The following is a 56827-nucleotide window of genomic DNA, read 5'->3' as shown; positions in this document are numbered from 1 at the left end:
ATCTTTGTCGAGGTCTCGGATCACAAACTGTTCGAACGCGACAGCGTGAACCTTTACTGCCGCGTGCCGGTCAGCATGGTCAAGGCCGCGATGGGCGGCTCAATCGAAGTGCCAACCATTGATGGTGGCCGTGGTCGTGTGCAAATTCCAGCCGGAAGCCAATCAGGCCGCCAGATGCGCCTGCGCGGCAAGGGAATGCCTGCCCTGCGTGGTGGTGGCATCGGTGACATGTTCATCGAATTGGCCGTGGAAACCCCGGTCAACCTGACCAGCCGCCAGAAAGAGCTGCTGCGTGAATTTGATGACCTGGGTGAAGACAACCACCCAGAGTCCAAAAGCTTCTTTTCATCCGTCAAGTCGTTCTGGGACGGTATGAAGGGCTGATGTCCAGCCCATAGGAACCCAAGAAAAGAGCCGGTCCGAAGGGGCTGGCTTTTTTCATAAGTCCAGTTTGACTGTCTTGTAAGTCAAAATTGGCCCTTGAATCCCTTTCTATCGCCTGAGAATGTCCGACCAACCGTTGGGGTGCCCCGAACAAGGGGCTGAGAGGCGTGAATGCGCTAACCCATCGAACCTGATCCGGGCAATACCGGCGTAGGGAACGGTCTAATATGCAAAGACGTTTTCCATGCTGCGTTGCCCATTTGAAGATGGAGCAACGATATGGCGCATATTGCCTTAACTATTGCAGGCTCGGACAGCGGCGGTGGAGCCGGGATTCAGGCTGACCTGAAGGCCATGTCTGCCTTGGGCGTTTATGGCGCAAGCGTGGTGACAGCCGTAACAGCACAAAACACGCAAGCCGTGACAGCAGTGCATGGGATACCGCTGGATGTGATTGCTGCTCAGATCGAGGCTGTGTTGTCGGATCTGGATGTCGGCGCGATCAAGATCGGAATGTTGGCGACGCCGGATATTATTGAGACCGTTTCACGTGCCCTTTCTGAATTTGCAGGGCCGGTCGTTCTTGACCCGGTGATGATTGCCAAATCCGGAGACGCATTGCTGGCGCGGGATGCTGTTCACACGTTGCGGGACATCCTGCTGCCCCGCGCAACCGTGCTGACCCCAAACCTGCCCGAGGCCGCCTGTTTACTGGGTGACGCTGAGGCGGGAACGCCGGATCAGATGGTCAAACAGGGGTTGGCATTGTGCGATCTGGGCGCGCATTCGGTGTTAATGAAGGGAGGCCATGGGTATGGAGACATCTGTCATGATCTTCTGATCGATGCCTCGGGGAAGGTTGCTGAATTCACGGCGTCACGGCGAGTTACGCGCAATACTCATGGCACAGGGTGTACTTTGTCTTCCGCGATTGCGGCGGGGCTTGCCCAAGGATTGCCATTGGTGGATGCGGTTGCTCAGGCGCATGGCTATTTGCAAGGGGCAATTGCGCAGGCAGATAGCTTGCAGATTGGTCGTGGCCATGGCCCGGTGCACCACTTCTACCGCGTGTGGCCTGCGTGACGGTCTGGTCGGTCATAGGTTCTGGTGTGGCCGGGTTGGCCGTGGCAAGCGAGCTTGTCTCGCGCGGGGCCAAGGTTCAGGTCTTCGATCCTGGTGGCCCTCCGGGTCCGCATGGGTGTTCGTGGTGGGCGGGCGGTATGTTGGCCCCTTGGTGCGAATTCGAAAACGCCGAAGAACCGGTGTTGCGATTGGGGCGACAGGCTTTGGATTGGTGGGCCGCGCGAACCAAGGTAGAGCGGCGCGGCACGTTGGTTGTTGCCAATCCGCGCGACCTGCCGGATCTGCGGCGGTTTGCGCGTCGAACTGACGGTTTTAACGAAGTTAATCAGCCAGAAATCCTAGAATTAGAGCCTGAACTAAGTGGTTTCAACAAAGGCCTGTACTTTGCGGAAGAAGCCCATTTGAACCCACGTCAGGCGATGCGCGATCTAAGCCGTGACCTGCAGGCGCAAGGGGTCGTCTTTCACCGAAAACTCGCGCCCACACGGTTGGACAATGCAATTGACTGTCGAGGTCTGCACGCGCGCGAAGTGTTGCATGATCTGCGTGGAGTCAAGGGTGAGATGCTGGTGATCCGCTGCCCGGATGTGGTTTTGACACGCCCTGTTCGCCTGTTGCACCCGCGCATGCCTTTGTACATCGTACCGCGCGGGGATGGCGTCTACATGCTGGGCGCGACGATGATCGAAAGCGAAGACAGCAGCCGCATCACTGCGCGATCGATGCTGGAATTGCTCAGCGCCGCCTATGCGCTGAACCCGGCTTTTGGCGAAGCAGAGGTGTTGGAAATCGGCGTCGACCTGCGCCCGGCTTTTCCTGACAATCTGCCCCGTGTCCGGCGGCTGGGGCGAACAATCTATGCGAATGGCCTGTATCGCCACGGATATCTGTTGGCGCCCGCATTGGCGCAGGGCGTGGCCGATCTGGCGCTTGAAAACAAACACTCGGAGTTGGTTGATGAAGATCGTGCTTAATGGCGCGCCGCAAGAGGTGCGTGCGGAAACCCTTTCTGAGTTGCTGGTAGAATGCGGTTTCTCTGGCCGAGTTGCGACGGCCGTGAACGAGGAATTCGTGCCATCGAGCCTGCGCATTGGGCAAGCGCTAAACGATGGTGACAGGGTTGAGGTTCTGTCGCCAATGCAGGGTGGCTGATCATGAAGACCCTCTACGGCACTGAGCTGCCCAATCCGTTGATGCTGGGCACTGCGCAATATCCCAGCCCGGCCATTCTGGAACAAGCCTTTCGTGAAAGTGGGGCAGGTGTCGCCACTGTGTCCCTGCGGCGTGAATCGGGGGCGGGTGAGACGTTTTGGCGAATGATCCGCGATCTGGGCGTGCTGGTCCTGCCTAATACAGCCGGGTGTCATACTGTGAAAGAGGCTGTGACCACCGCCCTTATGGCGCGTGAGGTGTTTAATACCAAATGGATCAAGCTGGAGTTGATCGGCCATACCGACAGTCTGCAGCCGGATGTGTTCCAACTGGTCGAAGCAGCGCGCATCCTGACCGAAGACGGGTTTGAGGTCTTTCCATACACCACCGATGATCTGATCGTTGGCGAACGACTGCTGGCCGCCGGGTGCGAGGTATTGATGCCCTGGGGCGCGCCAATTGGATCGGGCCGTGGGTTGCACAATGAATACGCTCTGCGCGCGATGCGGGCCGAGTTTCCGGATATCCCGCTGGTCATTGACGCTGGGATTGGTCTGCCCAGCCATGCAGCGCGGGCGATGGAGCTGGGTTATGACGCCGTCCTGCTGAACACGGCTGTGGCACGGGCGGGCGATCCAACGGCGATGGCGCGTGCGATGAAGTTGGCGATCGAGGCCGGGCAGTTGGCCTGTCAGGCAGACCCGATCGCAGCACGCGACATGGCAGAACCGTCAACCCCCGTGATCGGAAAGGCGTTTCTGTCATGAGCCTCGACCGGTTCTACCCAATCTTCGACCACTCGGACTGGCTGCGCCGGATGCTGCCCTTGGGCATGAAACTGGTACAGTTGCGGATCAAGGATCAGCCCTATGCAATGGTCCAAGAGCAGATTCTCCAATCGCGGGACTTGTGCCGCACGCATGAAGCTGTGCTGGTGGTGAATGACTACTGGCAGATGGCCATTGATGCCGGTTGCGACTGGATTCACTTGGGCCAGGAGGATTTGGATGACGCCGACCTGAAGGCTATTCGCAAGGCTGGGCTGAAACTGGGCGTTTCGACCCATGATGACGATGAGCTTGAGCGCGTTTTGGCGATAGACCCGGACTATGTGGCGCTCGGCCCCGTCTATCCGACGATCCTCAAGAAAATGAAGTGGGAACAGCAGGGATTGCCGCGTGTCACCGAATGGAAGGCTCGCGTGGGTGACATCCCTCTGGTCGGTATTGGCGGGATGAGCGTCGAACGGGCGCCGGGTGTGTTGCAGGCAGGGGCGGATATTGTCTCGGTCGTAACCGACATCACCTTGAGCACCGACCCTGAGGCGCGCGTGCGCGACTGGATTGAGGTCACGCGATGAGCCGTTATGCCCGCCAAGTTATCCTGCCCGAAGTCGGAGCAGAGGGGCAGGACCGTCTATCCTCGGCCTGTGTATTGGTTGTCGGTGCGGGTGGGTTAGCTGCGCCAGTGTTGCCGTTACTGGCTGGGGCAGGGGTCGGGCACCTGACCATAATGGACCGGGATAAGGTTGCCCTGTCGAACCTGCATCGTCAGACCTTGTTCACCGAAGCAGATTGTAGCCGCCCCAAGGCCGAGGTGGCCGCCGAGCGCTGTCGCGCTCTAAACAATGAAATTGCGATTTTTGCCGAACAACAGGCTCTAACAAGTGCAAATACCGCAAGCTTTGTCGCCGATTCCGATGTCATTCTGGACTGCGCAGACAGCTACGCCGCCAGTTACACACTTTCGGACACCTGTCTTGATCTCGGTAAACCGCTGATCAGCGCGTCGGTGCTAGGGCTTTCCGGCTATGTCGGAGGGTTTTGTGGCGGCGCACCCTCGTTGCGTGCTGTGTTCCCCGAGGCCCCGGATAGCGGTGCAAGCTGCGCCTCCGCCGGGGTACTGGGTCCTGTGGTGGCGATGATTGGTGCGATGCAGGCGCAGATGGCCTTGGCCGTGATCCTGGGGCTGAATCCGTCACCTCTGGGGCAAATGGTGCAGTTCGATGCGCGTACGCTGCGCAGCACCGGTTTCCGCTTTGACAGCACGCCGGAACCGGTTGCGCATTTCCCATTTCTGTCTGCCGGTCAACTGACAGGAAATGATCTGATCGTCGAGCTTCGCAGCGCGGAAGAAGCCCCTGTACCTATCCATCCCAATGCGCGGCGTATCGATCTGCAAACTCTGAAAACAGAGCCTAATAAAAACCAAAGATTGGCTCTCTGCTGTGCTACCGGCCTGCGGGCATGGCGGGCAGCCGAACAAATTCAACCGGATTGGCCGGGCGAGATCGTCCTCGTCGCGGCCTCAACCTCGTGAGTGAAAAGGAAACGCGAGACATGAAAAAGCTTATGACAGCCATTGCCCTGCTGGCCGCCGCGCCGGCCTGGGCCGAAGACAAGATGACCGTTCTGCTGGATTGGTTCATCAACCCCGACCACGGGCCCATCATCGTGGCGCAGGAAAACGGCTACTTCGCCGATGAGGGGCTTGAGGTTGAAATCATTCCACCCGCCGACCCTTCGGCCCCGCCTCGTCTGGTGGCTGCCGGGCAGGCGGATCTCGCGGTGTCTTATCAGCCGCAGCTGCACCTGCAGATTCACGAGGGGTTGCCGCTTAAGCGGGTTGGCACGCTTGTCGCCACTCCGCTGAATTGCCTGCTGGTGCTTGAGGATGGTCCGATCGAAACGCTGGCTGACCTGAAGGACAAGAAGGTCGGTTTTTCCGTTGCTGGCGTGGAAGAGGCTGTTTTGTCGGCGATGCTGAACACCCATGACGTAACGCTGGACGATATCGAGATGATCAATGTGAACTTCTCTCTATCGCCGTCGTTGATGACCGGACAGGTGGATGCGGTGATCGGGGCCTTCCGCAACTTTGAACTGAACCAGATGGATATCGAAGGTGTCGCGGGCCGTTGTTTCTATATCGAGGAGGAAGGCGTACCACCCTATGACGAGCTGATCTATGTCGCCAACCCCGAAACGATGGACGCCGACAAGATTGCGCGCTTTTTGGCAGCCACGGAGAAAGCCACTCAGTTCATCGTGAACAACCCTCAGAAAAGCTGGGAGATTTTCGCAGCTACTTCGACAGAGCTGCAGGATGAACTGAATGCCCGCGCCTGGGTGGATACTCTGCCCCGATTTGCCCTGCGCCCCGCAGGTTTTGATGCCGGTCGCTATGCCCGTTTTGAGGAATTCCTGAAAGACAGCGGCATGATCGACAGCATTAACCCCGTCAGCGACATCACCATCGACGTGACTGTGCAATGAGTTCCTATGGCAAAGCTTTCACGCTGATGCGTGATGCGGCGCAGGGGCCGTGGCGGAATTATACCCGCCACGCCTTTGTCGAAGGCATGAAAGACGGTTTGCTGCCGCGTAAAGCGTTCCTGCATTATCTGCGGCAGGACTACGTGTTCTTGATCCACTTTTCCCGAGCTTGGGCGCTGGCGGTGGTGAAATCGGAAACGCACGAGGAAATGCTGGCCGCCGCACGCACCGTGAACGGGTTGATCAGCGAAGAGATGAAGCTGCATATCGGGATTTGCGAAGCCGAGGGTATCCCACAAGATCAGCTGTTCGCCACCCCGGAACGCGCCGAGAACCTCGCCTATACGCGCTATGTGCTCGAGGCCGGGTATAGCGGCGATCTGCTCGACCTGTTGGCGGCTCTTGCGCCTTGTGTAATGGGTTATGGCGAAATCGGTACAAGGCTGGCTGCTGACGCCACGTCGGATATCTATCGCGACTGGATCAACACGTATGCCAGCGACGACTATCAAGCCGCCTGTGTTGCGGTTGGTGAATTGCTGGATTCGGCTCTAACAATACGTATTGGAGGCGACTTCGAAGCCTCACCGCGATGGAATCGCCTATGCCAAACTTTCCGCACAGCCACCGAGCTTGAGGTCAACTTCTGGCAAATGGGACTGACACCGTGACCCCTGCGCCCGATCTGACCATCAGCGGGTCCGCCATGATAGACGGTGCGAACCTGTTTGCGCCGCTGACGCTGACCCTTGCAGCGGGTCAGTGGACTTGTCTGCTGGGTGGATCGGGGGTTGGTAAAACCACGGTTCTACGCCTGATCGCCGGTTTGGAAACCGGCGCGGAATTCACCGGGAAAATCACTGCCAGCGATGGGCAGCCTGTCTCGGACCGCGTGGCATACATGGCTCAGAATGACTTGCTGCTGCCTTGGGCCTCGGTTGCGCAGAATATCTCGATCGGGGCCAGGCTGCGCGGCGAGAAACCCGACTTGAACCGGCGTGACCGGCTGATCGAGCGGATGCGCCTGCAGGATCACATGGCCAAGAAGCCGTCTGAATTGTCAGGCGGTCAACGCCAACGTGTGGCGCTGGCCCGGACATTGATGGAGGATCGCCCGATCGTCCTACTGGACGAGCCATTCTCGGCTCTCGACGCTCGTACTCGGGCGGATATGCAGGATCTGGCGGCAGAAGCCTTACAGGGCCGCACGGTTTTGTTGGTGACCCATGATCCGGGCGAGGCTGCGCGACTGGGTCAGTCCATTGTTGTAATGACGCAGCAAGGGCTGACTGCATGCCAGCTGCCATCGTCCCAGACACCGCGCAATGTGGACGACCTTGAGACATTGGAAACTCAGGGCGCGCTATTTCGGTTGTTGAGAGAGGCGGCATGAAAACCCTTTCGGCCATTGCTGCGACCCTCTTCGCGCTGGCAATCTGGCAGGGGATTGTCACCCTGACGGGCTTGCCCAAATTCATCTTGCCTGGCCCGGCCTTGGTGGCCGAGACCTGGTGGCAGAACCGCTGGGTTATTGCCGAGCACACATGGATTACGGCTGTTGAGGTGGTGATCGGGCTGGCCTGCGGCACGATTCTAGGGGCGATCACCGCCCTGCAACTTGCAAATTCGCGTGCAGCTCGGGTGCTGGTGCAGCCGATGCTGGTGTTCACGCAGGCTCTGCCGGTCTTTGCACTGGCACCGCTGCTAACCCTTTGGCTAGGCTATGGGCTTTGGTCCAAAGTCGCGATGGCGGTGCTGATAATCTATTTTCCGATTACATCCTCCTTTTTTGATGGGCTGATGCGAACCCCTGCTGGGTATCTGGATTTGGCGCGTACGGTGCAGGCCAATCCGCGCGCAATATTGTGGCATATTCGGATACCGACGGCGTTGCCCTCGTTGGCTTCGGGGATGCGCTTGGCTGCTGTTTACGCGCCCATCGGGGCGGTGATCGGCGAATGGGTTGGGTCGTCGCAGGGGCTTGGGTATTTGATGCTGCTGGCCAATGGCAGGGCAAAGACCGATCTGATGTTTGCCGCGATGCTGACGCTGGGAGTGTTCTCGATCCTGCTGCATATGCTGGTCCGCCGCGCCACCGCGCATATGGCGGGTGAGGCGCGTTAACCTTTCGGAAACCGATTCTACGCCAGTCTGAGCGCATGACTCAGGACGCCTTTGCCGAAGCCCCCATGTTGTTTGAAAGTGACGAAGCCCCGGTGGCGCCGCTGCCCACAGGTCGCTTGCCGTCTTACATCAAGGATCATCGTAAGCGGCTGCGCGAACGCTTCATGTCAGGTGGTTCGGCGGCGATGCCTGACTATGAATTGCTGGAGTTGGTTCTGTTTCGCTCGATCCCCAGACAGGACGTCAAACCACTGGCGCGGGCGCTGATGGATACGTTCGGCGATTTCAACCGGGTTCTAACTGCGTCCGAGGACCGGCTACGCCAGATCAAGGGTGTAGGTGATACGGTAATCACCGACCTGAAAATCCTCGAAGCTTGTGCCCACCGTATGGCCCGCGCGCGGGTGATGCAGCGGCATGTAATCTCGGGTTGGGACGCGCTGCTGGACTATTGCCACACGACAATGGCGCATCGCGAGACCGAACAATTCCGGGTGTTCTATCTGGATCGCAAGAACGTCATGATCGCGGACGAGGAACAGGCCAAGGGCACTGTGGATCATGTCCCGGTCTACCCGCGCGAAGTGGCGAAACGGGCGTTGGAGTTGAACGCCTCGGCGCTCATTCTGGTGCATAATCACCCCTCGGGCGATCCGACACCGTCGCAGTCGGATATCGATATGACCAACCGGATTCAGGATGCCTGCCTGGCATTGGGGCTGACGTTGCATGATCACTTGATAATTGGCAAATCGACCGAGCTGAGTTTTCGGTCCGAGGGATATTTGTGAATGGTTACTTTACCCAGATCTCAACCCGTCGGTTAACTTTGCGCCCCCATTCCGAGTCGTCGCAGGCCATGGGCATCGCTTCGCCAAAGGCGTCGACCTCAAGCTCGACACTGCTGGGGATGGCGGTTTCCACTGCCGCCAGTACCGCGTTGCGCACCGTCTTGGCGCGCATCAACGCGATCCGTTTGTTAGAAGCAGCAGCACCATCACCATCGCTATAGCCGATGAAAACCAGTTTGCGCACGTCCAGCGTGCCTGCCTCAAGCTGTTGAGCCAATTGCTGGATATTCGATCGCGATTGCGCGTCAGGACGAGAAGACCCTGCCTCAAAGCGGACGGACAGAGACAGGCGGGACATGGGGCGCAACGTGGTGACCAAACGCTGAAGCTCGTCCATCTCAACCTCGGTGCCGCCCGCAGCGATGGCATTTGCCAGCCGGTTTCCCTGTAGGTCGATGGGAATCATTTCAGGGGCCTGATCGACAAAACCCGCTTTGCGGATCGCCATTTGGGCGTCGGCGCTTTGGGTATATGCCAGAAACTGCCTGCCAACGCGCGGCAGGCGATGTTCGGGCAAGTACAGGAACATCGGCGAGGTCAGAGGGTAATCTTCGGTCTTGATTGATTGCCGCGTGGCCATCAGCGTGTGACCGCACCCCCCGGCCAACGGCAAAGCCCGGACCGCTTCGGCCTCGGCTTGGCTAGCGATGCCGATCGCAAAAGGATCGTTTGCCACATCGCGCACAAGATCGCTGCTGCGGCTGTGTCTGGTGATGGTTGCGGGAAGGGCCGCGTTGGTTGACCTCAACAATTGGCTCTCGATCGCCTGTGCAAGGCCTGATCCGGCTTCGGGCAGGTGAAGTGCGATCGGCGCGTCCGGCCCGCCCAAGGCCGACCAATTGGTAACTTCGCCAGAAAACACCAGCGCCAGATCAGCCAAAGAGATATGCGGTAGCAAGTTATCCGGTGCCACGACGGGTACCAGAGCGTCCAGAGCCACAACTCTGGAGCGGCGCGCATGGGTTAGATCACCCAATCCAGTTGCTTGTGCGGCTGCCAACTCTTCCGGGCGGATTTCGCGCAGGGCCATGACGATGTCAGCCTGACCGTCGACCAGATCAGCGAATCCGCTGCTTGTATTGCCGATGTCAAAAAAGAACCGGCCCAACGGTGCATCGCGTCCGGGCTGGTGCAGTTCGTACGTCAAAGTATTCGCATCCGACTTTGCGGATTTAGCGGACAAACCTTCCTGTTTGGCAAAACCCATCATTAGGGCAGGCAGAATCTTTTCTGCCATGACCGACGATCCCGAAAACCGCAGCTCGGCTACAAAATCGGTCAGGTTCGGGCAGGCAGGACCATCGCAGGTGACGCCTGAGCCATCCACGGTCAGTTCGCCGAATTGTGTGTCAACGCGATAGAATTCACCATCAAATCCCAGCAATATGCCGGTTACTTCGACATGGCCGTCATGGGAGGTCAGCGTGATATCCTGCGCCTGTACGACCGAAGAAAGAGTCGCCGAGAATAGTGCAGCGATCGCCACACGGAAAATTGTCATAAGAACGTCGAGCCTGCCTGCGGTTTAATTTGCCGCGATTGTCAGGTTTTGGAACAGATTATTCAACACCAGAAACTCGCCGGTTCTGGAACAGTCCGGAAAGCTCAGCGCCAAATCGCGCGAGCGCAGTTTCTGATCGCCACGCAACTCCAGTGACTGCACGTTCAAGTCCTTGCCGCAGTTTTCCGCCGTCACCTCGGCCTCGACCGTCAGTTCGATAGAGCCGGATTGCTGAGACTGACCCTCGGGGAAGGAGTACACTTCGACATTGCGTGCGTCGCTGAAAGCGGGCTGTGCAAGATGCACGACATTGCCTGTGCCCTGCGCGTCAGACGATGCAGAAACGTGACCTGCATCGCCATAGCTGGCGCCGAATTCCAATGCGTGAATCTGAAGGTCAGTTTCACCCTGCCATTGCAGGGCGACACGGGAATACTGGCCGATATCGGAGATGTGAGTGGTGGCAACGGTCCCTTTCTGATCTTCAAGCGAGATCAGGAAGATCGCGTATTCCGACAAAGCCGGTATGGTCAGATCCAGAACGCCATTAGCGTCTGTTTTCTGGGTAATGGTCAGGCCGCTGTGATGCACTTCGATGCGTTCATCGCCGTGGCAGGGGGCTTTGACGATCAAACGTGCGGCAGCACCGGGGACAGCATGCGCTCGAGCGCTGAGGTTGCAATCACCGCCGTCAGAGGGGGCTGACTTGCTGGCTTTCACAACGGGCTGTATCGAAATAGTGTTTGGTTCCGTATTACGGGCGGGGGTCGAGGAGGTCAGAACAATACTCTCCAGCCCGGGAATGATTGAGGCTTCGGAAACCACGCGTTCAGGTTCCGGCGTGCCTGTCGGCGACGCCAGAGATCCGTTCTGCATCAGGTAACCAATTGCCAGAGCGCAAGCGACGGTGCCGCCGGTGGTCACGTAGTTCTTAATTACAAACAAGACACCCTCCCCAGTTGAAGGAGCGAATCCGACATTGAAGTTGAATCACGGCCAATATGTGGCCGTGAGGTGGACTCAATGTGTCTCAATTGCCGCTTTATTAGGTCAGGCGGCCGTGGCAGTGCTTGAATTTCTTGCCGGACCCGCAGGGGCACTTGTCGTTGCGCGATGGGTTACCCCATGTGCTGGGATTGTCTTCGACAAAGCCGGGGCGCGCGTCGCCCGAAGCGTCGGCCTCGGCCAAAGCCTCGGCCCGGTCAGCGGCCTGATCGACCGCTTTTTGCGCCTGTGCTTGCTGTGCCTGCATTTGCGCCAGCATTTCCTTCTGCTCTTCCTCGGTCAGCGGGCGCACACGTGACAATTGCTGAGTCACGGTTTCACGCAGGCTGTCGAGCATGCTTTCAAACAGCTGGAAGCTTTCGTTCTTGTATTCGTTCAGCGGGTCGCGCTGGGCGTAGCCTCGGAACCCAACGACCGAGCGCAGATGTTCCAGCGTCAGCAGATGCTCGCGCCATTTGCTGTCGATGGTTTGCAGCAGAACCTGTTTTTCGATGTTGCGCATGTTTTCGGGGCCGAATGCGGCGACTTTCTGCGCCATCATCTCATCGGCGGCGTTAATCAGGCGCTCGCGCACCTGTTCGTCATCCACGCCTTCTTCGGCGGCCCACTCCTGCACGGGCGCGTCGATGGTCAGCTTGTCCTTGATCGCCTCGTGCAGACCGTCCGTGTCCCATTGGTCAGCATAGGATTTCGGCGGCATGTATTCGTCAATCAGATCGTCGATCACCTGTTCGCGCATGTCCGAGGCGATCTCGGACAGGTCATCCGAGGACATGATCTCGCGCCGCTGGCTGAAGACAACCTTCCGCTGATCGTTCATCACGTCGTCGAATTTCAGGACGTTCTTACGCATGTCGAAGTTGCGGCCTTCGACTTTGGATTGCGCCCGTTCCAGCGATTTGTTGACCCAGGGGTGGACGATGGCTTCGCCCTCTTTCATGCCCAGCGTGGTCAGAACCTTGTCCAGCCGTTCCGAGCCGAAGATGCGCATCAGGTCGTCTTCGAGGCTCAGGTAAAACACGGTGCGGCCCGGATCACCCTGACGGCCAGAACGGCCACGCAACTGGTTGTCGATGCGGCGGCTTTCATGGCGTTCCGAGGCCATCACATAAAGACCACCCGCAGCCAGAACCTTTTCTTTCTCTTCCGCATGGCGGGCCTCTTCGGCGGCGCGCAGTTCGGTGGGGTCGGCCTCGGGGTTTTCGGCCAGCGCCTGCAAAACCTTCATTTCCACATTGCCGCCCAACTGAATGTCGGTGCCGCGACCGGCCATGTTGGTGGCGATGGTCACCGCGCCAAGACGGCCCGCATCGGCAACGATCTGCGCCTCTTGCTCGTGCTGGCGTGCGTTCAGAACGTTGTGCTCGATGCCTTCTTTTTGCAGCATCTGGCTCAGCAATTCGGATTTCTCGATCGACGTGGTGCCCAGCAGGACCGGCTGGCCTTTTTCCTGCGCTTCCTTGGTCTGTTCGATCATCGCGCCGTATTTCTCGGCGGCAGTACGATAGACCTGATCGTCCTCGTCCACACGGGCAATCGGCTTGTTGGTCGGAACCTCGACCACGCCGAGACCGTAGATTTCCGCAAATTCCTCGGCCTCGGTCAGGGCTGTACCCGTCATGCCGCCCAGCTTGTCATACAGGCGGAAATAGTTCTGGAAAGTCACGCTGGCCAGCGTCACGTTCTCGGGCTGGATCTGCACACCTTCTTTGGCCTCGATGGCCTGGTGCAGACCTTCGGACAAACGGCGGCCCGGCATCATCCGGCCGGTAAATTCGTCAATCAGCACCACATTGCCATCACGGACGATGTAATCCTTGTCGCGCTGGAACAACTTATGCGCGCGAAGCCCCTGGTTGACGTGGTGCACGACGGTTGTGCTTTCCGGGTCGTATAGCGAATGACCCTCGGGGATCAGACCCGCGGCAATCAGCTGTTGTTCCAGAAACTCGTTACCCTCATCGGTGAAGGTCACATTGCGAGATTTTTCATCCAACGAGTAGTGATCTTCCTGCAGCGATGGGATCAGCCCGTCGATGGCGGTATAAAGGTCAGAGCGGTCCTGCGACGGCCCCGAGATAATCAGCGGCGTCCGCGCTTCGTCGATCAGGATCGAGTCGACCTCGTCCACAATCGCGAAATTGTGGTATTTCTGGTAAATCTGATCCAGTTCGGCCTTCATATTGTCGCGCAGATAGTCGAAACCCAGCTCATTGTTGGTGGCATAGGTTACATCACAGGCATAAGCGGCTTTCTTCTCGGGATCGGGCTGGCCCGACCAGATCACGCCGGTTGTCATGCCGACGGCGGCAAACACTTTGCCCATCCATTCCGAGTCCCGTTTGGCCAGGTATTCGTTCACTGTGACAACGTGTACGCCTTTGCCGGTCAGCGCGTTCAGATAGGCGGGGAAAGTGGCGACCAGCGTCTTGCCCTCACCTGTTTTCATTTCCGAGATATTGCCCTGATGCAGGAAAGCGCCGCCCATTAGCTGCACGTCAAAGGCGCGCAGACCCAGCGCACGCTTGGCGCCCTCGCGGACGTTGGCAAAGGCCTCGGGCAGCAGGTCGTCAAGGCTTTCGCCATCCAGCGCACGCTTGCGCAGTTCTTCAGTCTTTTCGATCAGTCCGTCGTCAGTGAGTTTTTCGAACTCGGGCTCCAGCGCGTTGATCTTTTCGATCAGCGGGCGGGTCGCCTTGATCTTGCGGTCGTTCGGTGTTCCGAACACCTTTTTCGCGAGCGTTCCGAGTCCCAGCATGTTCACTCCAGCGGATCTGTTCTTGTCTTGGTTGCGACAGGCTTGCCCACCTTGCGCGCAACCCATAGATACGGGGGGTGAAAGGCGGCCCTGTCCAAGGCTTCAAAGCGATGTAAGCGGCAGGTTCCAGAGTGTCAACGCTGCGCCCTGTCGCGGCAAAGAAATAGGATAAATCCATGCCCAAAGGCCTCACTTTTCTGCCATCGCTTGCACTTGCTGCCGTGATGGCCTTGCCGCTGGCCGCCGAAACCAAGCCTGACGCCAGCGCCGTAGTTGCGCGTGTGAACGGTGACGAAATCACTTTGGGTCACGTCATCGCTACGGCGGCGGCGCTGCCCGAGCAATACCAGCAGATCGAAGACGACGTTCTGTACGAACTGATTATCGATCAGTTGATTCAGCAGCAATTGCTGGGTCAGCAGCAAGAAGAGCTGACCAGGTTGAACACACTGGCGCTGGAAAACGAGACGCGCTCGCTGAGGGCTGTGCAGACAGTGACTGCACTGATCGAGGAAGAGCTGACGGATGAGGCAATTCAAGAAGCCTACGACGCGAAATACGCCGATTTCCAAGGCGTGGACGAGTTCAACGCCAGTCACATTCTGGTCGAAACCGAAGAAGAAGCCATCGATCTGAAGGCACAGTTGGATGATGGCGCAGATTTCGCCGAATTAGCCAAAGAGCATTCAACCGGACCTTCGGGGCCGAGCGGCGGCGAATTGGGCTGGTTCGGGCCGGGCCAGATGGTACCTGCTTTTGAGGCGGCGGTGATTGGTCTGGAAAAAGGCCAGGTGTCCGAGCCGGTGAAAACTCAGTTCGGCTGGCATGTGGTCACCCTAAACGACAAACGCAAATCCGAAGCGCCCGCTCTGGAGCAGGTTCGCGCCGAACTGGCCCAAACCCTGCAACAGGACGTCATTCAGGCCCGGATCGATGAACTGACGCAAGGCGCTGAAATTGATCGCCCTGCACTGGAAGGCGCTGGCCCCGAAGTGCTGCGTCAGATTGAGCTGATTCAGGAGTAATCCCCGTGGCCAAGATTACCAAAGTATCCCCGCTGGCCCCGGCGGCCTTTCCCGATCTGCCTGCGATTGACGGTGTGCGTTTCGCCACCGTCGAGGCGGGCGTGCGCTATCAGGGTCGGACAGATGTCATGCTGGCCGTGCTGGATCCCGGAACCTCCGTAGCCGGGGTGTTTACCCGATCTGCAACCCGCGCAGCGCCGGTTCTGGACTGTCTGGACAAGATCGGTGGTCCCAGTGACGGGCCTGCGGCGATTTTGGTGAACTCGGGCAATGCCAATGCCTTCACCGGCCACTACGGCCAAAACTCGGTCGCTGAGGTGACGAAAGCCGTAGCCAAGGCGACCGGCGTTCCGGTTGAGCGGGTCTTCACCTCATCCACCGGCGTGATCGGTGAACCGCTTCCGCATGATCGCATTGTCTCGCAGCTTGAGGCGCTGAAATCCGGCCTCAGCCGTCACGCGATTGAGGACGCGGCACGCGCCATCATGACCACGGACACTTTCCCGAAAGGTGCCAGCGCGCAGGTCGAGATTGACGGTACAACAGTCTCTATTGCAGGGATTGCCAAGGGATCCGGCATGATCGCACCGGATATGGCGACGATGCTGGTTTACATCTTCACCGATGCGCAGGTCGAACAATCGGCCCTGCAAGCGATGTTGGGCGCGCAGACGGATCGCACGTTCAATTGCATCACCGTCGACAGTGATACCTCGACCTCGGATTCGCTGTTGCTGTGCGCCACCGGCGCGTCGGGGGTCAATGCCACCGGCAACGCTGCCTTTGCCGAGGCTCTTGAAATGGTGATGCTGGACCTTGCGCAGCAGGTTGTGCGCGACGGCGAAGGGGCCACGAAATTCGTGGAAATCCGCGTGTCCGGTGCTGCCACGGACGCCGACGCCAAAGTGCATGGTCTGGCGATTGCGAACTCTCCGTTGGTGAAAACCGCCATCGCGGGCGAGGACCCGAATTGGGGTCGCGTGGTCATGGCCATCGGCAAATCGGGTGCCGCTGCAGATCGTGATCTGCTGAGCATTTCCTTCGGCGATATTCTGGTGGCCGAAAAGGGTTGGGTCAGCCCCGATTACAGCGAGGACGCCGCTGCCGAATACATGAAAGGTCAGGATCTGGTAATCAGTGTCGATCTGGGGCTGGGTGAGGGCAAGTCCACCGTCTGGACCTGCGATCTGACCCACGGATATATCGAGATCAACGCGGACTATCGCTCGTGAAAACTGTCCTTGTTTCTGCTGTCGCCCTGATCGATATCGAGGGCCGGGTGCTGCTGGCGCAGCGCCCGGAGGGCAAATCCATGGCTGGTCTGTGGGAATTCCCCGGTGGTAAAATCGAGCCCGGTGAAACCCCCGAGGCCGCGCTGATCCGCGAATTGCACGAAGAACTTGGCATCGACACCTGGGCCTCGTGCCTTGCCCCACTGACCTTCGCCAGCCACAGCTATGATGATTTCCACTTGCTCATGCCGCTATTTGCCTGCCGCAAGTGGGAGGGGATACCGCAGTCACAGGAAGGACAGGCTCTCAAATGGGTGCGCGCGAATGACTTGCGCAAATACTCGATGCCCGCGGCGGATGTACCATTGATCCCTATTTTGCGGGATTGGTTGTAGGGTGATAAGCCAAAGCCATCCGAGTCGATCAGTCTGGATGTCGCGTATGCGATGTAAAACGTACGTTGCCAACTTTAGATGCTGATGTTTTGATGTGATTACAAATTGATACGGAGCATTTCATGTTGGCGCTCGAAGACCCTCGTTGGTCCACACTGACGCATGCTTATGGGTCAGCCAAAGATGTTCCCGGACTGCTCCGGCGTTTGACATTCGAAACTCGTCCCCAAAATAGCTATGATAGCGAGCCATGGTTTAGTCTTTGGTCATGCCTTTGCCACCAAGACGATGTCTTTGATGCGTCCTATGCGGCTCTCCCACACATAGTCAGTATTGCGTCCACCACGAAAGGCCCATTGGACTTCAGCTTCTTCCAACTCCCCGCCGCAATCGAAGTCGCGCGAAAAAAAGGTAATGGCCCTCTGGTTCCTGAGTACCTCACTGCCGCCTACAGCGACGGACTGCTAGCATTAGCAGATTGCGTTGCGGGCCACATTTGTGATCCGTGGGATCAGGCAACACTCTTGTCAGCAATGGCCGCCCAGGCGGTAGCGAAGGGGCATGTTAATATTGCTGAAGCGATAATGAACTTAGACGATGATCTCATCCAAAGACTGATTGAGTTGAGTTTCGATAACTAAATCAGAGTTCTTTGGCATCAGGAGAATTTATTTCACGATGTCGGTTCTAAACTCGAGGCTGCCTTTCGCCGCCCTTGTTACAATTTGTAAGAATTGAGAAAACATCAGGCAAAACTTGACGCTGATCTTTCGTGCGTCCCTTATCGGGGCGCTGGTGTTCGGGCAATGATCCGGACCCGCCATTTTCGGCCCGGGGAGGGGCCGGATGGGGAGGAGAGAAAGATTGGCTCAGAAGCAGTCGGGCGCCGAAGGGATGCAATCCCTTCCAGCGCTGCTACATCGCAATGTGACCCAGTTCGGGGATGCCCCGTGCTATCGGGAAAAGGAATTCGGCATTTGGCAATGCTGGACTTGGGCTGAAGCCGCCAAGGAAATCCGCGCCATTGCGCTGGGGTTTCTGGAAATCGGCGTTGAGCCGGGTGATCATATCGCGGTGATCGGCCGCAACCGTCCTGCGCATTACTGGTCGATGGTTGCCGCACAGATGGTAGGCGCTGTGCCGGTACCTTTGTATCAGGACTCGGTCGCCGAAGAGATGGCCTATGTGCTGGAACATTGCGGCGCGAAATATGTGGTCTGCGGTGATCAGGAGCAGGTCGACAAGGTCATCGAGATTCAGGAAAATCTGCATCAGGTCAAACATATCCTTTACACCGACAAGCGCGGGATGCGGAAATACGACCATTCTCAGATGAACGCGCTTGAGGATATCAAGGCCGAGGGTCGCGCCGGTCACGCCCGGTTTGACGCTGAGCTGGACAAGCGCGTTGCGGCGATCACTTATGACGATACCTGTGTGATGCTCTATACCTCGGGCACCACGGGCAAGCCCAAGGGCGTGGTACTGTCGAACCGCAACGTGATCGAAAGCGCCAAGAATTCGGCGGAATTCGATCATCTGACCCGCAACGAGGACATCCTGTCCTATCTGCCGATGGCCTGGGTGGGCGATTTCATTTTTTCAATCGGTCAGGCCTATTGGTGTGGCTTCTGCGTGAACTGCCCCGAAAGCGCCGACACGATGATGACCGACCTGCGCGAGATCGGGCCGACCTATTTTTTCGCCCCTCCGCGCGTGTTCGAAACCCAGCTGACCAACGTGATGATCCGGATGGAGGATGCGGGCAAGCTGAAGCAGCGAATGTTCCATCACTTCATGGCGCACGCCAAAAAGGTTGGCGGTCTGTTGCTGGACGGCAAGCCCGTTGGATTTGGTGATCGCCTGAAATACGCGCTGGGCAATCTGCTGGTCTACGGGCCACTCAAGGACACGCTTGGCTATGGCCGGTTCCGCGTTGGATACACGGCTGGTGAGGCGATCGGGCCGGAGATTTTCGATTTCTACCGCTCGCTGGGCATCAACCTGAAACAGCTTTATGGTCAGACCGAGGCCACTGTTTTCATCACAGTGCAGCCGGATGGTGAGGTGCGTGCAGATACGGTTGGTGTGCCCGCTCCGGCGGTTGAGTTGAAGATCGGCGATAATGGCGAGATCTATTATCGCTCGCCCGGTGTGTTCGTCGAGTACTATAACAACCCGGACTCCACAGCCTCGACCAAGGATGCCGAGGGGTGGGTGGCCACAGGTGATGCCGGGTTCATTGAGGAAGGCAGCGGCCATCTGCGGATCATTGACCGCGCCAAGGATGTGGGCAAGATGGCCGATGGGTCGATGTTCGCGCCCAAGTATGTCGAAAACAAGCTGAAGTTCTATCCCGACATTCTGGAGGTCGTGCTGTTCGGCAATGGCAAAGATCGCTGCGTCGCCTTCATCAATATCGACCTTACCGCAGTGGGGAACTGGGCGGAACGCAACAATGTGGCCTATGCGTCCTACCAGGAGCTGGCGGGTCATCCCCGTGTGTTAGAGACGATTCGTGGTCATGTGGAAGCGGTGAACAAATCCGTTGCTGCCGATGAAATGCTGTCGGGCTGTCAGGTGCACCGCTTTGTGGTTCTGCACAAGGAACTGGATGCGGATGATGGCGAAATGACCCGGACCCGCAAGGTGCGGCGCGGGTTTGTAGAGGAGAAGTTCAGCGACATCATTGCCGCGCTATATGACGGGTCCGAGAGTGTGTCGACCACGACCGAAGTGACCTATGAGGATGGTCGCAAAGGCTCGATTTCGGCGACGCTGGAGATTGTCGATGCGCCGGTTGTGCCGGTGGCGCAGCACAAGGTGGCTGCGGAATGAGGGCCGGTCGTGCACCGCTTGACCTGCGGTCATCGCCCCGCCCGCCATCCCGTTATTGCGTAAGTCAGGGAGTGACTGATGCTGGATAGTTCAGAAGGATATGTCACCGAAGACGGCCGCAAGATCGGCGGTGTGGTGATGGAGATGAAGAACATCACCCTGCGGTTCGGCGGTGTGGTAGCGATCAAGGATATCTCGTTCGATATTCGCGAGGGTGAGATCCGTGCCATCATCGGTCCGAACGGGGCCGGAAAATCTTCGATGCTGAACGTGATCTCGGGTTTTTATGTTCCGCAAGAAGGTGAGGTTTGGTTCCATGGATCCAAGCGCCCCCCGATGCGGCCCTTTGAAGTGGCGCAGCAGGGCATTGCGCGGACGTTCCAGAACATCGCCCTGTTCGAAGGTATGAGCGTTTTGGACAACGTCATGACCGGGCGACTCAATTTCATGAAGACGAACTTGTTCCAGCAGGCCTGGTGGAAAGGTAAGGCTGAGGTAGAAGAGGTCGAGAACCGAGAAGCGGTCGAGAAGATCATCGACTTTCTGGAAATCCAGCATATCCGCAAAACGCCGGTGTCACGTCTGCCTTACGGCTTGAAGAAACGGGTCGAACTGGCCCGTGCGCTGGCAGCGGAACCCAAGCTGTTACTGCTGGACGAGCCAATGGCAGGCATGAATGTCGAAGAGAAAGAGGACATGAGCCGCTTTATCCTAGACGTAAATGATGAGTTCGGCACCACAATCGCCCTGATCGAGCACGACATGGGCGTGGTGATGGATCTGAGCGACCGCGTGGTCGTGATGGATTACGGCAAGAAAATTGGCGATGGCACACCGGACGAGGTGCGCAGCAACCAGGACGTCATCGACGCCTATCTGGGGGTCAGCCATGACTAAGCATCGGACAGACATGAGGAGCGGCGCAGATGCCTGAACAACTCGTATTCGCGATGGAGGTTTTCCTCAACGGTCTGATGGCAGGCGTGCTCTATGCGCTGGTCGCATTGGGCTTTGTTCTGATCTACAAGGCCTCGGGGATTTTCAACTATGCGCAAGGGGTTATGGCCCTGTTCGCGGCAATGACCTTGGTGGGGATCATGAATGGGCAGGTGCCGTTCGCCCATCTGATCAACGCAACCTTCGGGACGCATATCCATTATTTCGGGTGGAATGTGCCTGCCCTGTTGGCGATCTTGCTGACCATGGGGGTCATGGTGCTTCTGGCCTGGGCGGTGCAGCGGTTCGTCATGCGGCATCTGGTCGGGCAGGAACCAATCATCCTGTTCATGGCCACCATCGGTCTGGCCTATTTCCTTGAGGGCGTGGCCGACCTGATGTGGGGGTCCGAGATCAAGACGTTGGATGTAGGTCTGCCGCAGGGGATCAATCTGTGGATTGATGAGAGCACGTTCAACATCTTCGGCTACGGTTTCTTTATCGACAACCTGGACATCGTGGCAACGATTATCGCGGCGTTACTGGTGGCCGGATTGGTCGCGTTCAGCCAGTACACCAAACAGGGTCGGGCAATGCGCGCCGTGGCGGATGACCATCAGGCGGCGCTGTCGGTGGGCATATCTCTGAACTTCATCTGGATCATGGTCTGGTCGGTGGCCGGGTTTGTCGCGCTGGTCGCGGGTATCATGTGGGGCACCAAATCGGGCGTGCAGTTCTCGCTGTCGCTGATTGCCCTCAAAGCGCTGCCAGTGCTTATGCTGGGCGGGTTTACTTCGATCCCCGGTGCAATCGTTGGCGGGCTGATAATCGGCGTGGGTGAGAAGCTGTTCGAGTTCGCTATTGGCCCGATGGTGGGCGGCGCGACCGAAAACTGGTTTGCTTATGTTCTGGCGTTGATCTTCCTGGTGTTCCGGCCCCAAGGTCTCTTCGGTGAGAAAATTATCGAAAGGGTTTAGGCGTGAAGAAACTGATCGCCATCATCAACGTCGTCGCGTGGGCCGGGTTCTGGGCCTTTGGCTATATCGCCATCACCTCGGACGATCTGAGTGAAAGTCAGTTAGTCGTGGCCGCGATCCTCGCCTTTGCAGGGCTGGTCACAGGTGTTCTGGCCTACATGAAACTGGTGCGTGGATCTGAGGCGAGTGGATACGCCAAAGGGTCCAACCAACTAAATACCGAGGCCCGGAACCGGGCGCAGGAAGAGTGGGAGAAGTAAGGCATGTTCTACCGTGAGGCCGGGGATTTCAAAACCTCCTACGTCGATGACAACCAAACCTTCCCGATCAAGTTCGACCGGTATCGGTACTATGTCGTACTGGCAGTGGCAATTGGGATCATACCGTTCCTCATCAACGATTATTGGGCGAATGCGCTGTTGTTGCCGTTCCTGATCTATGCAATCGCGGCGATCGGTCTGAATATCCTTGTTGGTTATTGCGGGCAGGTCTCGCTGGGGACCGGTGGGTTCATGGCCGTGGGGGCCTATGCCTGTTACAAGCTGATGACGGCCTTCCCGGATGTAAGCATGTTCATCCACGTGATTTTGGCGGGCGGGATCACCGCCATCGTCGGTGTTCTGTTCGGTTTGCCGAGCTTGCGGATCAAGGGGTTCTATCTGGCCGTGGCGACGCTGGCGGCGCAGTTCTTTCTGGTGTGGTTGTTCAACAGGGTGCCGTGGTTTTACAACTACTCGGCCTCGGGTCAGATCAACGCGCCCGAGCGCGATGTGTTCGGTATCATCATTACCGGTCCGAATGCCCCGGCATGGGCGACCTACCTGTTCTGCCTGATCTTCCTGACCATCTGCGCCATCATCGCCCGCAATCTGACGCGTGGCACAACGGGCCGTACATGGATGGCGATCCGCGACATGGACATTGCCGCCGAGATCATCGGGGTGAACCCACTGAAGGCCAAGCTTACTGCCTTTGCCGTCAGCTCGTTCTTTGTTGGTATCGCAGGCGCGCTGTTCTTTGCGGTCTATCTGGGCGCGGTCGAGGTCGGAGAAGTATTCGGCATCCAAAAATCGTTCCTGGTGCTGTTCATGATCATTATAGGCGGATTAGGGTCTATTTTTGGATCGTTCGCTGGTGCAGCGTTCCTGGTTCTGCTGCCGGTGGTGTTGAAGGTGACAGGCGTCGATCTTCTGGGCTGGCCGACCGATATCGTTGCGCATCTGCAGTTGGTCATCGTTGGCGCGCTGATCATCATGTTCCTGATCCTTGAACCCCACGGCTTGGCACAGTTGTGGCGCGTCGCAAAAGAGAAACTCAGACTCTGGCCATTCCCGCACTAAGGGGCAGGCCCAATCAGATAACGGGTGTGAAACCCGACCCCACCATCGGATCAATCAAGGGAGGAAACACCCGATGAACAAGACACTGGCAACCATGGCGCTGGGCGCCCTTATGGCGGCAGGCCCGGCACTGGCGGATCTGGTGATCCCGGACCTCAGCTATCGTACCGGCCCATATGCTGCGGGCGGCATCCCGTTCTCGGATGGCTATAACGATTATTTCACCCTGCTGAACGAGCGCGACGGCGGCATTGGCGGCGCTCCGATCCGTGTGATCGAGTGCGAGACCGGCTACAACACTGAAAAAGGTGTCGAATGCTACGAGTCCACCAAGGGTGAGGGCGCGCTGGTGTATCAGCCTTTGTCGACTGGTATCACCTATCAGCTGATCCCAAAAGTGACCGCAGACAACATCCCGTTGCACACGATGGGTTATGGCCGGACCTCGGCGGCGAACGGCACCGTGTTCAGCCATGTCTTCAACTACCCGGCGAACTACTGGAACGGCGCATCGGGCGCGATCAACTATCTGCTTGATGAAAACGGAGGCGATCTGAGCGGCAAGAAAATCGCGCTGATCTACCACAACTCGGCCTATGGCAAAGAGCCGATCCGGACGCTTGAAAACCTGTCCGAAAAGCATGGTTATGAGCTGGCTCTGCTGCCTGTCGACCATCCAGGGCAGGAACAAAAATCGCAATGGCTGCAGATCCGCCGTGACAAGCCCGACTATGTGATCATGTGGGGCTGGGGTGTGATGAACCAGGTTGCAGTTCAAGAGGCCGCCAATATCCGCTTCCCGATGGAGAACTTCATTGGTGTCTGGTGGTCTGGCGCTGAGTTTGATGTGGAACCGGCTGGTGAAAAAGCCAATGGCTACAAGGCGCTGACATTCACCGGCCTGGGTATGGATTATCCGGTTTATGACGATCTGCAGAAATATGTTGTCGATGCAGGCAAAGCTGCGGGCGCTGGTGATCAGTTGGGTGCCGTCCAGTACAACCGTGGCCTCTATGCCGCGATGCTGGCGTCTGAGGCGATCAAGACCGCGCAGGAAATACATGGTACGGCTGACATCACCGCAGCCATGATGCGTGATGGCATGGAGGCGCTGGAAATGACCAACGCCAAGATGGATGCGCTGGGCATGGCCGGTTTCGGGCCAGAGTTCACGGTTTCCTGTGAGAACCATGGCGGCCCCGGGCTGGTTGGTGTGGTCCAGTGGGACGCGTCTGCCAAAACCTGGAACACTGTGCAGGACTTCAAGCCGACCGATGCCGAGGTGATTGGTGCGCTGATCGACGAAGACTCGGCGGCCTATGCAGCGGAAAACAACATCGAACCGCGCTGTAACTAAAGCAATCGCGGGGCGGCGGCGCACCGCCGTCCCCAATCCCACACTCGCATGAGGACACGCGCTGATGCTGGATGCGGCCCAAACCACCGAAGTTCAGGCGGAAACCCTGCTTGAGGTCAACAATATCGAGGTAATCTACAATCACGTGATCCTCGTGCTGAAAGGCGTAAGCCTAACAGTGCCCAAAGGCGGAATTACTGCGTTGCTTGGCGGCAATGGGGCAGGCAAGACGACAACGCTAAAGGCTGTGTCAAACCTTCTGCATTCCGAACGTGGTGAGGTTACCAAAGGCTCGATCAAGTATCGTGGCGTCAGCGTACATGAAAGTGACCCTGCCGATCTGGTGGAAAAGGGCGTCATCCAGGTGATGGAAGGCCGCCACTGTTTCGAACACCTGACGGTTGAGGAAAACCTGCTGACGGGGGCCTATACCCGCAAGGACGGCAACGCAGCTATCCAGCAGGATCTGGAGCTTGTGTATACTTACTTCCCGCGCCTGAAAGAACGCCGCCGATCGCAGGCAGGCTATACCTCGGGTGGGGAACAGCAGATGGTTGCCATGGGACGAGCGTTGATGTCTCGGCCCGAGACGATCCTGCTGGACGAACCTTCTATGGGGCTGGCTCCGCAGTTGGTCGAAGAGATTTTCGGCATCGTGAAAGACCTGAACGAGAAAGAAGGTGTGTCTTTCTTGCTGGCCGAACAGAACACCAATGTGGCCCTAAGGTTCGCGCATTACGGCTATATTCTCGAGTCGGGCCGCGTCGTGATGGACGGCCCGGCGGCTGATCTGCGCGAGAACCCGGATGTGAAAGAGTTCTATTTGGGAATGTCCGACGAAGGGCGCAAAAGCTTCCGCGACGTGCGTTCATATCGCCGCCGTAAGAGGTGGCTGTAAGCGGATGGAGGATCAGGTCATGACGACGACATATTACGACGCGCTTGAGACCCGTTCAGCCGACCAGCGCGCCTCTGACCAGGCGCAAGCGCTGCGCATTCAGTTGGCGCGGGCGCATGCCGCACCGGGTTTTGCGGCGCATCTGGCCGGGGCCGATATTGATGCAATTGCCTCGGTTGAAGACCTGGTGAAACTACCGGTGCTACGCAAATCTGATCTGGCGCAGGCTCAAGCAAAGCGTCCCCCGTTCGGCGGATTTACAGTGAAACCGGCGCGGCATTTTCACCACGTATTCCAATCCCCCGGCCCGATTTATGAGCCCGGCAGCACCGATCCCGACTGGTGGCGCATGGGACGGTTCCTGCATGCTGCAGGTGTTGGGCCGGGCGATATTGTCCACAACTGTTTCGGTTACCATCTGACGCCTGCGGGCATGATCTTCGAAAGCGGCGCGCGGGCCGTTGGTGCCGCCGTTTTACCTGCCGGCACCGGTCAGACCGAATTGCAGGTGACGGGAGCGCGGGATGTGGGATGTACGTCCTATGCGGGCACTCCGGACTATCTGAAGGTCATTCTGGACAAGGCTGATGAGATGGGTGTGGCTTTGCAATTCGCCTCGGCGGTCGTGGGCGGGGGCGCGCTGTTCCCGTCTCTGCGACAGGAATATGCCGACCGGGGTATTTCCTGCCTGCAATGTTATGCCACTGCTGATCTCGGCAATGTCGCCTATGAAAGCCCCGCTATGGAGGGAATGATCATCGACGAGCATGTGATTGTCGAGATCGTCACCCCAGGCACCGGCACCCCGGTCGCGCCGGGCGAGGTGGGTGAGGTCGTTGTGACATCGCTCAACCCCGACTATCCGCTGATCCGTTTCGCAACGGGTGATCTGTCGGCTGTCATGCCGGGACAGTCGCCCTGTGGGCGCACCAATCTGCGGATCAAAGGCTGGATGGGCCGGGCCGACCAGACCACCAAGATCAAGGGCATGTTCGTGCGCCCCGAGCAGGTGGCTGCTTTGGTCGATAAACACGAAGAAATTGTCAAAGCCCGCGTCATCGCTGCCCGACAAGGGGAAATGGACATAATGACCGTCCAGATCGAAAGCCCGAGCGGCGACAACACGGCATATGCCAAATCCGTGGTTGAGGTGCTGAAACTCAAGGGCGCGATCGAGGTCGTGGCTCCGGGTTCTTTGCCCAAGGACGGGTTGGTAATTGAGGATCAGCGCGTTTACGAATGATCCTGCACAAACATCTCTGCGGCAGTATGTGCCGCAGAATTGTTTGCCTGACCACTGGTGTTTCTTAGCATTTTAGTCGATTAAAGGCGGAACCTGCGCCTTAGCCTGTCACACACCGGAAACATGGCCGAAATCGAATACTCAGAACACGGAACGCGCAATCGGGGCGTTTTTGGCACCCGGTTGGTAGCAACTGTTGCCTTTGTGGTTGCAGGTGCCTGTCTGCTTCCGATGGTTGCTGTGGTTCTTGCCGCGGTCACGGGTGGGACCGAAACAATTTCACATCTTCTGGATACGGTTCTGCCCAGCTATGCGCTGACCACGCTGATCCTGGTGGTATTGGTGGCGCTTGGTACGTTGTTTCTCGGGGTGGGTGCGGCGTGGCTGGTGACGATGACCCGGTTTCCGGGTGTCCGGTTTCTTGAGATCGCCCTGGTATTACCTTTGGCCTTCCCCGCCTATGTTCTGGCCTATGCCTACACGTTCATTCTGGATCATCCCGGTATCGTCCAGACCACCCTGCGCGACCTGACCGGCTGGGGCCCGCGCGACTATTGGTTCCCCGAGATCCGCTCGACTGAGGGTGCAGCGGTGATGCTGATCCTCGTGCTGTATCCATATGTCTACCTGCTGGCCCGTGCGGCGTTCCTGCAGCAAAGCGCAACGGCCTTTCTGGCGGCGCGTGCGCTGGGCAAAAGCCCATGGCTGGCCTTCTGGCACGTTTCGCTACCGATGGCGCGCCCGGCAATTGCTGGGGGTGTCCTGCTCGCCATCATGGAAACCATCGCCGATTTTGGCACCGTGGCCTATTTCGGCGTTCAGACCTTTGCCACCGGCATATACACAAGCTGGTTTTCGATCGGAGATCGCGCCGCCGCCGCGCAGTTGGCTCTGTGCCTGTTGGGCTTTGCGCTTTTGCTGGCGGTTATCGAACGTACCCGACGTGGCAAGGCGAAATATTACCAGGCTGGCAAAAGCCATGCCTCGTTGCCAGCGACACCCTTAAAGGGTTGGCTCGCGGTTGGCGGATTTACCCTTTGTGCCATTCCGGTGCTGTTGGGCTTTTTGCTGCCGGTCTTCATTCTGATCCAGATGGGGATGGAATCAGAACAGAACCTGCTGTCGCGGCGCTATATTGGTTTCATCCGAAATTCGCTGACGCTGGCCGGGACAGCAGCCGTGGTCACTGTATTTGCGGCAATATGCGTGGGGTTTTTTCAACGTTTGCGCCCGGGGCGTGGGTCATCGACCGCCGGATACATCGCGCGGCTGGGCTATGCTGTTCCGGGTGGCGTGATTGCAGTAGGCCTGATGGTGCCCTTTGCCAGTTTCGACAATGCGCTGGATGCATGGATGCGGCAGACCTTCGATGTTTCGACCGGACTGCTGGTAACGGGTTCGATCTGGTTGCTTATTGCAGCCTATATGGTGCGATTTCTGGCCGCCGCCCTCAGCGCCTATGAAGGTGGCCAGAGCACGGTGCATGTAAACATGGACGCTGCTGCCCGGTCTTTGGGTCAGACCCCTTTGGGTACCCTGCGCCGGGTTCATCTGCCGATCCTGACGCCCTCGCTTCTGACGGCGTTGCTGATCGTCTTTGTCGACGTGATGAAAGAGCTGCCCGCCACCCTGATCATGCGGCCATTTAATTTTGATACGCTGGCGGTGCAGGCCTTTCGGCTTGCCTCGGATGAGCGGCTTGAAGGCGCTGCCGTGCCCTCGCTGGTCATTCTGGCGGTAGGACTGCTGCCGGTGATACTGATCTGTCATCAGGTCAGGCGGCGTTAGCACACGTCGAACCAAAATATCACACCCTTGTGTGCTCGGGCTTGATTTAAACGCGTTTTCCGGCAAGGCTGAGGGTATGAACATGCAGCCTCCCAGTCGGTTTTCTGCAAACTCGGCCCAGATGCCCGTCGCGTTTAACCGGCACGAGATGTCCCATATTCTATCCGTCTATGGCAGGATGGTCGCCGCCGGAGAATGGCGCGATTACGGAATTTCCAACCTGCGGGATATGGCAGTTTTCTCTATCTTTCGGCGCACGGCAGAGCATCCGATATACCGAGTCGAAAAACACCCGCGCCTACGCCAAAGGCAGGGTATGTATTCCGTGATCGGCATGGACGGGCGCATTCTCAAACGCGGTCACGATCTGCGCACAGTCCTGAGGGTGCTGGAACGCAAGCTGATCCGCTCAGTTGACCTAGATTAGAGCCTTTTATGCGAAGTGACAGGCCCGTCGCCCTGATCCAGAATGCGTGCGATTGCCTGATCCATCGGCTCGAATGTCACATCCATGTGATAGGCATTGGCGTGCAACAGCATATTCTCATCGTAGACCCAAGCCACGTGGCCTTTCCAAAATAGTAGATCACCGTGCTTTGGTTCCGTTCCCGCGGGCAAAGCTTCGCCCAGTTCACGTTCCTGATCGCCGCTGTCACCGGGGCAGGGAAGGCCACAGGCCAATAGCCCCACCTGCACAAGGCCCGAACAATCCAGCCCGAACCGGCTGTTGCCACCCCACAGATAGGGCGTACCCAGAAACAGCTCGGCCACAGCGACCGGGTCGGTCAGATGAGTGGCGTTGAGCTTGGCGTGGACCGAGGGGATGAACCCCAGTTCGGTCTCCAGGAACCTGTCCTGTTCGGACAGAACCTGCACCCGGCTGCCGAAACTTAGCGAAACCTGGTCCGGGCTTTTCATATCTGGTTGCGCGTAAGCATGGGTCGCGGGGGCTGTGACCCAGTGGGTGTCGGGGACCGGAGCCCCCAGTTGTTCCGACGCCACCCAGCCGGTGTAGCCGTCCTTGTCAGCGGTCACGTGGCTCCAACCATTCTGGGTTTCGTCAACTTTGACCGTGTCGCCGTACAAAAGCTGCCGGTCCCGCGGGCCATCGGGGTTGCGCAGCAAATCGGCAAGGGGATTTATGACGCGCTGTCGGGTCATAGGCCCAGTATCTCGGGAAGAGCTGTCAAAAGCGCACGTGGGCCTTGGCCGAGGCCCCCTTTGCTGCGGCCCGGTGCTTTGCTGGGTTGCCAGGAATAGATGTCGAAATGCATGTAGCGACTATCGCCGACAAACCGGCGCAGGAAAAGGGCTGCGGTGATCGACCCGGCGAACCCACCCGAGGGCGCGTTGTCCAAGTCAGCGATGCCCGGTTCGATCATGGCCTCATAGGGTTGATGGAAGGGTAGCCGCCAAACCGGATCGGCCGCCTGCCGGCCCGCCCGCGCCAAGGCATCGGCGGCGTTGTCATCATCGGTATAAAACGGTGCCAGATCGGGGCCGACGGCCACCCGTGCCGCGCCAGTCAGCGTGGCCATTGAGATCACCAAATCAGGGTCGCCCTCATCCGCTAGTGTCAGCGCATCGGCCAGTACCAGCCGCCCTTCGGCATCAGTGTTGTTGATCTCGACCGTCAGTCCCTTGCGCGAAGTCAGGATGTCGCCGGGCCGAAATGCGTTTCCGGCCACCGAGTTTTCAACTGCCGGGATCAGAACCCTCAGTTGCAGTGGCAGCTTCAGCGCCATGATCATTTGCGCCAGACCCAGCACATTGGCTGATCCGCCCATATCCTTTTTCATCAGTGCCATCGAATTGCCGGGCTTCAAGTTCAACCCGCCTGTGTCAAAGCAGACCCCTTTACCAACCAACGTCAGCTTGGGGCCTGAACGGCCCCAATTCAGTTCAATAAGGCGTGGTTCCTGCGCGGCGGCACGCCCAACGGCATGGATCATTGGAAAGTTCTGATCCAGCAAGGCCTGCCCCTTGATCACATTGCACGTTGCGTCGAATTCCTGTGCCAGCGCTTCGGCAGCGGCCTGCAGCTGATCTGGCCCCATATCCGCAGTAGGCGTGTTGACCAGATCGCGTGTCAGAGCCTCGGCCCGCGCCAAAACCTCGATCCGCGTGGCATCGATACCCTCGGGCGCGACCAGACGGGCTTTGGCCGGAGTTTGCTTGGCATAACGATCAAAAGCATAGCCCGTCAGCAGCCAGCCCAGACATTCGGTCGCCAGCACTTCATCGGGTATGCCTGATGCGATGTGATAGGCACCGTCAGGCAGGGTCTCGGCAACGCTGGCCAGCGGAAACCTCTTGCGCGCGCGGCCTGCAGGTTTGCCGTAACCCGCTACTGCAAACTCTGGTACACCATCCGATCCAGGTAGCAGCGCCACCTGACCCAGTGCCGCGGTAAAGCCGCTGGCTTTTAGCCATTTCGCCACCATTTCCGGTTGGCCTTCCAGCCAATCATCCAGATCAGATTGCGCAATCACGTGCAGCGGCAGCGACGGGTCTGAGGGCGAAGCGAAGGACAGGGTCATGGATATCTCGGCTGGTTCAAATTGCGCACAGCCTAGCCTGCCATGCCTTGTCCGCAAGCCCTGTCAGACAGAAAGATCCTGCTGATCCCAAATCACTGTCAGCGATTTCTCACCGACCCGGATCAGGCGCGAAAGCGTTGAACCGGTTGCCACCGCATCGCCCGCATCCACCGAATTTGCCACATCCCCGGCCACGCGGGCCAGTGCGACCATGCCGATCTGCTCGGCAATTGCCACCAGGGACCGCGCACATTTACGCAACCCTATCCAGTCGCGCGCCCGCCAGAAGCGTTCGCAGTTTGACAGTCGCACCGCAAGTTCCTCGATCGTGCGGCACAGCACGTCCAACGCGTTCTTGTCGCCCAGTTGCCGGTACAGCCCGTTTAACTGATCCGGGTCCAGACGGACGGTTTCTTTGTGTTCAAGCGTGAGTATCTTATCCACCACATTCACCCCAATTCATTACACCCCCACGGCGTAGACTGACTTAGACGGGGAATTCCTTTGCAAAACCTTGCATTCGCGCAGGATAATCACTCGAATTTTCCGTGAATTCAGGCTAGAGCAGCCCCCAGCGAACAAATCAGGGAAACGACCATGCCAATTACCACCGATGACCTAGCCGCTGCCCGTAATGCCTGGGGTGAAGGGTTGATCGCCATCTCAAAAGCATTTGAAACGGGTGGTATCGATGCAGCCCGTCCGGTTGCCGAAGATGTGCTGGACGCTGCCTATGGCTATAATTTGGGCCCGGTGCTTTTCAAGCCGACCATGGCCTCGGGGGATCAGACCTTTCGCCCGACGCGTCACGGCGCACTTGCCTATTTTGTTGGCCATGATGCCGACTATCCGCTGGACGGCGGTTTCGGGATCAAAGGGTGGCGAGCGATGGAAAGCGTGACATCTGCCACTTTTGTCGAAGGTGATGTCGCCATGTGGATGGGCGCAGTCATACTCACGGACAAGGATGGCAACGTCACGCAAGTCGACAAGAGCTTTGGCTACAAGAAAGACCCCGAAGGCGTGCTGCGCATCGTGTTGCACCACTCATCCTTGCCCTATCAGCCGTAACTCAGGACGAAGCAGAGAATTTGTTGGAAATTCTACCCAAACAAAAAACCCCGCCGAATGCGCGGCGGGGTTTCAAAGAATTCTGATCCCAGAACTCAACCTTTTTTCAGAACCTCACGGCCCAGCAGTTCGGCGATCTGGACGGCGTTCAGGGCGGCACCCTTGCGCAGGTTGTCCGAGACGCACCACAGGTTGATGCCGTTCTCAACGGTCGAGTCCTGACGGATACGGCTGATGAACGTGGCAAAATCGCCCGCGCATTCAACCGGCGAGACGTAGCCACCGGGTTCGCGCTTGTCGATCACCATGATGCCCGGTGCCTCGCGCAGGATGTCGCGGGCTTCGTCTTCGTCCAGGAATTCCTCGAACTCGATATTCACGGCCTCGGAGTGACCGACGAAGACCGGAACGCGGACGCAGGTTGCGGTGACCTTGATCGACGGATCGACGATCTTTTTGGTTTCCACAACCATCTTCCACTCTTCCTTGGTCGAACCGTCTTCCATGAAGACGTCGATCTGCGGAATGACGTTGAAGGCGATCTGTTTCTGGAACTTGTTCGGTGGAACGTCCGTGGTGGGGTTGTAGACCGCCTTGGTCTGATCCCACAGCTCGTCCATGCCTTCTTTCCCGGCACCCGAAACCGACTGATACGTCGACACGACAACGCGCTTGATCTTGGCGCGGTCATGCAGCGGCTTGAGCGCGACAACCATCTGGGCGGTCGAGCAGTTGGGGTTCGCAATGATGTTCTTGTTCTTGTAGTCGTGAATCGCCTGAGGGTTGCATTCCGGCACGATCAGAGGAATGTCCGGGTCATAGCGATACAGCGACGAGTTATCGATCACCACGCAGCCAGCCTCGGCCGCCTTGGGGGCGTAAACCTTGGTTGCGTCCGAACCGATGGCAAACAGCGCCATGTCCCAGCCGGTAAAGTCGAAAGTGTCGATGTCCTGGGTCGTCAATGTCTTGTCGCCAAAGCTTACTTCGGTACCCAGCGAACGACGGCTTGCCAGCACGGCAAGTTCATCGACCGGGAACTGACGTTCCGCCAGGATGTTCAGCATTTCGCGGCCCACGTTACCTGTGGCGCCGGCGACAACGACGCGATAGCCCATTTCATGTCTCCAATGTTAAGGACGCGCGTTCATAGCCGCGTTGCAGCAAAGAAAAAAGGGCTTTCGGTCCCAATTTCCAAGATTAACGACGAATTGACACGGATCAGCGTGCCTTAAACCGGGTTCAGCAAGGACCGATAGACTTTTACGATGGCTTTGGCTTCGCCCTCGATTCGAAAATTCTGCTCGACATGGGCGCGGGCAGCCTTGCCCGCTGCTGCCAGTTGGGCAGGATCGTCCAGCATTTGGTCCAGCGCATCAGCCAGTGCCGGGGCGTTGTCCTTTTCGACGAGGCGGCCCGTCTCTCCATCTTTGATCTGGGCGCTAAAGGCACCGACGTTGTGGCAAGCAATCGCAGGCACGCCCGAGGCCATCGCTTCCAGCGGGGTAAGTCCAAAGCCTTCGTGGCGCGCAGGGGCAACGAAGAGATCTAGCGACCGATAGGTTTCGACAATCTCGTCCCAGGGCCGCTCTCCAAGAAAATGCACCCGATCCCCAAGACCGGCCGCTTGCAGCTTTTGTTCCTGTTCGCTCTGAAAGCTTTCGAATTCAGAAGCGGTGCGACCGGTGAATACGATGTTGGCGTCGGGATGGGACGGCAGCACTTTGATCGCGGCATCCACCAACAGATCGACCCCTTTCTGCGGGCGGATACGGCCGAAACAGCCGATCAGGGTTCCACCGGGCAGGCCCAGCTTGTCGCGTAACGCTTGCTTGTCTTCGGCAGGGTGAAACAGTTCTGTGTTCACGCCGTGCATAATGACGGTCGACGGGTGCTGCAGGAATGAGGCCGCTTGCGGCGTTGTGGCGATCAGCGCATCCATTTTCGAGATCAACCATTTCGTGAACCCGGAATGGTCCCTCTGTGCCGCTGAAGTGAACAACAGTTTCAGGTTCCGGCGCAGGATGTGCCGAAGGAACAGGCCCATCAGCATTTCGGTATTTCGGCGCGCGTGCCAGACCCGCAGTTTCCTGTTTGGCAGGAACGGAACTTTGATCAGTCTGATATGCGGCAGATCATCCGGCAGGCCGGGACCCGTGGCGACAATACCGATCATCTCTTTTTGGATCGGCAACAGGCGGATAACGGTCGTGGTTACCCCTGACAGGCTGTGTTTCAGGTTTGGCGCGATCACCTCGATATCCTGCACAGCACTCTCCATAGATGGTGTCAGTCCACATTGTCTCGGCTGAATAGATAAATCAGGCAACCAATGGCAAGGGTGACCGCGAAAAAGCCGAATATCGCTGTGTAGGGTGCGGTTGGGCTGATGTCCACCGTGGCCGCGTGTATGCGACCGGTGACGAATTGCGCAAGCCCAACCCCACCCACGCCGAACAGGTTCAGAAGGGTCACTCCGCGTCCGACCAGATGCGGGGGAATGAAGGCGCGCCCATGGGCCATGATGACCGGGAAAGCCGCGCCGGTAAAGCCGATCACAGCCAGCAACAGAACCGACAGCCAGACCGCATTGTCGATCCACAGAATCATTAACATCAGCGCCGCAAGGCTCAGCACATTGCCACCGAATATGACCCATTTTCGGGTTCCCAGAATGCGATCCAACGGCCCGTAGGCAAAGGTTCCTGCGATCATCGCAGCCCCCATCACAAGCGTCGCCTGCCCGATTTGCGCCGTGTCGAGCGTAAAGATGTCCTGCAAATAGGGTCCGGCCCATAGCCCCCGCAGCGCGCCTGAGGGCGCATAGGCCACCAACATCAGTGGCAGGATCGTCCACAGTGCAGGTTCTTTCAGCAGGTCCAATACCGAACCTTTGTGTTCGGTCTCAACTCGTTTGGGGTCATGCACCGTTGCCAAGATACCCAGTGCAATCGCACCCGAAACCAAGGCCAGAACCCACATCGTCGCTCGCCAGCCAATCCACTCGACGGCCAGCGCTGTGGGATAAGAGGCAACCAGATTGCCCACCGACCCGACCCCCAGCATCACGGCGGCCAGCGTTGCAAAGCGCGCAGGTGGGTATTCGCGTGCAAAAATGTAGTAGGACGCCATCAGAACCGGAGAGCACCCGATCCCGATCAGCGCCATGGCGATAGCGATGTGAAACGGTGTGCTGGCCGCAGCAAACAGCGCCGCACCACCAGCCCCGCCAACCAGTAGTAATACCGTCGCAGTCAGGCGTGGCCCAACCCGGTCCAATGCCCAACCTACGGGCAATTGCATGGCGGCAAAGATCAGAAACCAAAGGCCCGAGGCAAAGGCCAGATCCTCGGGCGTGGCGCCGATATCGCGACCCAGATCCACGCTAAGCACGGCCAGAAAAGCGCGAAAAAATTGGCTGAGCACATAGCCCAGACACAAAACCACCAGACCTGCTTTCATGAAACGCTCTTTCCCGTCAATCAGTGCTGAAAGGATTGGCACGGCGCGATGCCTCACACAAGCGCGTGTGTTATACTGTTTTTACCGGACAGCGTTCACATTCGAGCTATTTGAAAAGCTAACTATAATCCCGAGGTGCCGATGAAAGACGCCCAGGCCGCATTTTACGAAAGCCTGCCGTTGCAGAAGGACTTCATCCGGCTGGCTGAGCCAGCCCGCTTTGCAGCCGTGCCTGATGACTGGGTTTTGGGTGTAGCTGATATTGTCGAATCCACCGGTGAGATCGCCAAAGGACGCTACAAGACCGTCAACATGGTTGGCGCGGCCGTTATCTCGGCCATGATCAACGCGTTGAAGGGGCAGGGATTTCCTTATGTCTTTGGAGGTGACGGTGCAGGGTTCGCTGTACCTGCGAGCGCAGTCGATACCGCCCGTACAGTATTGGCCGAGCTGCGGCTCTGGGCGGACGAAGAGTTCTCGATCACGTTGCGCGGGGCTTTGGTGCCGGTGTCCGAAATTCGTCTGGCGGGTAAGGATCTGCGCGTGGCACGCTATGCGCCCTCAGACGGGGTCGACTATGCCATGTTCTCGGGGGGCGGTCTTGCCTGGGCCGAAGCGCAGATGAAAGAAGGCCGGTTCGATGTCGCGCCCGCGGAACAAGGTGCGCAGCCTGACCTGACCGGGCTTTCTTGCCGTTGGTCCAACAGTAAGGCGCGGCGTGGGAAGATCATTTCTCTGGTAGTGCAGCCGACGCCGAATGCGACCGAAAGCGATTTTGCCGATTTCGCACAATCCATCTTGTCCGTAGCCGAAAGGTTGGAGCGCGCGGGTCACCCGGTGCCGGAAAACGGCCCGCCGATCAGTTGGCCGCCACCGGATGTGGCGCTTGATGCCCATGTATCGCGGGCCGGGGGCAATCTGTTTTCCCAGAAGTTGAAGCTTTTGGGGCAGAACCTGCTAATTGCATTACTGTTCAAGACCGGCAAGCGGTTGGGGGAATTCGATCCCGGGCACTATAAGCAAATGGTCAGCCGCAATGCCGACTTCCGCAAATTTGATGATGGGTTAAAAATGACGCTGGATTGCGATTTGGCCACGTTGTCGCAGATAAAAATGTTGCTGGAACAGGCGCGCGGTCAGGGCAAGGTCCGATATGGCTTGCATGTGCAGGATGAAGCGATGATGACGTGCTTCGTGCCTTCGGCCACCCGTGATGACCATGTGCATTTTGTTGACGGGGCCTCAGGCGGTTACGCTCAGGCCGCAGCCGTTATGCAGGGTTAGAGAACAGAGACACCAACATCACCTCTAACACCGCTGTTCAGAGCCTGTTTGAACCGCTTCCCTACGCAGACATACCACTGTTTCTAACTAAGTGAGCGGGCGATGTCGGTAATGACTTCATAGGCCACGCGAACGTCATTTTCCGTGGTTTCAAACTGGCCAGCCTGAAAGCGGATCGCCAGATCTCCGTCGACGCGGGTTTGGGTCAGGTAGATGCGGCCGTCATCGTTGATGGCATTGACCAGCCGCAGGTTCAAATCATCCAGGTCAGGGTTTCCTTCGGGTGCATAGCGAAAGGTCCACAGCGACCACATCGGTGGGGTTACAATCTGGAAGTCAGGTTCAGCCGCCAGCCGATCATGGAGACCGACGGACCAGTTCACGTGATTGCGAAGCCGTTCTCGCAATCCCTCCAACCCGTAGGCGCGCATCACGAACCATAGCTTTAGCGCCCGAAAGCGGCGACCCAAGGGCACCGACCATTCCGAGTAGTTGATGATCCCGTCCTTGCCATGGGTCTTTAGGAATTCCGGGCTGATCGCCAGCGTTTGAACCAGATCATCGGGGTCCTTCAGGAAATGCGCGCAGCAGTCGAATTGTACGCCCAGCCACTTATGTGGGTTGAAAACGATACTGTCCGCCTGATCCACCCCGGACCAGTAATGGCGGTATTCCGGACAGATCATTGCCGATCCTGCCCAAGCCGCATCTACGTGGGAATACAGCCCGTATTTCTGTGCGATCTTCAGGCATTCGTTTACAGGGTCGGTCGCTCCGGTGCCTGTTCCACCAACGCATAGAATAACGCCCGCAGGATGACAATCAGAGTCTAAATCGGATTGTATTGCAGCTTCCAGTGCAGCGGGGTCCATCCCGCGCCAGCCGCCTTTGATCGGGACACGAACCAGATTGTCCTGCCCGATCCCCGCAATCCAGATTGCGCGATCCACCGATGTATGAACCTCGGCCGAGCAATAAATGCGCAGCGGTTTCCGCTGGAACAACCCGTGTTGATTGCCCTGCCAGTTCAACGCTTTTTCCCGCATGGTCAGCACAGCCGCCAGAGTTGCGGAAGAAGCGGAATCCTGAATGACGCCTGCAAACCCCTGAGGCAGGCCCAACGCCTGTCGCAGCCAGTCCATCATCCGCGTCTCCATCTCGGTCGCGGCCGGTGATGTCTGCCAAAGCATGCACTGAGGTGCGATAGCGCTGGCCAGAAATTCACCCAGTACCGACGGGGCCGAGGCGTTCGAATTGAAATAGGCAAAAAACCGGGGGTGCTGCCAATGGGTGATTCCGGGCATCACGATCTCTTCGAAATCGCGGAAGATATCCTCCATCGCCTGGGGCTGTTCCGGCGGCTGTTCTGGCAAGGCGTCCAGAATATCACCCGGCTCGGTTTGGGCTCTCACGGGCTTGTCACCAACGGTCAGGTGATAATCCTGCGCCCATTCAGCAATCTTCTTGCCCCAATCCGAGAATTCATCCCATTTCATTTCGAACCTCAGTTAAGTTTAACTGGTTGGATTTTGTCCTGCTGACAGTGATGAATATCCAGTGCGTAAGGTCAATGTTCTTTCGTTCTCATACTTTTGCGAAGGCTGATTGGAGAGACAATAAGGCTCTAACAAAAGGTAAAATGGCTGTAATTCCAGAAAAACATATGGCCCGTTGCAGTATCGGCGGATATGGGTGAGAATCCCTTATGACCAATGAAGTACCATTGACGTCACGTTCATTGCCCATTGCGTTATTGCGGGCTCGGGAACGGGTCATGGGGCCTATTCGCAAGATGCTGGCAGATGTTGGTATTACCGAGCAACAGTGGCGCGTGTTGCGTGTACTGAACGAAGAAGGCCCGCAAGAGCCGACGCATATTGCGGACCGGGCCTGCCTTTTATTGCCCAGTTTGACCCGCATTCTGCAAAAGCTTGAGCTCAAGGGTTTGATCCGGCGGCACGCCCACCCATGCGACAAACGCCGCCAGATTGTCGAGATCACCGAGACGGGAAAGCAGATCATTCGGGACAATATTCAGGTGACAGTACATCTGGCTGAGGATTTGCGCACCAAGTTGGGCCCGGAACGGCACGAGGCCCTTCTGGACCTTTTGAACGAATTGCGTGAACTGGAAACGTGACGATCCGCGCTGGAAGTCGGCGTGGGAACCCCGCCAGAGAAAGGTGCTGCCTCTGGCGGGGTGGCCAGACGTATACTGGAATTGGTGCCTGGCCCAGGGTCGGTTGCGTCGGCTAGATTTCGACGGTCCGGCCCGCGATCCAGAGAACACGCTAGTCTGAAATAAGACTGGCTTTCTGGTACAAAGACATGTGGGGGCAGTATCTTTGACCATAGTTCCCTGAAATTTTTACTCCCATCGTGCCAGTGCAGTGCACCGGCGCAACGGGCCGTGCTCGTGCTTCGGCGAATGCTTGGGTTTCCGCCGAACTTGTGAGCGGTGGCCAGAACGCGTGGCACCCCGATTTGCCAACGGTTTTGCGCTCTGCCACCTAAACAACTTAGGGCTGTTCTGGTTTATTCAAAGGTAAGCCATAATATTTATGAACGCAACATTAACAGGCTTTTTAATTTAAAGGAAAATTTCAGGGACACCTGAAAATACTCATATGGATTGGACGGCTTGTTCAGACGTACGTCTACACTAAGATGCGTGTTGCCTGACGTTTTGGGGGACGCGATGACTGATTGCTTATTTTCTCTTCCTGACCTGCCAACAATCCCAGTGCAAGATCAGGATGCGGTGTATCCGGTAGGCCGGATCTTTTGTGTCGGCCGCAACTATGCCGCCCATGCCGCTGAGATGGGACATGAGGTCGACCGAGAAGCGCCATTCTACTTTACCAAATCTGCGCCTAATGCGGTTCTGACCGGGGCAAGCATTCCATACCCTCCCGGGACCAAGAATTTCCATCACGAGATGGAGCTGGCGGTGGCGATCGGCAAACCCGTGTTCCGCGCGACCAGTGCGCAGGCTTGGGATGCGGTCTATGCTTACGGTTGCGCCCTGGACATGACTCGGCGGGATCTGCAGATTCGTGAACGCAACAAGCAACGCCCCTGGGATCTGGGCAAGGATCTTGAGGCTGGTACTGTGTTTGCACCAATGACCCTGGCCTCGGATTGGTCACCTCTGGATGACATCCGCATTCAACTAAGCGTTAATGGCGAAATTCGTCAGGACGCAACGTTGGGTGAGTTGATCTGGAAGATAGACGAAATCATCAGTCATTTGTCTGAGTATTATCATCTGCAGCCAGGCGATCTTATCCTGACTGGAACACCTGCTGGCGTGGGTCCCGTGCAAGCAGGGGACGTGATCGATGGCGGAATAGACGGGTTGCAACCGATCCAATTGACGCTACTGGATGCAGAATAGACCCTATATAGGATCTTTTAGCCAGTCACTTGAGAAGTCGACTCGGTCTAGACCAGTGAACCGACGGACCCGGTCCAATTCAGAGTGCAGCCGTTTGGTTCGGGCATCTGACCAGCGCACGGATCGCTCCGGCCACAGAGCGCTGACGTAAAGGATTCCCAGATCGCGGTTTGCCTTCATATCAATGCGACCGATCATCCGGTCACCCTCAAGCAACGGGAAAACATAGTACCCATAGGTCCTTTTGGCGGCAGGAACAAAGACCTCGATCCGATAATGAAAACCAAACAATCTCTCGGCTCGGTTGCGATCTCGCAGCATGGGATCAAATGGGCTGAGCACCCGAATTCGGCCCGGCGGGGGTGGTGTCTTGGCCTCGGTCATACCCGGCCGGGCCAGCAGTTTACGAAGTCGGCCATCGGCGCAAGTGACTTCGATTTCCTGTAATTTGCCCTGTGTTAGAGCCTTTTTTGACCATTCCTTGGCCTCAGTCACAGTGACTGTGTCCCAGAAAGAGGCCAGTTCACCGGGCGTCGCAAAACACAACCTGTCCAGCGCAGCATTGCACAGCCAATCCACCGTTTCCTCGGTTTCGCAACTCATATTGCCCGGGCACAGGTGCGTCTCGATCACCCTTTCGGTCAAGTCATAGCGTTTCTGAAACCCATTTCGGCCAATTACGGTCAGAGCGCCGGATCGCCACAGGAACTCCAACGCTGTTTTTGAGGGATGCCAGTCCCACCAGCCGCCTGACCCTTTCTTTTCATCCTTGCCTACATCTGATGACGACACTGGCCCATGGTCGCGAATATGTTGCAAGACCGTGGCAAACCGCTGCTCGAACCCGTCTCGGCGCCAGTTCTTCCAACGGGATTTCAGCAACTCTGCGTCGCGCTGAAAGCGCAGGTGCCAGTGAGGGTAAAAATCCATCGGGATAACGGCGGCATCATGGGTCCAATGCTCGAACAGCGCCTTGTCTCTTTCGTAGAGACGCTTGAGGTTCGTCGCACGATAGGATGCTCTGCGCGAAAACAGGATCATGTCATGGGCGCGGGCGACTGTATTGATGCTGTCCAGTTGTACAAAACCCAACCTGTGAATCAGATTCAGCAGATCCCCGCCCTTGGCCCCGCCCGAGGGCTGTTCGGCCAGGGCATGGCGATCCATAAACAGGGCGCGGGCCGCCTTGTTGTCCAACCGCGGCAGCGCCATGGGTTTAGCGCCGTTTCAGTGTGTCGCCATAGCTGATTTTAGGGGTCAGGGTGACGCGTGTGTCCACCTCGGCATTTGGATCGGCCAGTTGTGCGGCGATGATTTCCGCCGCCTTGCGCCCGATTTCATGCCGGCAGGCATCCATTGTGGCCAGCTTGCGCGGCAGGCCCTGCAGCAGTTCTACGTTATTGAACCCGGCCAGACCGATTTGCCCCGGTATGTCGATTCCCTGTTCCAGCAGGTACAGCAATCCGCCCGCACCGATCATATCGTTGGAATAATACAGAAAATCCAGATCGGGTGAGCGTTCCAACATGGCTTGGGTCATCTCACGGCCTTTGGCCAGAGCTGATCCTCCGGAATAGAATTCACGATCTTCGATCTCGATACCGTTTTTGCCCAGAACTTCAGTGAAGCCTTCGAACCGTTTGCGCGCACGGTGGTCCAGCGGCATCTTGGTGCCCATGAAGCCGATATGCTGGTATCCGGCCTTTAGGATCGCTTCGGCCATCTCGCGCCCGGCGCGGCGGTGAGAAATCCCGACCATCGCATCAACCGGTTTACCGTCGGTGTCCATGATCTCGACCACCGGAATGCCTGCTGAATCCAGCATGGCACGGGCTGCGTCCGTATGTTCCAACCCTGCGACAATCACACCCGATGGCCGCCACGAGAGCATCTCGTACAGGACCTTTTCCTCTTTCTCGGGCAGATAATCGGTGACACCGACCACCGGCTGCAACTCGGTATCTTCCAGCACCTGATTGATGCCGGTCAGAACCTCGGGAAATACCATGTTTGACAATGACGGGATGATCACTGCGACCAAATTAACCCGGCTTGAGGCCAGCGCGCCCGCGATTTTGTTGGGTACATATCCCAGCTCCTTTGCGGCGGCCAGAACACGGGTTCGGGTGGCGTCGGACACGTCGCCCCGGTTCCTCAGAACCCGGCTGACCGTCATCTCGGATACTCCGGAAGCCTCAGACACATCACGAAGGGTAAGCGGGCGTTTTGTTTCTGTGGTCACGGAGAGCACCTGCACTGTTGTTTTGCCCGATGGTAGCGTGAACAGGATGGGATTTACAACTGTTGTGCAAAGGTCATGACAACCTTGAAAAACCAAGGTACAGAGAGCCTTGCGCGGCCCCGTGGCTCAACTGGATAGAGCAGCCCCCTCCTAAGGGGCAGGTTGCAGGTTCGAATCCTGCCGGGGTCGCCAGAAAAAACAATAACTTGCATAGAAATCATTGCACTACAACATGACAACTGGAACGAAACTCGGAACGAAATAACGTTGTTCGATGACGTGTTGGCTGCCGCTGTTAGAAGAAACGTGGACCTCGAAAAATGGAGTCCAGGGAAGCGATCTCATTGGCCTGGCGGATTGCCTTTTGAGGAAGCTCTCACACCAGTGTTCGCCAAATCCCAAAACACTACTTGCAGACGGTTTACTAACGATGAATAAGAGCCAAAACCAACTTATTTATAATGGCTTCAGGCCCTTTTGCTGACGCTGACGGAGGACCCCCTCGCTCGCTTACCTCACGAGTTCCATTATTCCTCTTGCCTGAGCAGCATTTTTGATTTCACGAACACCAGAAACCAGAGTGCGGTTGTCAAACTTCTTTCCGCTCTTTTCACAGTTGGCTTTGACCTTCTCGGCCTTCTGAATAGTCAGTTGCCGCTCTGAAAGACCGTAGTTCTTGAGCAAATCGCGGGCAGCCTCAAGATGAAGGCCGATCATGCGGATTGCCAATGACATACTGTCCTTCTCAACTTTCAGTCCCGGCTTGCCGGCAAGCGCATTAAAGATGACTGCATAAGAAAATGCAGAGAAGGCTTTGCGGCGATAGAAACTCGTCGGAATCTCCTCTTCGTTGAACGTTTCCTTGAAGCTGTTCCTGTAAAAGTCGATTGCTTCCTGATCGAACTCGAAGACAGCATCGAACTGATCGGAAAGTCAGTCGTAGGCCGGTCAGGGTCTTTGGGTGCCGTAATGTAATTAAATCTTTGAGCAAAACCATAGACCAGGGAAGCCGCTCCGATTTGGTCAGGGAATGTCTCACCAACCGTCATTCCAAAAACTCTAATTGCATGGTTCGGAATAAAAATATCTGTTTCCTAGGTTTATCGTTCAATCGGACTGCCAGAATACGCGCGGAGCAGTACATCTTTGATTTCTTCCATATATTGAATGTTTTGAATCTGATGTAAAAACTGACCGAACTCGTCTCTCAAAAAGAGACCTCGAAAAGAGACCTCGCGATTTGCTTTCAATGTCTTCGACAAATCTTGCCGCCGATGATGCCGTTTCAATGATTGGGGCCTGTTGTCGGTGGCGATCCCTGTCAGTTATTCAGTAACCTTGTCCATCGCCAGTGTTTTGCCGACCCCAGACGGCCCCAAGGTGACCGACCAGATTTTAGCAGGGTGATCCTGGCCGCCCATTCGATACCGCGCTCCGGCTGCATTCAAATGCCCCGAAATGAAAGACAAAGTAATCATCAATGGGAGCTCCAGAGAAATATCTGATTCAGTCTTAAAAATATCAACGATTTCATCAAGAAAGGAGCCAGGGGGACGACATACAACCCCTTCCAGGTTTTCTCCCCTTTGAAAGACATCATCATCCTGACGGTCTTTGAGCCTCTTCACTCATGTCAGGATACGCTTTGAGAATGCTCGCAGAATCAAACTCTTTTGCTCGAATAGCTTTGGTCATTTTTGTTCTCCTTCTAAGACCCTTCCCAGCTGATTTTCGGCGGGCAACAACCAGATAGGTCTCCGCTTACTTTTCCGAAAAAAATGTCAGTAAAAAATCTGACCTGCCCGAGAGGGGACCCCAGTCAGCGTCAGCAAAAGAGCCTGAAATTCTTAGAAATAAGGTGTTTTTGGTTCTTTCTTGTAGTCGGCAGACCGTCTGCAAATGGTATCTTCCCAAAATCGAGATCGACATGGACCACAACCACTGAGACTCAAGACAGCGCGCCTTGGTCTCCTCTACACCTTGACCAGGACGCTGCCCTATCGCACCATTTGTCCCCGCTCTCTGCGCTTCTGGCGTGGCTGTGCCTCATTTGGTGGCGCTGGCACATCGAACAAAACCTGCCGCGTTTTGCGACCTCTGGTTCAGGGTGAGGAAGGCCAGGAGCCGGGGGCATGATACAGGAAATCAGAAACACACAGCCCAATCCATAGCTATCGCTGTTGCGGCCAGCAAACGAATATCAATTGACACTTGTCGACTCGTCGACAAAAAATCACATCATGAACAGGCAGAATTCCAAAACAAAACGCCAAATCGTCGGCTTTTCCTTGGCTCGGGCACTGGCCCGAGAAGTGAAGGCGGAAGCCGCGCAACGCGGTCTCTCGCTTCGTAAGCTATTCGAAGAAATCTGACAGCTATATTTGGCTGAAAAGAAACGCAGGAAAGAGCCATGATTGAGAGCGAAGATCAGCTCGCCGGTGTTGCTGCGGCTTTAATCGGACCAGACATGGTCTTGCCCAGATTGGAGCAAAGGCTTGTCGATCGCCGCGAGGCTGCCTCGCCTGAACTGGTTGCGACGTTCCGGCGCGGGATCGAAGCGGGTGGAGATCCTCTTGGCGATGTCTTCTGCGCCTTGCGCAGCCCGGAAGAACGGCGCGAGGATGGCGCCACCTATACGCCGCCCGCGATCGTGGCGTCGATGATTGCTTGGGCACAGCGTCAGTCAAAAACCCCGGTTCGCATCGTTGATCCAGGGGCCGGATCAGGGCGTTTTACGATTGCAGCAGCACGCGCCTTTCCGAATGCAGAATTGATTGCTGTTGAGATTGACCCCCTGGCCCGGCTCCTGCTCCGCGCCAATGCGGCGGTGATTGGTTTTGCCGATCGTCTTTTTGTCCGGGCGAGCGACTTCCGCCGGATATCTCTCCCTGCCACCAACGGCCCGACGCTTTTCATCGGCAACCCACCATATGTGCGACACCACCAGATCAGTGAGCGGTGGAAAGACTGGTTCGGAAAGACAGCAACTGCGCTGGGATTCCGGGCGAGCAAGCTTGCCGGTCTGCATATCCACTTCTTCCTGAAAACCAGGAGTATTGGGCGGCCTGGTGATTTTGGAGCTTTCATTACAGCGGCAGAATGGATCGACGTGAACTATGGATCGGTTCTACGACAGATGCTTGCCAACGGGCTTGGCGGTGCCTCGCTCCATGTCATTTCCCCAGATGCCCGTCCCTTCGCCGATGCACTGACTACGGGGGCGATCACAGCCTTCAATCTCGGGGAGCGCCCGGATCGGTTCCTTGTAGACTCCGTCGACTCTATCGAGTCCCTGGCGGATTTGAGTTCAGGGTCGACGATCGAATGGGCGACTTTGGAAGAGGCTCCCCGGTGGTCTATTCATATCCGAAAGGGGGCAAAACCAGCGCCAGGCCATATCGAACTTGGCGATCTGTTTCGCGTTCATCGCGGCCAGGTTTCAGGCGCGAACGGCGTGTGGATCGCGGGACCGCAGGCAGAAAAGCTTCCAAAGCGGTATCTTCTGCCCTGCATCACGAAAGCCCGCGATCTCCTCGAAGCAGGAGCCACACTTGAAGACGCCAGTGGTCTGCGTCGCGTGGTCGACTTGCCGCGTGACCTCAATGATCTTGAAGACGCTGAACGCGATTCCGTCGAGCGTTTCCTGGTTTGGGCGCGAAAACAGGGCGCGCATGAGAGCTATGTCGCACGCCACCGACGGGCCTGGTGGTCTGTTGGACTGAAAGATCCGGCACCAATCCTTTGCACTTACATGGCGCGGCGTGCCCCAGGATTCGTGCGCAACGCTTGCGGGGCGCGGCATCTTAATATTGCGCATGGCCTTTATCCGCGTGAGCCGCTGGATGACGCCACGCTTTCACGTCTTGTGGCATATCTCTCCAAGAACGTCTGTATCAATTCAGGCCGCATCTATGCCGGAGGGCTGGCAAAGTTCGAGCCAGGAGAGGTATCTCGACTACCCGTCCCCTCCCCCGATCGTCTTCCAGAATTTACTATTCAATGAGTATTCCTAACGTGTCTCGACTACCTACCAAATGGACCGACGCCGAGCTGGAGGAGCAAGCGCAGGCGTCCATTGACGCTTTCGTTGATCGCCGTTTGAAAGAACCGCGTGATCGATACCTTGCTCATATTTCTCTACGTCAAGCCGCAATCATGCGTCTCTTTAAGACGTTGATTGGAGTTGATCCCAAGAATCCTGATGTTGAAGTCGTCCGGGAGGTTCTCCTCGATTCCGACCTGCTGAATGCATTGCGCTATGTCGCTGGTCCACCTGTCTCCGAAAATGACCTGAATGTTTTGGTGACGCGCTCCACTGCACGGATTACCAAGACGCGGCTCAAGGTCGAGGATGACTTGGTTCAGGCGGTCCTGCGGTTGATTTGTAGCCTGTCGGACCCAATCAGGTTTCCCTGGATCAATGATCGTCGCACGCCCGCCCCGCATGAACTGAAACATGCAATCCGGGCCACGGCGGCGCTCCACGCTACTCAGACCTTGCAGACAGAGAGGCGTGGATTTGGTCGAGCTGTCGAGAAGGCCCTGAAGGATCGGCTTCTTGAGCTCGGCTATGAGCAGATGAAAGCACCGAACAAAATCGAATCGCCATCGCAGTGGCCAACGGCGAATACTTTCTATGGAGAATGCGCAGTCTATGGCCGCAAGGCCGATATTTTGATCGGGTTGGCCGATGGCCGGATCGTCGCTGTGGAGGCAAAGGATTCGGCGTCGGCGCTAAACTCGATCAAGCGCGTCCTCAACGATACAGCAGCGAAGGCTGGGCACTGGAACACAAAAGCGGGTGAGGGAATCGTTCCGGTCGCGCTGCTCTCAGGTGTGTTCGGTGTAGAAAACCTCAAGAGTGCTCAAGCGTCAGGTCTATACTTGGTCTGGACACACGAACTGGATAGTTTTGTGAGCTGGCTGTTAGCGCAGTAAGTGTGCGCGCCGACCTGTTTTCTAAGAAGCAGAAAGTCCCAGCAGTTTTCCTGCCGGGGCGTATTGCTCTCTTCCGGAGAAGAGTGATCAATCTTTCGGCAGTGGTAGCAGACCAATTGCGCGCCCATCCCTCAGTTTGAATGACACTTGACCCAGAAGCACTCAAATTTCCGGTGCGCGAACGCCGGATTTTTTTGCTTTTTTCAGTCTTTTTCTGCCTGATTTTTTACTGCGTTCGGGGTGTCGGACCTATCTTCTAGTTGAGGCAGAGAAGCCCCCGAAACAAGAGGAAAAACCGAGCTATGACTAACATTCAATTCGCCAAAATATCCCCAAAACTTTTTCGGAAGACACGAATCAGGAGCCCCCAGGGGTTTCAGTTTCAAGCGAAGCTGATCGAGGAGATGAACAGTAAGTGTTTCATGGAGGTCAAAGTCTGGGATCACCGAACCAGCAATGGCGATCTGGTCGGAATCTATTCGATTCCTGCGGCCAATTCGGGCCGCGCGAAATACGTGGACCTTGAAGCCAAGATCAACGGCTGGCCGATCTTTTAATACACTAAGAGGATAGGCAAAATGAAACAGGCACATGCCCTTGAAATAATTTGGAGCAAAAATCAGGTTGGTTCTTGTTATGTGTATTAACAATACTGTTTTTCTTTGGATGGCGTTTGGGGATGGGATTGATTTGCGTAACCGCCTCGCCTTCCCGGATCAATTGCCAATAAGTTCCACCGAGGAGCTTATTTCCAGGTCTCTCTATGCTCTGTTATCTTTGCTCGGCCTGGTAACCGCACTTGCTGTAATCTTGGAAAGAAGTGATGGCCGCCGTTGATCATAAATTGGTTCTTTGTCTTCGCAGGAAGTCGAAAGCGACGGAAATGGGATGTTGGAATTGTTGACATTGACAGTCAGGTGGGTGGGTTAAGCTGTGGTTCAACCCAGAACCACACGATGACATCGTTCAGTCGACGAACGCCCCCGCCTGTAGGCAGGTTATTGCTTCTGGGCCGGCGGCGGGTTGGAGAGTGGTTCAAAAGAACCTACATGTCTGGAAACAAGAGGCCATGACGTACTTGCGAACGTAAGGAATCCGACATGAAGAAGACAACAGTAGCTTGCCTGCTTGGTGGCACATTGCTCTTGGCAGCATGTGGAGCCCCGACAACACCAACTCAGGCTCAAGCACAAAGTGATGCTCGGTGTGCTGCTGGCATTTTGGGGGGTGCAGCTCTTGGTGGCGTCTTAGGCAACCAGATTGGTGCAGGCTCGGGCAAAACCCTTGCAACGGCAGCTGGTGCTGGACTTGGAATGTATGCTGGCCAATCGGCTTGTAACTGACGACAAGACGTAGACTGCAAAAGAGAGGCGCTATAGCGCCGAATGAATTCCCACGGGGGGCCAGCGGGTTGTGCCGCTAAGGGCCCTAAGTCGCCTTTTCCGTGCCAGTTGATTGCTGCCGGTGCAGTCGGTTGACGGTCGGCTTTCTAAGTATTGATGCCATTTAAAATGGTCAGTGTTGCGAACGTAGCGAACGGCAACTGTATGGCCCGCTCGCCAAACTGGGACAAAAGCCGCGAAGGTCAATGATCGAAACCTTGCAACAGCTTCATGTGTGTTTTCTTGTTTCGGTACGGGTAATAGCTAAAGCTGAATATTTGGTCCGGTAATCGCTTCACAAGCAGATCTGTTTGTTGAATTTAACAGTTGCGTGAGTTTTCAGCATTAAAGCGAAGTAAGCTTTGCTCTTTGAACTGCCTCAACTCAATATGTGAAGCACATGTCGCTACTTGCGGAGATTTGATGCGAATTAGCGTAGGCATCGCTGTATCAATACTGGTTGCCATATCCATCGGCGTGTCGACGGTTATAGTCCACTCCCTGTGGTGGAAAACAGCGCGCGACAATAGCCGCATGCTCGCAGCCGAGATCAACAGTCAAATTGCAAACACCGTTCGTATAGAGGTGGGCGTAACGCTCAGGTCGGCCGAAGCCGCCTGGGCAGCCGTACGCACGATATTTGTCCAGAACGTTATCGCGACGCGACAAGCCGACAAGAGAGAGTTCGTGTTTTTATCACAATTGCAGGCGCAACCGAATATTTCATGGATTCTCTTCGGTTGGCCCGATGGAAATTTTTTCGCGTCGCGTCGTTTAGGTGATGGCGGGCTTGAGATGATTGAAATCGACAAGGATATCCGTGAAAGGATGTTGCGGAAGGACCGGTATATCTTCATTCCAGGAGACATCCAGTTCGAAGAGCGAACCTTTACCGAAACATCCTACGATCCACGTGGACATGCCTGGTACGAAAACTTTATGGGTCTGGATTCCACAGGGTGGATAGAAGCGCGCGACCTCCCGGATAGTGACAAAACCGTTTACGCCTTTGCTGGCCCGATAGACGTCAACCGAACTCGGCAAGGTGTCCTAGCTGTGGCGATCGATACGGATCGACTTTCGCGCTTTTTGGCGACAATTGCGCCCGGTGAGTTTGGCGCGGCGTTTATTCTGGATTCCGATGGTAATGTGATTGCGGTACCTGATGCGGACGCAGATGAGGTTACCCCCGCACGCATGGGTGAGGGGCAGCTTTATGAGGTCGCCAAGATCGCAGGGGAAAATTTGTTGGGTGATCCCACAACGAATGCCCCAGGCGCATTGACAAAACGCGTTGTCCTAGGAGGTGTGCCCTATGCGGTAGCTCTTACGCCTTTGGGGTTTTACGGCTGGCGCGTTGCCACGGTCATTCCTGAATCGGCCTTTCTTACGGAAATCGACAAAACGTTGATAAATTTGATCTATATATTGATCGGTGTGGTTTTTGTTGCCACAGGCTTGGCGATCTGGCTGGTTCGCAAAATAGTCGCGAACCCGTTAGCATATATCGCCGAAGACCTGAGCAAAATAGAACGCTTTGACGTTGAAAGCATTTCGCGCAGGCCCTCCAGACTCTCTGAGCTTGCAAACCTCTCTGCTGCGACCGCTAGTATGGCTGCAGGCCTTTCAGCGTTCCGCAAGTATGTACCTACCGATTTGGTGCGCATGCTGGTTGCCGAGGGCATCAAGACTCAGCCAGGCGGAGACATAAAGCAGATTTCCGTGTTGTTTTGCGATGTCACGGGTTTCACAGGTCTGTCTGAGAAACTTGGCCCCAGAATCGTCCAAATGATGGAACCCTTCTTCAACGCGTCCTCTGCGGCCATCTCTCGTAATGGGGGAACCATCGACAAATTCATGGGTGATGCTGTGATGGCCTTCTGGGGCGCGCCGCGCAAGGATATTAATCACGCCGAAAACGCCTGTCGCGCGGCACTGGACCTTGTTGCCGCTGTAGAGGAGGCCGGAATTGAAGACGACGCTGGCAACCCGCTGCGCGTCAGGATCGGGCTAAACAGTGGCGAGGCTCTGGTCGGCAACATAGGGTCAGAGCAGCGTTTGAATTATACCGCAATCGGCGATGTGGTGAACGTTGCCAGCCGATTAGAGGGAGCCAACAAGGATTACGACACACTGATCCTGATTGGTCCAGAAACCCGACGCCAAGCGGGTGATAAGATATTGGTGCGTGAGCTGGATACGTTAACAGTATTTGGGCGCACAAAGGAGTTGGTGGTCCACGAACTGATTGCGATGGCGGATGAGATTGACGGATCGCTTGCGTGGATTGAGGCCTACGAACAAGGCCTCGCGTATTACCGAGCAGGGCAGTTTGAAAAAGCTGTTGCTGCCTTTAAGGCCGCTGATCAAGAACGAAACGGAGATCCCGCCTCGGTCGTCATGATGTCCCGCGCCCAAGTTCTGTTGGAGAATCCGCCACCGGACGACTGGAATGCAGTTACGAACACCAATAAGAAGCGGTAGTTTGCGGGGCCCGTAGACGCTAATTGTCCGTTGAAGATTGGAACAGAGAGAGTTTTTGCAGCAACAAATAATTGCAAGAACGCCCAGAGCCATTTCTCTGCATTTCGCCAGATTTCGCCGCCATTTGCTTCCGTATAGCTTCCGGAAGCAGGCCGAAAGCAAGGAGTGTTCTGGATATGTTCAAACTGACCAAACGCGCGGCAGAGGGGCTTACGATTGAGCCCAAGGAATACCTTGTCTGGGACCGGGACATGCGCGGCTTTGGCCTGCGGGTCTACCCGTCTGGCAAAAAGACCTATTTGGTCCAATACAGGGCCGGACGCCGGACGCGACGGATCACCATCGGCCAGCCTGGCATTCTGACCGCAGAAGAAGCGCGGACACGGGTCAAGCAGCTTCTGGGCGACGTGGCGCGCGGTTCAGACCCTTCTGCCGAGAGACAGGCAAAACGGCGCGCGCCGACCGTTGCAGGTCTCTGTGACCGGTTCCTAGAAGAATATGTCGATCAGCATTGCAAGCCGACCACTGCCCGCGACTATCACAGCGTGATCCGCCGCTTCATCCGGCCCAAGCTTGGTCCTATCCCGATTGCCGAAGTGACTCGCGCCGACGTGGTGGCGTTTCATCACGGGTTGCGCGAAACCCCCTATCAGGCCAACCGAGCCGCTGCGATGTTGTCGAAACTGTTCAATCTGGCCGAGGATAGGGGACTACGGCAATCGGGATCAAATCCCGCGCGCCGGATCAAGAAATTCCGCGAAGAAGAGAAGAAACGCTACCTGTCCGACGCAGAACAGATACGGCTTGGTGAAGTGCTGGCAGAGGCGCTGGAAGAGGGCTCGGAGACTGTCTACGTAGTTTCTGCTCTCCTGCTGCTGATTTACACTGGGTGCCGCCTCAGCGAGATTCTGACGCTGCGCTGGGACTATGTAACCTCGCATCATCTGGAATTGCCGGAAAGTAAGACTGGCCGCCGCCGTATTCCCTTGCCGAGGGAAGCCTATGACATCCTGATGGACCTCCCCCGCCAATCGGGCAATCCCTTCGTCATATTGGGCGAGTCAGAGACCGGACCGCTCAACAACCTGCAAAAGCCGTGGCGACGTATACGTAAGGTGGCAGGACTGGACGACGTCCGTATACATGATCTCAGGCACACATATGCCTCGGTGGCGATGAAAGATGGGATCGACCCGTTCACCCTTAAGGAGATTTTGGGTCACAAGAACCTGACCACGACCCTGCGTTATGCACATCTGGCAGATGATGCGGTGCAAAGAGCAGCGGGATCGGTTGCAGCCCGTCTGGCACGCGCTGTCCGTAAGGACGTCCGGACTCCCCCTTTGCGGGTCGTTCAATAACCTCACATTGCTGCGATCCGTTGCTTCGGTAGTAAAGTCGCAAGGTGAGACTTGGGGGCGGGTATTTGAAGCGGGTGCCGTTAGGTAAGGTTGTACACCGAATCTCTGAATCTCAATCGCGTTGCCAAAAAACAACGCTCAATAGCTGAGTTCTTTTTTGACGCGAGAAAAAAAGGCACAAAAAGTCTTTGTAAAACAAACATGAAATTTGCCGCTTAAATTTTAGGCAAACAGAACGAAACCTTTAGTTTTTAAGATGAAACCCGTACTCAACACCAAATTATCCGCGCACTTATCCACAGAAGTCGTGGATGCCTTACGTATTGATTGAATTCAGCGGTCATGCAAAACAGGTGATTCTAAGAATCTGGGTTACAGGCCTGCATGATTCATCGTTGGAACTCCCCCGCAAATTATCGGAAGTGAACTTGGCTCGGCTTGCTGGTTTCAGCGCCAATTGAACTTACGGTTGGTACGGAGCAAGGCGCGCAGGGCGTCGTGATGACAAACGCTGTTTGAACTCCGTGTACCTGTGACACCACCAGGTGTTGTTAGGCTCGACCACGTGATGTTGGGGCTAACTCGGGAGCCACGACGCTCCACGTGCAAGTAAACTTACGTGGCGCGACCTATTCCGGGTATACCCCGGGTAGGGCCAAATCCCTCTACCCGGGGTATACCCGGAGTAGGAGCGGGGTTAGGCAGCTAAATTAGGTAAGTTTTGCACTGGTACCGAAACCAGTCCCTGAGTATCTGGACAGTCGCAACACTGAACCAAATCTGTGAGATGTGACGTTGACCGCAAACATTGCCAAAGGCTCTTTCGATGTGAGCGAAGCGGGCCGAATGAAACGCGCATCATCCTTAACTGATGAGGATTTGAACAAGCTCTGGGAAATCTGCGAACTCGAAGGCAATTGCAGCGCTGAGTTTTCAAGAAGAGTTCGTGAAGCGGTCTATTTCTATTTTCCCGGACCCAGTAAACAATTTGTTCTGTCGGCAAAGGAACGAAATCGCTTCTACGCCAAGCTGGAAAAATCTATCGGCGATCTCCGAGAGAAATTGGGCGGTATGCATGATGACATGATCGTCGAAATTGATTGCGGTGGAGACGGGTACGACCCGGAAGGCTTTGACGTAGGCCAAGCCGCGGACTTAGGAGTTTTTACCTACGGTGGTTATCTTCTTTATTCCCTTCAAGGGCAGCTAGAAGACTTCGCAGAAATTGTCGCTACAGCAAAAAAAGAGAATGGGAACCCCCGCGGCAAACCCAAACAAAACGAGGCTTTGGAATCTACAATTTCTGATCTTGGCGAAATTTACCGGGACTTTTCCGGAAGAGCCCCAATGGCAGGGTATCGCTACGACGAGCTAGATGAACGACAACCCTACAAGGGACCGTTCTTTGACTTCCTCCATACAATTCTTTGGACGGTGAACAGGCGTGACTTCCCTACAAGCAATACCATTGGCGACACCGCCAGACGGCTGTTTAACCTAAGAAAATAGGGTGATGGCGTAATTGTCCCAAAACTTGGACATTTACGCCATTAGACCGTGATCCATCTTCGCTGCATTCTGCCTTCAATACCTTCAAACGCAGTGAGGCGAAGATGCAGACACAACCTAACCCAGACTACTTTGATCAGTTGATCGACGAAAAGGCGGCAGCGGATTACCTCTGTTACTCTGTCCGCGCTTTGCAAAATTGGCGCGTGCGTGGCGGCGGCCCCCTGTTCATCAAAGTGTCCGGTCGGTCCGTTCGCTACACCCGCCGCGACCTTCAAAAATGGATTGCTGAAAAGCGCGTGGCGAACACCAGCACCGCACCCAACAATTAATCAAGTTTTGCCCGCGTAGAGCTGGCAGCGCTGCGCGGGATTTTGGGCCGGATGGTTCCTGAGGGGCGCGAGGTCAAACGCCACCTCGCGCCCTTCTTTTGTCTGCCGACTGATAATTCTCAACACAATGGAACAATCCAAATGAGCAACCAACCTGCCCACAAACTGAAACTGGGTCTTATCACAGCGACCATCTGGGATAATGATGGATTTTACTCCGTCGATGTAACCCGCTCTTACCGGGATAAAGATGGCGACTGGAAATCTACCACCAGCTTTTCGCACAGCGATTTGCTGAATGTCGCCAATTGCACCGAGCGAGCGGAAATTTGGATCGGACGGCAGATCAATAACCGCCAATGACCTGAGCCGGGCGTCCAGCCCGGCCCCAAAACAATAGCTGCCCCGCCGGAGGCACTATTGAAGGGCGCGCAAGCGCCCGCCCTTTTCCCAACCTCAAACAAAACAGCGCGGCGTTCGCCGAAAGAGGTGGGTGATTGTAGCACCCCCCTCTGGAAATACCGAAACCCAAGGAGACCCAAAAAATGCAAATTGTTCATCGAGGCTTCGACACCATCGCACTTTCGATTCAAGCGAACATCTCTCAGGAGTTGTTCGACTTGCTGAGCATCGAACGTGAAAGGGCCGAAGAAGAGCGGCATCCCGTTCCTTTCAGCTACGGTGGCGCGGATTTTGACCTCTTGCCGCATGGTGGCAACGGATATCGCTTTATCCTCAAAGGTGGGCCTTTGGACGTTCATTGGTCCTTTAAGAAACCAAATGCACGCGACCCGTGGGGCATTCGGGTTTCGGTGGGTTCAACACTCCTTGCAACGCAAGGTCTCGGGCACGCGCGATCCTATATAGATAGGACCCTAACAAGGCTTGGCGTTCGCTTTGAGGCGCATCAGGTTAGTATCGGTCGTGCGGATTTCTGCGTTGATGTACTGGCACCGAAATTCGAACTTATTCCCGAGAATTTCGTCATTCACAGCCACACGAATCGCGCTGACTATCTCACCGCTCAGGATGATATGCGCAGCAATGGTAAATCTGGTCAGTTCACATCCGTTACGGTCGGTAAAATGCCGGGACGGCAGGTCATCATTTATGACAAACGTCGCGAAGTGATCGACAAGAAAAAGCCGATCTGGTGGGATATCTGGAACGCCAACCTAGTTTGCCTCCTTTGGACTCTTCTGACGTGTCTCAGAGCCGCGTATGGCGCGTTGAGGTGCGTGCAGGGAAGGCCTTACTCAAAGATCGTTGGCAGATCAGGACGTGGCTTCAGTTCGATGCCATGTTCGGCGATGTCATTGCTGAAGCGATGCAAAAGATTCGGTACTGTGTGCCTGAACCGGACGACACAAACCGCGCGCGGTGGGGGAACCATGAACTCTGGGACTTGGTTTCTGAATCGTCAGAAGATGATTTGCTGGAAATGCGAAGTTACGTAGATGCCACCAAGATCAAAAACGTTCATCGCGACGAGCACAGACGGATGATCATGGCGCAGATTATGGGCAATGCGACGACACTAGCCGCACTGGAAGATACTAAGGAAAGTGAGTTGGGTGATTTCATGGATTCTGTGGGAGGCAGGCTTTTTGAGAATGTCGCGGCCAATCCTGAGCGCGCGGCTGCTAAACTAATTGAAGCAAAAAACAGGTACCGATTCATTGCTTGGCGTTGGGTATAAAACTAGTTCCGAGATTGATGAGAAGTGTGCCCTTTGACAGTGAAAATAAATCCGTTTGCCCTTGAAGCAGTATAGTTCTAGGTGCCGCCACCGCAAAATACGCTAAACGCCAAATGATCGCATAACGCGTAATATTCTCTTACTTTTGTCTACGCTTTCTTGATCGCTTCGTAGAAGACCTCCAAGAAGGCAGGTTCCAACAAAACGTGCGTAGAATATCGCTCGCCTATCAATGGCTTCGGCGTCGTTTCGTACCAATCCGTTGCGCTGTTACCTTTGTCCTTTCTTTTTCCTTTCTCAAAAATTTCCCTGAACCGCCTCGGAGAAATTCCGTGAAAATGTTCTACTACAACTTTTTTCTTGTGATCCGGATCATGTGTGATCGCATCGTCATGAAGAGAAATTGCGCGGCTTTTGGGGTATGGTTCGATGTACACAATCCTACTTATGCCCGCCGCAATCAGGTGCTTGGCACAATTGTGGCAAGGGTAGGTTGTTACGTAAATCGTAGCCCCTTTTGTTGACAAACCCAATCGAGCGGCGTCTGCCAACGCCGACATCTCAGCATGCGTCATTCGCCCAAACTCAGTGATGTCGGAAATCAAGGACTTTTTGATTAGTTGTTGAAAGTTTTCGTCCTTCAACAGTTCGGACGGCTCTTTGTTTAAACTTCCGTGCTTAGCAATGGCATCGACAAAGTTGTGAATAATACGAATTGTTTCAAGCTTATTTGCCTCGACCTTTCTATCCATATCCCTTTGAGGGTTGTCGTCAGTACACCAATAGTTCCCACCGCCTGGACGTGGGACTTCGTTGCAACCAATTGATATCACATCCCCGTCCGTCGACATGATGGCACTGCCTGTCTGACGTCAGCACCAATGGGACAGTTTAGGTCGATTTGATAAGAGAGGGTTTCTGGCTCATCGTAACCGCCAAGGAGTGGAGATGAGAAAGAAACCCG

General features: G+C 56.3%; 56 protein-coding genes, 1 tRNA gene and 1 riboswitch (1 of these 58 cut by a window edge). Of the genes, 41 read left to right on the top strand and 16 right to left on the bottom strand.

The genetic code is table 11. The features are described 5' to 3' along the window. The 12 genes from dnaJ to radC form a co-directional block, all read left to right on the top strand. A protein-coding gene (dnaJ, locus tag ACR0D7_RS11705; RefSeq protein WP_480679171.1) for a molecular chaperone DnaJ crosses the window boundary here: on the top strand, positions 1-384 show its 3' end. 765 nt of this gene lie to the left of the window's left edge; only the last 384 of its 1149 coding nucleotides appear in the window; the start codon falls outside the window, past its left edge; it ends in the stop codon at positions 382-384. Positions 385-511: 127 nt separating this feature from the next. Next, positions 512-618, top strand: a riboswitch (TPP riboswitch). A gap of 45 nt (positions 619-663) precedes the next feature. Further along, positions 664-1467, top strand: coding sequence for a bifunctional hydroxymethylpyrimidine kinase/phosphomethylpyrimidine kinase (thiD, locus tag ACR0D7_RS11700; RefSeq protein ID WP_480679170.1), 804 nt, complete (start codon positions 664-666; stop codon positions 1465-1467). Then, positions 1464-2441, top strand: a complete 978-nt coding sequence (locus ACR0D7_RS11695; RefSeq protein WP_480679169.1) for an FAD-dependent oxidoreductase — start codon at positions 1464-1466, stop codon at positions 2439-2441. Before thiD ends, ACR0D7_RS11695 begins: the two co-directional genes overlap by 4 nt. After that, positions 2425-2619, top strand: coding sequence for a sulfur carrier protein ThiS (gene thiS, locus ACR0D7_RS11690; RefSeq protein ID WP_480679168.1), 195 nt, complete (start codon positions 2425-2427; stop codon positions 2617-2619). Before ACR0D7_RS11695 ends, thiS begins: the two co-directional genes overlap by 17 nt. Positions 2620-2621: 2 nt before the next feature. Further along, positions 2622-3386, top strand: a complete 765-nt coding sequence (locus ACR0D7_RS11685; RefSeq protein WP_480679167.1) for a thiazole synthase — start codon at positions 2622-2624, stop codon at positions 3384-3386. Continuing rightward, positions 3383-3979 (top strand): thiamine phosphate synthase, encoded by a 597-nt coding sequence (locus ACR0D7_RS11680; protein WP_480679166.1) that lies wholly within the window; start codon positions 3383-3385, stop codon positions 3977-3979. The genes ACR0D7_RS11685 and ACR0D7_RS11680 overlap by 4 nt, the downstream gene beginning before the upstream one ends. Beyond that, positions 3976-4938, top strand: coding sequence for a ThiF family adenylyltransferase (locus ACR0D7_RS11675; protein WP_480679165.1), 963 nt, complete (start codon positions 3976-3978; stop codon positions 4936-4938). Before ACR0D7_RS11680 ends, ACR0D7_RS11675 begins: the two co-directional genes overlap by 4 nt. A 20-nt stretch (positions 4939-4958) precedes the next feature. Further along, positions 4959-5894: an ABC transporter substrate-binding protein gene (locus ACR0D7_RS11670; RefSeq protein ID WP_480679164.1), complete on the top strand. Its 936-nt coding sequence runs from the start codon at positions 4959-4961 to the stop codon at positions 5892-5894. Beyond that, on the top strand, positions 5891-6565 hold the full coding sequence (gene tenA / locus ACR0D7_RS11665) for a thiaminase II (RefSeq protein ID WP_480679163.1): 675 nt from the start codon (positions 5891-5893) through the stop codon (positions 6563-6565). The genes ACR0D7_RS11670 and tenA overlap by 4 nt, the downstream gene beginning before the upstream one ends. Continuing rightward, positions 6562-7287 carry an ABC transporter ATP-binding protein gene (locus ACR0D7_RS11660; protein ID WP_480679162.1) on the top strand — a complete coding sequence of 242 codons (726 nt, stop codon included), beginning with the start codon at positions 6562-6564 and terminating at the stop codon, positions 7285-7287. Before tenA ends, ACR0D7_RS11660 begins: the two co-directional genes overlap by 4 nt. After that, positions 7284-8018 (top strand): ABC transporter permease, encoded by a 735-nt coding sequence (locus tag ACR0D7_RS11655; protein WP_480679161.1) that lies wholly within the window; start codon positions 7284-7286, stop codon positions 8016-8018. Before ACR0D7_RS11660 ends, ACR0D7_RS11655 begins: the two co-directional genes overlap by 4 nt. Positions 8019-8053: 35 nt before the next feature. After that, positions 8054-8809, top strand: a complete 756-nt coding sequence (gene radC / locus ACR0D7_RS11650; RefSeq protein ID WP_480679160.1) for a RadC family protein — start codon at positions 8054-8056, stop codon at positions 8807-8809. Between the two features lie 4 nt (positions 8810-8813). Here the strand turns inward: radC and ACR0D7_RS11645 are convergent, their stop codons facing one another. The 3 genes from ACR0D7_RS11645 to secA all read right to left on the bottom strand — a co-directional run bounded on the left by ACR0D7_RS11645 (position 8814) and on the right by secA (position 14133). Further along, positions 8814-10370, bottom strand: a complete 1557-nt coding sequence (locus tag ACR0D7_RS11645) for a phosphate ABC transporter substrate-binding/OmpA family protein (RefSeq protein ID WP_480679159.1) — start codon at positions 10368-10370, stop codon at positions 8814-8816. A 24-nt stretch (positions 10371-10394) separates the two neighbouring features. Then, entirely contained in the window at positions 10395-11315 is a 921-nt protein-coding gene (locus ACR0D7_RS11640) for a hypothetical protein (protein ID WP_480679158.1), read from the bottom strand. Positions 11316-11415: 100 nt separating this feature from the next. Then, positions 11416-14133 (bottom strand): preprotein translocase subunit SecA, encoded by a 2718-nt coding sequence (secA, locus tag ACR0D7_RS11635; protein WP_480679157.1) that lies wholly within the window; start codon positions 14131-14133, stop codon positions 11416-11418. 176 nt (positions 14134-14309) lie between these two features. Between secA and ACR0D7_RS11630 the strand changes: the two genes are divergently transcribed. From ACR0D7_RS11630 to ACR0D7_RS11565, 14 genes are all read left to right on the top strand, one after another. Beyond that, on the top strand, positions 14310-15158 hold the full coding sequence (locus tag ACR0D7_RS11630; protein ID WP_480679156.1) for a peptidylprolyl isomerase: 849 nt from the start codon (positions 14310-14312) through the stop codon (positions 15156-15158). A gap of 5 nt (positions 15159-15163) precedes the next feature. Next, positions 15164-16390 carry a bifunctional glutamate N-acetyltransferase/amino-acid acetyltransferase ArgJ gene (gene argJ / locus ACR0D7_RS11625; RefSeq protein ID WP_480679155.1) on the top strand — a complete coding sequence of 409 codons (1227 nt, stop codon included), beginning with the start codon at positions 15164-15166 and terminating at the stop codon, positions 16388-16390. After that, a complete protein-coding gene (mutT, locus tag ACR0D7_RS11620) occupies positions 16387-16785 on the top strand; it encodes an 8-oxo-dGTP diphosphatase MutT (protein WP_480679154.1) in 399 nt (132 codons plus the stop codon). The genes argJ and mutT overlap by 4 nt, the downstream gene beginning before the upstream one ends. A gap of 122 nt (positions 16786-16907) precedes the next feature. Next, positions 16908-17426, top strand: a complete 519-nt coding sequence (locus tag ACR0D7_RS11615) for a hypothetical protein (protein WP_480679153.1) — start codon at positions 16908-16910, stop codon at positions 17424-17426. Positions 17427-17679: 253 nt separating this feature from the next. Then, positions 17680-19623, top strand: coding sequence for an AMP-binding protein (locus ACR0D7_RS11610; protein WP_480679267.1), 1944 nt, complete (start codon positions 17680-17682; stop codon positions 19621-19623). A 78-nt stretch (positions 19624-19701) separates the two neighbouring features. Continuing rightward, positions 19702-20520 (top strand): ABC transporter ATP-binding protein, encoded by an 819-nt coding sequence (locus tag ACR0D7_RS11605; RefSeq protein ID WP_480679152.1) that lies wholly within the window; start codon positions 19702-19704, stop codon positions 20518-20520. A 29-nt stretch (positions 20521-20549) separates the two neighbouring features. Continuing rightward, on the top strand, positions 20550-21536 hold the full coding sequence (locus tag ACR0D7_RS11600) for a branched-chain amino acid ABC transporter permease (RefSeq protein WP_480679151.1): 987 nt from the start codon (positions 20550-20552) through the stop codon (positions 21534-21536). Between the two features lie 2 nt (positions 21537-21538). Continuing rightward, positions 21539-21796, top strand: a complete 258-nt coding sequence (locus ACR0D7_RS11595) for a hypothetical protein (RefSeq protein ID WP_170571044.1) — start codon at positions 21539-21541, stop codon at positions 21794-21796. A gap of 3 nt (positions 21797-21799) precedes the next feature. Further along, positions 21800-22876, top strand: coding sequence for a branched-chain amino acid ABC transporter permease (locus tag ACR0D7_RS11590; protein ID WP_480679150.1), 1077 nt, complete (start codon positions 21800-21802; stop codon positions 22874-22876). Between the two features lie 73 nt (positions 22877-22949). Next, positions 22950-24233 (top strand): ABC transporter substrate-binding protein, encoded by a 1284-nt coding sequence (locus ACR0D7_RS11585; RefSeq protein WP_480679149.1) that lies wholly within the window; start codon positions 22950-22952, stop codon positions 24231-24233. Positions 24234-24297: 64 nt separating this feature from the next. Next, positions 24298-25131 carry an ABC transporter ATP-binding protein gene (locus ACR0D7_RS11580; protein WP_170382215.1) on the top strand — a complete coding sequence of 278 codons (834 nt, stop codon included), beginning with the start codon at positions 24298-24300 and terminating at the stop codon, positions 25129-25131. Between the two features lie 19 nt (positions 25132-25150). Next, positions 25151-26374: a phenylacetate--CoA ligase family protein gene (locus tag ACR0D7_RS11575; RefSeq protein ID WP_480679148.1), complete on the top strand. Its 1224-nt coding sequence runs from the start codon at positions 25151-25153 to the stop codon at positions 26372-26374. Between the two features lie 123 nt (positions 26375-26497). Further along, positions 26498-28162: an ABC transporter permease gene (locus ACR0D7_RS11570; RefSeq protein ID WP_480679147.1), complete on the top strand. Its 1665-nt coding sequence runs from the start codon at positions 26498-26500 to the stop codon at positions 28160-28162. Positions 28163-28238: 76 nt separating this feature from the next. Further along, positions 28239-28589, top strand: coding sequence for a DUF2794 domain-containing protein (locus tag ACR0D7_RS11565; RefSeq protein WP_170382213.1), 351 nt, complete (start codon positions 28239-28241; stop codon positions 28587-28589). Here ACR0D7_RS11565 and ACR0D7_RS11560 read toward each other — a convergent pair. The 3 genes from ACR0D7_RS11560 to ACR0D7_RS11550 form a co-directional block, all read right to left on the bottom strand. After that, positions 28586-29323: an NlpC/P60 family protein gene (locus ACR0D7_RS11560; protein ID WP_480679146.1), complete on the bottom strand. Its 738-nt coding sequence runs from the start codon at positions 29321-29323 to the stop codon at positions 28586-28588. The two genes, ACR0D7_RS11565 and ACR0D7_RS11560, sit on opposite strands and share 4 nt — an antisense overlap. Further along, complete coding sequence (locus ACR0D7_RS11555; protein WP_480679145.1) at positions 29320-30702, bottom strand: leucyl aminopeptidase family protein; 1383 nt, start codon at positions 30700-30702, stop codon at positions 29320-29322. Before ACR0D7_RS11555 ends, ACR0D7_RS11560 begins: the two co-directional genes overlap by 4 nt. Before the next feature lie 63 nt (positions 30703-30765). Then, positions 30766-31155 (bottom strand): hypothetical protein, encoded by a 390-nt coding sequence (locus ACR0D7_RS11550; protein ID WP_480679144.1) that lies wholly within the window; start codon positions 31153-31155, stop codon positions 30766-30768. Positions 31156-31299: 144 nt separating this feature from the next. On the opposite strand from ACR0D7_RS11550, the gene ACR0D7_RS11545 reads away from it, so the two are divergent. Beyond that, complete coding sequence (locus ACR0D7_RS11545; protein WP_480679143.1) at positions 31300-31773, top strand: phosphoribosyl-AMP cyclohydrolase; 474 nt, start codon at positions 31300-31302, stop codon at positions 31771-31773. Between the two features lie 95 nt (positions 31774-31868). Here the strand turns inward: ACR0D7_RS11545 and ACR0D7_RS11540 are convergent, their stop codons facing one another. The 3 genes from ACR0D7_RS11540 to ACR0D7_RS11530 all read right to left on the bottom strand — a co-directional run bounded on the left by ACR0D7_RS11540 (position 31869) and on the right by ACR0D7_RS11530 (position 35235). Further along, entirely contained in the window at positions 31869-32891 is a 1023-nt protein-coding gene (locus ACR0D7_RS11540) for an aspartate-semialdehyde dehydrogenase (RefSeq protein WP_170571070.1), read from the bottom strand. A gap of 113 nt (positions 32892-33004) precedes the next feature. Continuing rightward, positions 33005-34042 carry a glycosyltransferase family 4 protein gene (locus ACR0D7_RS11535; protein ID WP_480679142.1) on the bottom strand — a complete coding sequence of 346 codons (1038 nt, stop codon included), beginning with the start codon at positions 34040-34042 and terminating at the stop codon, positions 33005-33007. Between the two features lie 20 nt (positions 34043-34062). Beyond that, on the bottom strand, positions 34063-35235 hold the full coding sequence (locus ACR0D7_RS11530) for an MFS transporter (RefSeq protein WP_480679141.1): 1173 nt from the start codon (positions 35233-35235) through the stop codon (positions 34063-34065). Between the two features lie 141 nt (positions 35236-35376). Here ACR0D7_RS11530 and ACR0D7_RS11525 point away from each other — a divergent pair, with 141 nt between their 5' ends. Further along, the gene (locus ACR0D7_RS11525) at positions 35377-36519 is read left to right on the top strand and encodes a DUF3095 domain-containing protein (protein WP_480679140.1); all 1143 of its coding nucleotides are present in this window, start codon (positions 35377-35379) and stop codon (positions 36517-36519) included. Positions 36520-36602: 83 nt separating this feature from the next. On the opposite strand, the gene ACR0D7_RS11520 is transcribed toward ACR0D7_RS11525, so the two are convergent. Beyond that, positions 36603-38015 (bottom strand): pyridoxal phosphate-dependent decarboxylase family protein, encoded by a 1413-nt coding sequence (locus ACR0D7_RS11520; protein ID WP_480679139.1) that lies wholly within the window; start codon positions 38013-38015, stop codon positions 36603-36605. A 209-nt stretch (positions 38016-38224) separates the two neighbouring features. Between ACR0D7_RS11520 and hpaR the strand changes: the two genes are divergently transcribed. After that, positions 38225-38659: a homoprotocatechuate degradation operon regulator HpaR gene (gene hpaR / locus ACR0D7_RS11515; RefSeq protein ID WP_170382203.1), complete on the top strand. Its 435-nt coding sequence runs from the start codon at positions 38225-38227 to the stop codon at positions 38657-38659. Between the two features lie 558 nt (positions 38660-39217). Continuing rightward, positions 39218-39916, top strand: coding sequence for a fumarylacetoacetate hydrolase family protein (locus ACR0D7_RS11510; RefSeq protein ID WP_480679138.1), 699 nt, complete (start codon positions 39218-39220; stop codon positions 39914-39916). A 3-nt stretch (positions 39917-39919) separates the two neighbouring features. Here ACR0D7_RS11510 and ACR0D7_RS11505 read toward each other — a convergent pair whose 3' ends face one another. Both ACR0D7_RS11505 and ACR0D7_RS11500 read right to left on the bottom strand, forming a co-directional pair. Then, on the bottom strand, positions 39920-41128 hold the full coding sequence (locus ACR0D7_RS11505; RefSeq protein ID WP_480679137.1) for a winged helix-turn-helix domain-containing protein: 1209 nt from the start codon (positions 41126-41128) through the stop codon (positions 39920-39922). Between the two features lie 4 nt (positions 41129-41132). Continuing rightward, entirely contained in the window at positions 41133-42158 is a 1026-nt protein-coding gene (locus ACR0D7_RS11500) for a LacI family DNA-binding transcriptional regulator (RefSeq protein ID WP_170382201.1), read from the bottom strand. Positions 42159-42273: 115 nt separating this feature from the next. On the opposite strand from ACR0D7_RS11500, the gene ACR0D7_RS11495 reads away from it, so the two are divergent. Next, positions 42274-42350: transfer RNA gene (locus ACR0D7_RS11495), tRNA-Arg, on the top strand. A 318-nt stretch (positions 42351-42668) separates the two neighbouring features. Here the strand turns inward: ACR0D7_RS11495 and ACR0D7_RS11490 are convergent. Both ACR0D7_RS11490 and ACR0D7_RS11485 read right to left on the bottom strand, forming a co-directional pair. Then, entirely contained in the window at positions 42669-42893 is a 225-nt protein-coding gene (locus tag ACR0D7_RS11490; protein ID WP_480679136.1) for a hypothetical protein, read from the bottom strand. A 590-nt stretch (positions 42894-43483) separates the two neighbouring features. After that, positions 43484-43636 (bottom strand): hypothetical protein, encoded by a 153-nt coding sequence (locus ACR0D7_RS11485; RefSeq protein WP_480679135.1) that lies wholly within the window; start codon positions 43634-43636, stop codon positions 43484-43486. Between the two features lie 932 nt (positions 43637-44568). On the opposite strand from ACR0D7_RS11485, the gene ACR0D7_RS11480 reads away from it, so the two are divergent. The 8 genes from ACR0D7_RS11480 to ACR0D7_RS11445 all read left to right on the top strand — a co-directional run bounded on the left by ACR0D7_RS11480 (position 44569) and on the right by ACR0D7_RS11445 (position 54164). Further along, complete coding sequence (locus tag ACR0D7_RS11480) at positions 44569-46161, top strand: Eco57I restriction-modification methylase domain-containing protein (protein ID WP_480679134.1); 1593 nt, start codon at positions 44569-44571, stop codon at positions 46159-46161. After that, positions 46158-47096: a XamI family restriction endonuclease gene (locus ACR0D7_RS11475; RefSeq protein ID WP_480679133.1), complete on the top strand. Its 939-nt coding sequence runs from the start codon at positions 46158-46160 to the stop codon at positions 47094-47096. Before ACR0D7_RS11480 ends, ACR0D7_RS11475 begins: the two co-directional genes overlap by 4 nt. Before the next feature lie 404 nt (positions 47097-47500). Continuing rightward, the gene (locus ACR0D7_RS11470; protein ID WP_480679132.1) at positions 47501-47653 is read left to right on the top strand and encodes a hypothetical protein; all 153 of its coding nucleotides are present in this window, start codon (positions 47501-47503) and stop codon (positions 47651-47653) included. A 543-nt stretch (positions 47654-48196) separates the two neighbouring features. After that, complete coding sequence (locus tag ACR0D7_RS11465; protein ID WP_480679131.1) at positions 48197-48439, top strand: glycine zipper 2TM domain-containing protein; 243 nt, start codon at positions 48197-48199, stop codon at positions 48437-48439. Positions 48440-48901: 462 nt separating this feature from the next. Beyond that, positions 48902-50962, top strand: a complete 2061-nt coding sequence (locus ACR0D7_RS11460; RefSeq protein ID WP_480679130.1) for an adenylate/guanylate cyclase domain-containing protein — start codon at positions 48902-48904, stop codon at positions 50960-50962. 176 nt (positions 50963-51138) lie between these two features. Beyond that, positions 51139-52323, top strand: coding sequence for a tyrosine-type recombinase/integrase (locus ACR0D7_RS11455; RefSeq protein WP_480679129.1), 1185 nt, complete (start codon positions 51139-51141; stop codon positions 52321-52323). A gap of 795 nt (positions 52324-53118) precedes the next feature. Continuing rightward, complete coding sequence (locus ACR0D7_RS11450) at positions 53119-53832, top strand: hypothetical protein (RefSeq protein WP_480679128.1); 714 nt, start codon at positions 53119-53121, stop codon at positions 53830-53832. Positions 53833-53936: 104 nt separating this feature from the next. Next, entirely contained in the window at positions 53937-54164 is a 228-nt protein-coding gene (locus ACR0D7_RS11445) for a helix-turn-helix domain-containing protein (RefSeq protein WP_170444380.1), read from the top strand. Here ACR0D7_RS11445 and ACR0D7_RS11440 read toward each other — a convergent pair whose 3' ends face one another. Next, positions 54165-54524, bottom strand: a complete 360-nt coding sequence (locus ACR0D7_RS11440) for a hypothetical protein (RefSeq protein ID WP_480679127.1) — start codon at positions 54522-54524, stop codon at positions 54165-54167. A 185-nt stretch (positions 54525-54709) separates the two neighbouring features. Here ACR0D7_RS11440 and ACR0D7_RS11435 point away from each other — a divergent pair, with 185 nt between their 5' ends. Both ACR0D7_RS11435 and ACR0D7_RS11430 read left to right on the top strand, forming a co-directional pair. After that, positions 54710-55621 carry a hypothetical protein gene (locus ACR0D7_RS11435; RefSeq protein WP_480679126.1) on the top strand — a complete coding sequence of 304 codons (912 nt, stop codon included), beginning with the start codon at positions 54710-54712 and terminating at the stop codon, positions 55619-55621. A gap of 50 nt (positions 55622-55671) precedes the next feature. After that, positions 55672-55863, top strand: coding sequence for a hypothetical protein (locus ACR0D7_RS11430; RefSeq protein ID WP_480679125.1), 192 nt, complete (start codon positions 55672-55674; stop codon positions 55861-55863). A gap of 149 nt (positions 55864-56012) precedes the next feature. Here the strand turns inward: ACR0D7_RS11430 and ACR0D7_RS11425 are convergent, their stop codons facing one another. Beyond that, entirely contained in the window at positions 56013-56717 is a 705-nt protein-coding gene (locus tag ACR0D7_RS11425) for a deaminase (protein ID WP_480679266.1), read from the bottom strand. Positions 56718-56827: the final 110 nt, after the last annotated feature.

Source organism: Ruegeria sp. BB7 (assembly GCF_056539365.1).
This window is presented reverse-complemented; position numbering and strand designations above follow the sequence as displayed.

Bases quoted from the DNA above. Each gene is read 5' to 3' on its own strand.
- thiD (WP_480679170.1), top strand. From the start codon at position 664: ATGGCGCATATTGCCTTAACTATTGCAGGCTCGGACAGCGGCGGTGGA.
- thiS (WP_480679168.1), top strand. From the start codon at position 2,425: ATGAAGATCGTGCTTAATGGCGCGCCGCAAGAGGTGCGTGCGGAAACC.
- ACR0D7_RS11685 (WP_480679167.1), top strand. From the start codon at position 2,622: ATGAAGACCCTCTACGGCACTGAGCTGCCCAATCCGTTGATGCTGGGC.
- ACR0D7_RS11680 (WP_480679166.1), top strand. From the start codon at position 3,383: ATGAGCCTCGACCGGTTCTACCCAATCTTCGACCACTCGGACTGGCTG.
- ACR0D7_RS11675 (WP_480679165.1), top strand. From the start codon at position 3,976: ATGAGCCGTTATGCCCGCCAAGTTATCCTGCCCGAAGTCGGAGCAGAG.
- ACR0D7_RS11670 (WP_480679164.1), top strand. From the start codon at position 4,959: ATGAAAAAGCTTATGACAGCCATTGCCCTGCTGGCCGCCGCGCCGGCC.
- tenA (WP_480679163.1), top strand. From the start codon at position 5,891: ATGAGTTCCTATGGCAAAGCTTTCACGCTGATGCGTGATGCGGCGCAG.
- ACR0D7_RS11655 (WP_480679161.1), top strand. From the start codon at position 7,284: ATGAAAACCCTTTCGGCCATTGCTGCGACCCTCTTCGCGCTGGCAATC.
- radC (WP_480679160.1), top strand. From the start codon at position 8,054: ATGACTCAGGACGCCTTTGCCGAAGCCCCCATGTTGTTTGAAAGTGAC.
- ACR0D7_RS11645 (WP_480679159.1), bottom strand. From the start codon at position 10,370: ATGACAATTTTCCGTGTGGCGATCGCTGCACTATTCTCGGCGACTCTT.
- secA (WP_480679157.1), bottom strand. From the start codon at position 14,133: ATGCTGGGACTCGGAACGCTCGCGAAAAAGGTGTTCGGAACACCGAAC.
- ACR0D7_RS11630 (WP_480679156.1), top strand. From the start codon at position 14,310: ATGCCCAAAGGCCTCACTTTTCTGCCATCGCTTGCACTTGCTGCCGTG.
- ACR0D7_RS11615 (WP_480679153.1), top strand. From the start codon at position 16,908: ATGTTGGCGCTCGAAGACCCTCGTTGGTCCACACTGACGCATGCTTAT.
- ACR0D7_RS11610 (WP_480679267.1), top strand. From the start codon at position 17,680: ATGCAATCCCTTCCAGCGCTGCTACATCGCAATGTGACCCAGTTCGGG.
- ACR0D7_RS11605 (WP_480679152.1), top strand. From the start codon at position 19,702: ATGCTGGATAGTTCAGAAGGATATGTCACCGAAGACGGCCGCAAGATC.
- ACR0D7_RS11600 (WP_480679151.1), top strand. From the start codon at position 20,550: ATGCCTGAACAACTCGTATTCGCGATGGAGGTTTTCCTCAACGGTCTG.
- ACR0D7_RS11590 (WP_480679150.1), top strand. From the start codon at position 21,800: ATGTTCTACCGTGAGGCCGGGGATTTCAAAACCTCCTACGTCGATGAC.
- ACR0D7_RS11585 (WP_480679149.1), top strand. From the start codon at position 22,950: ATGAACAAGACACTGGCAACCATGGCGCTGGGCGCCCTTATGGCGGCA.
- ACR0D7_RS11580 (WP_170382215.1), top strand. From the start codon at position 24,298: ATGCTGGATGCGGCCCAAACCACCGAAGTTCAGGCGGAAACCCTGCTT.
- ACR0D7_RS11575 (WP_480679148.1), top strand. From the start codon at position 25,151: ATGACGACGACATATTACGACGCGCTTGAGACCCGTTCAGCCGACCAG.
- ACR0D7_RS11570 (WP_480679147.1), top strand. From the start codon at position 26,498: ATGGCCGAAATCGAATACTCAGAACACGGAACGCGCAATCGGGGCGTT.
- ACR0D7_RS11565 (WP_170382213.1), top strand. From the start codon at position 28,239: ATGAACATGCAGCCTCCCAGTCGGTTTTCTGCAAACTCGGCCCAGATG.
- ACR0D7_RS11560 (WP_480679146.1), bottom strand. From the start codon at position 29,323: ATGACCCGACAGCGCGTCATAAATCCCCTTGCCGATTTGCTGCGCAAC.
- ACR0D7_RS11555 (WP_480679145.1), bottom strand. From the start codon at position 30,702: ATGACCCTGTCCTTCGCTTCGCCCTCAGACCCGTCGCTGCCGCTGCAC.
- ACR0D7_RS11545 (WP_480679143.1), top strand. From the start codon at position 31,300: ATGCCAATTACCACCGATGACCTAGCCGCTGCCCGTAATGCCTGGGGT.
- ACR0D7_RS11540 (WP_170571070.1), bottom strand. From the start codon at position 32,891: ATGGGCTATCGCGTCGTTGTCGCCGGCGCCACAGGTAACGTGGGCCGC.
- ACR0D7_RS11530 (WP_480679141.1), bottom strand. From the start codon at position 35,235: ATGAAAGCAGGTCTGGTGGTTTTGTGTCTGGGCTATGTGCTCAGCCAA.
- ACR0D7_RS11525 (WP_480679140.1), top strand. From the start codon at position 35,377: ATGAAAGACGCCCAGGCCGCATTTTACGAAAGCCTGCCGTTGCAGAAG.
- ACR0D7_RS11520 (WP_480679139.1), bottom strand. From the start codon at position 38,015: ATGAAATGGGATGAATTCTCGGATTGGGGCAAGAAGATTGCTGAATGG.
- hpaR (WP_170382203.1), top strand. From the start codon at position 38,225: ATGACCAATGAAGTACCATTGACGTCACGTTCATTGCCCATTGCGTTA.
- ACR0D7_RS11510 (WP_480679138.1), top strand. From the start codon at position 39,218: ATGACTGATTGCTTATTTTCTCTTCCTGACCTGCCAACAATCCCAGTG.
- ACR0D7_RS11505 (WP_480679137.1), bottom strand. From the start codon at position 41,128: ATGGCGCTGCCGCGGTTGGACAACAAGGCGGCCCGCGCCCTGTTTATG.
- ACR0D7_RS11490 (WP_480679136.1), bottom strand. From the start codon at position 42,893: ATGTCATTGGCAATCCGCATGATCGGCCTTCATCTTGAGGCTGCCCGC.
- ACR0D7_RS11485 (WP_480679135.1), bottom strand. From the start codon at position 43,636: ATGATTACTTTGTCTTTCATTTCGGGGCATTTGAATGCAGCCGGAGCG.
- ACR0D7_RS11480 (WP_480679134.1), top strand. From the start codon at position 44,569: ATGATTGAGAGCGAAGATCAGCTCGCCGGTGTTGCTGCGGCTTTAATC.
- ACR0D7_RS11475 (WP_480679133.1), top strand. From the start codon at position 46,158: ATGAGTATTCCTAACGTGTCTCGACTACCTACCAAATGGACCGACGCC.
- ACR0D7_RS11470 (WP_480679132.1), top strand. From the start codon at position 47,501: ATGAACAGTAAGTGTTTCATGGAGGTCAAAGTCTGGGATCACCGAACC.
- ACR0D7_RS11465 (WP_480679131.1), top strand. From the start codon at position 48,197: ATGAAGAAGACAACAGTAGCTTGCCTGCTTGGTGGCACATTGCTCTTG.
- ACR0D7_RS11460 (WP_480679130.1), top strand. From the start codon at position 48,902: ATGCGAATTAGCGTAGGCATCGCTGTATCAATACTGGTTGCCATATCC.
- ACR0D7_RS11455 (WP_480679129.1), top strand. From the start codon at position 51,139: ATGTTCAAACTGACCAAACGCGCGGCAGAGGGGCTTACGATTGAGCCC.
- ACR0D7_RS11445 (WP_170444380.1), top strand. From the start codon at position 53,937: ATGCAGACACAACCTAACCCAGACTACTTTGATCAGTTGATCGACGAA.
- ACR0D7_RS11435 (WP_480679126.1), top strand. From the start codon at position 54,710: ATGCAAATTGTTCATCGAGGCTTCGACACCATCGCACTTTCGATTCAA.
- ACR0D7_RS11430 (WP_480679125.1), top strand. From the start codon at position 55,672: ATGGCGCAGATTATGGGCAATGCGACGACACTAGCCGCACTGGAAGAT.